The sequence below is a fragment of the Amycolatopsis sp. A133 genome, from assembly GCF_031082405.1.
GTDB lineage: Bacteria > Actinomycetota > Actinomycetes > Mycobacteriales > Pseudonocardiaceae > Amycolatopsis.
Genome location: NZ_JAVHJU010000067.1, coordinates 227,052 through 284,722 on the forward strand (window position 1 = coordinate 227,052; position 57,671 = coordinate 284,722).

Below are 57,671 nucleotides of genomic sequence, written 5' to 3' on the forward strand. Positions count from 1 at the left end.
GCCCTGGAGCCGGGCCGGTGGGCCGACCTGGTGCACATCGACCTGGACGACCCGGCGTTCGCGTGCGGCCTGGACGTCCCCGACGTGCAGCTGCTGTCCAACCTCGTGTGGGCGGCCGGCTCCCGGCGGGTCCGGGACGTGTGGGTCGCGGGCGAGCAGGTGGTGGCCGACGGCGAGTCCCTGAAGGTGGACCGGGCGAAGATCCAGGCCGGAGTGGCCGAGACCGCCGCCCGCCTGCGGGCCTGATCCACAGGGGCGCGCGGTTGTGGACAAGTCGGGGCCGCCGACGTCGATCGGGCGGGTTTGTCGGTGAGGGCCGATAGACTGGACCTGGGGACGCCCCCCTGGGAGCGGCGGGGGCTGCTGTTCGTGGCCCCCGGGCCCAGCAGGCTCAGCGGGGGCGCAGGGTGATCTCCGTGGGGTGGGCGTCCGGGGTGGCTGATACCGCCGTTACCACCGCGGTGGCCACCGAGTCCGGCTTCAGCAAGCGGGACGTGTCGTACTCGCGGCCTTCGCCCGCGAAGATCTCCTGCTGCATCTCCGTGTCCGTGCGGCCCGGGTAGACCGATGTCACGCGGATCGTCGGCTCCTCCTCGCGGAGGGCGTCGGCGAACGCGCGGACCGCGAACTTGCTCGCCGCGTACGGGGACCAGCCCGGGCGGGCGCTCAGGCCCGCTCCCGAGTTGATCACCACCACGTGGCCGTGGGCCGCGCGCAACGCCGGGAGCAGCAGGCGGGTCAGCTCGACCACCGCCAGGGTGTTGATCTCGAAGTTGGCGCGCCACGCCTCCGCGGACGCGTCCTCGATGCGGCCCAGGCGCGCGACGCCCGCCGAGTGGACCAGGACGGCCAAGGACGAAATGTTCGTGACCGCCGATGCGAGCGAAGCGGGGTCCGTCAGCTCCACCGGCCACGGCTCCGCGCCCGGAAGTTCCTTGGCCAGCGCGGCCAGTGCGTCGGCGTCGCGGCCGCCGAGGAGGAGGCGGTGGGTCGGGGCCAGCTGGTGGGCGACCGCCGCGCCGATCCCGCGGGACGCGCCCGTCACCAGGGCCAGGGGAAGATCCGTCATGACCTCACCGTAGCGGCGAAGCCGGCGTCCACCGTGCGGTCTTCGCGCTGGCCGGGGCCGAGCGTCCGCGGGTCCGCGCAGCCGGACGCCGGGTCCGCGTCGGAATCGCGGGGGTCGTCGCCGGTGTCCTTGACCGTCGGGTGCCGGCCCTCCGCGGTGAAGCACACCTGGTACGTGCCGTCCTCCAGGCCGTTGAAGCCGTAGGTCCCGTCGGGGCCGGTGACCACGCTCGCCAGTTCCTTGCCGCTCGCGTCCTTCAGCACCGCCTTGACGCCGGCGAGGCCCGGTTCGCCCGCGTCCTGCAGGCCGTTGCCGTCCGAGTCGGCCCAGGCGAAGTCGCCGATCCGGTTCGGCGGGGAGACCAGCCCGAGGTCCGCCGCGAAGTCTTCGTGGGACGGCCCGCCCACGGTGCGCGGTGCGGTGCAGCCGTCCGGGTCGGCGTCGGAGTCGGAGTCTTCGCTGCCGACGTCCCTGCGGGTCACCGTGAAGTCCGCCGGGACGGCGAAGCAGACCTGGTAGGTGCCGTCCTTCAGCTTCTCGAAGCCGTACTTGCCCTTGTCGTCGGTCGTCGCGGTGCCGACCGTGCCGCCCGCGCCATCCTTCAGCGTCACCTTCACGCCCGCGACGCCGGGCTCGTCCGGGTCCTGCAGCCCGTCGCGGTTGCGGTCGGCCCAGACGAAGTCGCCGATCTTCGCGATCGGCGGCGGCGGGAGGACGGTGATCGTCGCCGACGCCGTTTTGTCGCCGAGCGTGCCGTCCGCGTACCGCACGCCGGTGACCTGCACCGTGTTGACGTGCCCGGTGTCGGCCACTGTGAGACCCGGGTGGTCGCAGGTCAGCTCCCGGTTCGCGCCCGCGGCCAGCGCGAACGGCTCGAACGACCCGGCGCACCACGGGTCCTGCACCGTGATCCCGGTGAGGTCCTGCGTGCCCTCGTTGGTCACGGTGATGCGGTAGTGCGCGGTCTGGCCCGCGGTCACCGTCGCGAACGAGGCCCACGCGCCGGTCGCCGGGTTCTGCACTTCCTTCTTCACCGAGTACGCCGCGAGCTCGAGGTCGACGCAGTCCCAGTGCAGCCGGTCGAGGGTGGTCGTGGCGAAGAACTTCACCGCGGCCGCCTTGGCCGGCGCCGTCACCGCCGCCAAGCGCTGCCGGACGAGGCTGCCGTCGCCGGAGTAGTGGTCGGCGACCAGTTTGTGCTCCTGGATCTGCGTGCCGGTGGCGTCGAAGAACCGCAGGCCGGTGCCGGGTTCGTACCGCGGCGCGCGCGAAGCGGTCCAGACGCTGAGGGTGTAGACGCCGCCGGGCACGAACCGCTCGGTCTGGTAGGCGGTGCTGGTCTTGCCGTCCGGCGTCTGGATGACCGCGGCCCGCTGCCCGTCGACGGCGTACTCCCGCTCGGTCAGCAGCTTCGGCGCCTTCGTGGCCGGTGTTCCGGGCGGGACCGGGGCGGCCGGGGCGAACAGGTACCCGTCCGGGGCGCCGTTGCGCGCCGCGAGTTCGACGCTCGGGTTCGCCGCGAGCCCGCCGCACGACGGCGCGGCGTCCGCGGCCGTGGACGCGGAGGCGGGCACCACCGCCGCCGCGATCGCCACCACCGCCACCGCCACCGCGCGCCCCGAGAAGATCACCCCTCGACTATGGCGCGCGGCGGGGGCCCGCACCGCCCGAGAACCGTTCACTTAAGAGTGAACCTCGGCCGGTGCGGGCCCGCTCGCGTCAGCGTTCGCCGATGCGCCCGGGCAGCCCGAAGCGGCCCTTCTTCCACACCGAAACGAGCGACGGCCGCGGCTGCGAGGTGCCGCCGTCGGGCCAGTGCGACGTCGGGTTCGCCGAGCTCGCCGCGTTCTCGCCCGGGTGCTGGACCGCGACGAGCACCAGGTGGTCCGTCACGACCGGGCCGCACGTTTCGGCGCCGACCGGCACCGAGAGGAACTGCTTGACGTGGCCGCGCTCGGCTCCGGTCACCGGCACCGAGAACAGGCCGTCGTTCCAGCCCAGCGCGTTGCCGTCGGTGGCGACCCACAGGTTGCCGTGCCGGTCGAAGGTCACGTTGTCCGGGCAGGAGATCGGGCTGACCTGGTCCTTCGGGAAGCCGCCGTAGTAGGTGTCGGCCGCCTTCGGGTCGCCGCAGACCAGCAGCAGCCGCCAGGAGAACCGGGTCGACGCCGCGTCGCCGCGGGCCTCCTCCCACTCCAGGACCTGGCCGTTCTTGTTGGCCACCCGCGGGTTCACCTCGTCGACGCCCGCCTTGCCGGCCGCGCCGCGGTCGCTGTTGTTGGTCAGCGCCGCGTAGACCCGGCCGTTGACCGGGTTCGGCTCGATGTCCTCCGGGCGGTCCATCTTCGTGGCGGCGACCTTGTCGGCCGCCTGCCGGGTGAAGACGTAGACCTCTTCGGCGGTCATGCCGTCCACAAAGGACTTGTTGCCGCTCACCAGCGGGATCCACTCGCCGGCGCCGTCGAACTCGCCGTCGGCCGGGAGCTTGCCGGTGCCGTCGATCTCACCCGGGCTGTCGCCGGTGAAGCGGGCGACGTACAGGGTGCCGTCGTCGAGCAGGGCCGAGTTGTGCCGCCGCGCGTGCGCGCTCTTGCCGGGCTTGTACTTGCCGTTCGAGACGAACTTGTAGATGTATTCGAACCGCTCGTCGTCACCGGTGTAGGCGGCGACGCGGCCGTCGGCGGTGATCTTGATGTTCGCGCCCTCGTGCTTGAGGCGGCCCAGCGCGGTGTGCTTGATCGGCGTCGAGGTGGGGTCGTTCGGGTCGATCTCGACGACCCAGCCGAACCGGTTCGGCTCGTTGGGCTCCTGCGCGACGTCCCAGCGCTTGTCGAACCGCTCCCACTTGCGGGTGCTGGTGCCGGTGCCGATCGCGTACCGCTTCAGCCGCGCGGCCGCGACCGGGTCGGTGACCTTGTCGGAGTTGGCGAAGTACTGGTGGATGTTCTCCTCGCCGGAGAGCACGGTGCCCCACGGGGTCACGCCGCCGGAGCAGTTGTTCTGCGTGCCGCGGACCTTGCGGCCGGTCGGATCGGCCGACGTCTTGAGGTACTTCGAACCGGCGGCCGGGCCGCGGACCTCGAAGATCGTGTCGAGCGTGATCCGGCGGCCGAACCGGCTGGGCACGACCTCCAGGCCCCCGCGGACCGGGTCGCGGCGGGTCAGCAGCACCGACAGCCCGTGCGCCGCCCAGGCGATCTTGACCTGCTCCTCGGTCGGGTTCGCCGGGTCGTACTGGTCGGCCGGGAACATGTGGACCTCGGTGCTGTACTCGTGGTTGACCACGAGCAGGTTGGTCAGGCCCAGCGGGTCCTGCGGGATCAGGCCGACGAAGTCGTTGTTGTAGCCGAACTGCTTGGCCTGCGCGGCCGCGGTCTGCTTGGTGAAGTCGAACTTCGGCGCGCCCGCGACGACCGGGTCGCCCCAGCGGATGACGACGCGCTGGGCGTAGCCGTCGGGGATGCTGACCGCGTCGAGCTTGTTCGGCGGGACCGGCGTGAAGTCCGTGCCGGGCACCGGGCGCGGCTTCGGCCCGTGACCGTTCGCGGTCGCGGCGCCGTCGGCGGCGGCCGCGGTGCCGGACAGCGCGGCGAGGCCGCCCGCGGCGGCGGCGAGCACGGCGCCGGCCTTGAAGACCCGGCGGCGGGACATGTCCTTGACGAGGTCGCCGAAGTACTCGTTCCCGGACTCGTTCGGCTCCGGGTGGGCACAGGCGTTGCCGCAGCGGTACTCGCAGGTGATCGGGGAACGTCCACCCGCGTGCGCGGGGAACAGCGGGAGCAGACGGTCGGGCACAGCGCCTCCATGGTGGGAGTTCGGGAACGAAGCGACCGTATGCGCCGAAAACCAGCCGATCCAGACTTCTGGGTGAACAACGGGTGTATTGCTCGCAATGCCCACCGGCGGACACCCCGAACGGCCGACGGCCCCCGGACACTTGGTCCAGGGGCCGTCGCTCAGCGTGAGCTCAGAACTCTTCGCCGACGAGCACCGCCTCCTTCGGCACGGTGTGCGGGTCCGCTTGCTTCTCCCGCAGCGAGAGCAACACGCCCGCGACGACGCACAGCACGGCCGAGGCGACGAACGGCGCCTGCGGCGAGCCGAACCACTCGGCGACGTGCCCGACCAGCGTCGCGGCGACCGCGCCACCGAGCCAGCGGCAGAAGTTGTAACCCGCGCTGGCGACCGGGCGCGGCGCGTCGCTGATCGACATCGCGGTGCCGGTGAACAGCGTGTTCAGCAGACCGGACACCAGCCCGGAAACGACGATCCCGGCGACCAGCACCGGCTTGCTCGGCACGGCCAGCACCACCATCAGCACGGCGTAGCCGAAAACGGCGGCCGCGGCGGCGTGCCGCTCGCCGAGCTTCGCGGCCAGCCGCGGGGCCAGCGCGACGCCGGCCACGGCGACGCAGAGGCCCCAGCCGCAGAACACCAGGCCGACGGCGATGGCGCTCCAGCCGAGGACGAACGGCGACCAGGCGAGCACCGCGAAGAACGCGGCGGTGTACAGCGCGGAGGCGACGGACGTGCGCAGCAGGCCGGGGTGCTTCAGCGCGCGCAGCGGGTCGAGCAGCTTGACCGGCGTGCGCTGCTCGTCCTTGTCGCTCTTGAGGAACACCGCGCACAGCACGAGCGCGCCGGCCATCAGGATCGCGGTGCCGAGGAACGGGCCGCGCCACGAGATGCTGCCGAGCAGCGCGCCCAGCAGCGGGCCGATCGACAGGCCGACGCCGAGCGCGGCCTCGTAGAGCAGGATCGCGCCGGACTGGCCGCCGGTCGCGGCCCCGACGATTACCGAAAGCGCCGTCGCGATGAAGAACGCGTTGCCGAGGCCCCAGACCGCGCGCAGCCCGACGAGCTGCTCGATCGACCCGGCGGCCGCGCAGAGGGCGGTGGCGGCGACGATCAGCGTCAGCCCGACCAGCACGGTGCGCTTCGCGCCGAAGCGGGCGCTCGCCGCGCCGGTGACCAGCATCGCGACGACCTGGACGCCGAGGTAGGACGAGAAGAGCAGGGTGACCTGGGACGGCGTCGCGTCCAGGCCCTTGGCGATGGACAGCAGGATCGGGTCGACCAGGCCGATCCCCATGAAGGCGATGACCGCGGCGAACGCGGTGATCCACACCTGCTTGGGCTGGCCCTTGACCGCGTCCAGCAGGCTCGAGTGGTGTTCAGCGCTCATCGCTGATCAGTTCCTCCTTCTTGGTGTCGACGAGCAATTTGGCGAGAGCGGGCAAGGCGGCCTCGATCGCTGCGCGGTCGGTGTCGTCCATCGCGATGAGCCGCTCGCGGAGGAACTCCTCGCGAGCCGTCACCAGTTCGGCGTAAAAACGCAGGCCCTCGCCGGTGACTTCGACCAGCACCGCACGGCCGTCGGCGGGGTCCGGACGGCGGGTCGCGAGCCCGAGCCGCTCCAGCCGGCCGACGACGTCGGTCATCGACGGCAGCTTCACCCGTTCGAGCTCGGCGAGCGCGCTCATCCGGCGCGGACCGCCGTTGACCAGCTCACTCAGCACCGAACCCTGGGTGAGGGTCAGCGTCAGCTGCGGGGTCTGGCGGCGCACCTGGTGGTACAGCCGGAAGACCAGCGGCCGCAGCCGGTGGGCGAGATCGGTGATCGCGGAAGTCACTTAGCTAGGCTAACAAAAATTAGTAAGCGTAGCTAAGTAAGTCGGCTCACAGGCTAGGCTCGGGGTATGGAAGCGGTGATCTTCGACCTCGACGGCGTCCTGGTGGACTCGGAGCGCATCTGGGACGAAGTGCGGCGCGCGGTGGTCGCCGAGCACGGCGGCACCTGGCGCGAGGAAGCGACCCGGGCGCAGCAGGGGATGAGCACGCCGGAGTGGGCGCGGTACCTGGTCGAGGAGCTGGGCGCGCGGTTGTCGCCGCCGGAGATCGCGACGCTGGTGGTCAAGCGGATGGCGGCGCGGTACGCCGCGGAGCCGCCGCTGATCCCGGGGGCCGTGGACGTCGTGCGGCAGGTGTCGAAGCGCTGGCCGGTGGCGATCGCGAGCTCGTCGCCGGTGATCTTGATCAAGGGGTTCTTGGATGTGACGGGGTTGCCGGTGGGGGCGGCGGTGTCGTCGGAGCAGGTCGGGGCGGGGAAGCCGGCGCCGGATGTGTACTTGCGGGCCGCTGAGCTGCTGGGGGTGGCGCCGTCGGATTGCGCGGCCGTGGAGGACACGACGAACGGGCTGCGGTCCGCGCTGGCTGCGGGGATGGCCGTGTACGCGGTGCCGAACCCGCATTTTCCGCCGGATGAGGCGGTGCTGGAGGAGGCGACGGCGGTGGTGGAGAAGATCACCGACCTGCCGGGGGCGCTGGGGCTCAGCTGACTTCGAAGCGCACCGGCGGCGAGCCGGGATTCACGTCGGCGAGGAACACCTGACCCAGGTCCACCGCGGCGACCGCCCTGGCTTGGCTCAGGTCACCCGCGGCGTCGTAGAGACGCAGCGTGTGCACCGTCCGGTCGACGAGGAAGACCGCCTTGCCCGCGGGCAGCGGCCCACCGTTCTTGCCGACGTACCCGGCGCTCACGGGATATCCCGACACAGGAACGCACGACGGTGACTCGGTGCCGAAGTTCGAGTCCGTCCCGCCGTGGATCGCCCCCTTGGGCAGTGCCTCGATGCAGAACACGGGCCGGCCCGTGTTGTCGAGGGACTGGGAGGCGTACGAGGTCCAGGTGTTCGTTTGCCCCGCGAAGTCGATGAGCGCCTTCGGCTCGCCCGAGAAGCTCAAGGGCAGCGAGATCTCGGGCTTCGTGAGCACCAGCTCCTGTCCCGCCTGCGTCGCGGGCTGCGGAGGCGGAGGCTGGGCCGTGTTCAGCTCGGTGGCCAGCAACACGCTGGTCAGCACGACCAGCACCGCGGCCAGCGGGGCAACCCACACCGCGGCCCGCCTGCGGCGCGACGGCCGCCGCTGCCTGCGCTGCTGCTCCGCCCAGGCCGCGTCGAGGTCGGGCGTGACCTCCCCGGCCTGTCCGCGCAGTGCTTCGGCCAGCTTGCGTTCGAGGTCGGTCATCGCTCACCTCCCAGGTCGTCCCCCAGATGCTTGCGCAGATTCTCCATCGCGTGGTGGGTGGTCGCCTTGACCGTGCCCGGGGAGATACCCAGGATCTCCGCGATGCCCGCCGTGCTGAGGTCCAGCCAATACCTCAGCACCAGCACCTCGCGCTGTCGCCTGGACAGTTTCACCAGCACCGCGCGCAGCCGCTGGTGCTCCCAGTTCGCCACCGCCCTGACCTCGGCCGACAGCTCGTCCGGCGGCCGCTCCTGCGGGGTCCTCCGGACGACGCGCAGGTGCCGGGTGCGTGACCGGGACATGTTCACCACGGTCGTGCGGAGGTAGCCGGCCACGCGCGTGTGGTCGGTCAGGGTGTCCCAGCGCTGGTGGAGCTTGACGAACGCCTCCTGCGCGACGTTCTCCGCGTCGTCCGCGCCGAGCAGGTGCGCCAGCCGGGTCATCTGGCCGAAGTACTCACGGAACAGGTCGTGGAAGGTCGGCGCGCCCAGGTCCCCCGGCGCGCTCTCGCCCACGCTCGCACTCACACCCCGCCAACGCCCACCCCGCCCCACCGGTTTAGTCCATCACGCGAAGAAGGCCGCCACCAGCGGTGACGGCCTTCGACGGGGACAGCTCTACCGCTCGACCTCGCCGCGGATGAACTTGTCGACGGCGTCGCGCGCGGTCGAGTCGTCGTACTGCTCCGGCGGCGACTTCATGAAGTACGACGAGGCCGACAGGATCGGGCCGCCGATGCCGCGGTCGAGGGCGATCTTCGCCGCACGCACCGCGTCGATGATGATGCCCGCCGAGTTCGGGGAGTCCCACACCTCGAGCTTGTACTCCAGGTTCAGCGGCACGTCGCCGAACGCGCGGCCCTCGAGCCGGACGTAGGCCCACTTGCGGTCGTCGAGCCACTGCACGTAGTCCGACGGTCCGATGTGGACGTTGCCCTTGCCGAGGTCGCGGTCGACCTGCGAGGTGACGGACTGGGTCTTCGAGATCTTCTTCGACTCGAGGCGCTCCAGCTCCTTCATGTTCAGGAAGTCCATGTTCCCGCCCACGTTGAGCTGCATCGTCCGGTCGAGCTGGACGCCGCGGTCCTCGAACAGCTTCGCCAGCACGCGGTGCGTGATGGTGGCCCCGACCTGGGACTTGATGTCGTCACCGACGATCGGGACACCGGCGTCTTCGAACTTCTTGGCCCACTCGGGGTCGGAGGCGATGAACACCGGCAGCGCGTTGACGAACGCCACGCCGGCGTCGATCGCGGCCTGGGCGTAGAACTTGTCGGCCACCTCGGAGCCCACCGGCAGGTACGACACGAGCACGTCGGCCTCGGCCTCGCGCAGCGCGGCGACGATGTCGACCGGGGTCTCGTCGGACTCCTCGATCGTCTCGCGGTAGAACCGGCCGAGCCCGTCGTGGGTGTGGCCGCGCTGGACGGTGACGCCGAGCGGCGGCACGTCGGCGATCTTGATGGTGTTGTTCTCGGAGGCGAAGATCGCCTCGGACAGGTCGCGGCTGACCTTCTTGGCGTCCACGTCGAACGCGGCGACGAACTCGATGTCGCGGACGTGGTACCCGCCGAAGTCGACGTGCATCAGACCGGGGACGCGGGTGGCCGGGTCCGCGTCGCGGTAGTACTGGACACCCTGGACCAGCGACGCCGCGCAGTTGCCGACGCCCACGATGGCCACCCGTACGCGGCGGTTGTCGCCCATGGGGGTTTCTCCTTCAATCTGTGTCTGTTCAGTAGGTCTGTGCCGCGACGCTGCGGCCGGGCCGGGCGGCTCAGGTCTCCGGACCCTGCCGTTCGGCTTGTTCGTGCGCGATCAGCTCGTTGAGCCACCGCACCTCCCGCTCGCTGGTCTCCAGCCCCAGCCGGTGCAGCTCGCGGGTGTAGCGATCGATCTTCTCCTCGGCCCTGGCCAGCGCCGCCCGCATGCCCTCGCGGCGTTCCTCGACGCGACGGCGGCGGCCCTCGAGGATCCGCAACCGCACGTCGGCCGGGGTCCGCGAGAAGAAGGCCAGGTGGACACCGAAGCCCTCGTCGTCCCAGGTCTGCGGCCCGGCGTCGCCGAGCAGCTCGCCGAAGCGCTCCTTGCCCTCCGCGGTGAGCTTGTAGACCCGCCGCCCGCGCCGCGACCAGGCGCGGTCGTCGGCCTCGTCCAGCTCTTCGACCAGGTACCCGGCCCGCAGCAGCTTCCGCAGGGTCGGGTACAGCGAGCCGTACGAGAACGTCCGGAACGTGCCGAGCGTCTCGTGCAGCCGCTTGCGCAGCACGTACCCGTGCATGGGCGCTTCGTGCAGAAGACCGAGGATCGCGAACTCCAGCACACGCACCCCCTTCCGGGAACAAACCGAGACCACCCGCGTTGCTCCGAACGAGCGCCTCGATCCAACCTACTCAGCCACTATATCGCGCCGATACATCGAAGTGGCGAAGCTAACCCCGCCCAACCACCCATTGCGGGCGAAATTCACCGGAGAGTTATCGAGGCCCCGGCGTGTCCACGCCGGTCCGGGGCTTGACCGCGCTAGGGGGCGTGGACGCCACAGGAAGAGCCCGTACTCTGTTCTCGTGATTAACCAGCGGCAGGTCGTGGACTACGCGTTGCAGCGCCGTGCGCTGCTCGCCGAAGTCCGCTCCGGGCGCGTCGGCAGCCACGAAGCCTGCGACGCGAGCCCGTACCTGCTGCGGGCGGCGAAGTTCCACGGCCGGGACGGTGATCTGCCCTGCCCGATCTGCCGCCAGGAGCCGCTGACCCTGGTGTCCTGGGTCTACGGCGACGAACTCAAGCACGTCGCGGGCTCGGCGAGGACCCCCGAAGAGCTGGCCAGGATGGCGGGCTCGTTCGCCGAGTTCACCGTGTACGACGTCGAAGTGTGCCGGGCGTGCCACTGGAACCACCTGGTCCGGTCATACGTCCTGGGCACAGGGGAACCGGCCGGTCCGCGAAGGACCGCAGGCCGGTGAGCCACCGTACGACCATCGCAACACGCAGGTCAGTGCCCCTGCGGGTACTGATCCGGGAGGCCCATCCGTGACCGACGACAACCGCTCCTGGCCGAACCAGGAGCCAGATGCACCTCGCCGCGCCCAGTGGCCGGGTGAAGAGGCGGGACCGGCGTGGCCGGGTGAGCCCGCTCGGCGCCCCGACCCGGCTCGCGGTGGACCTCGGCAGCCCGGCCCGGCCTGGCCCGCCGGTGACGAAGGTGGCCAGCAACGGCCCGATGACCAGCCCCGACGGCCGCAGGCCCCCCGCGGTCAGGCCGGCGCGCCCGGCAGGCGCCAGCCGCCTCCGCCCGGCCGCCGCCCCGGCGGACCGCCCGGCTCGCCGCCGCAGGGTTTCCGGCAGCCGCCGCCCGGCGGGCGGCGGCCCGAACCGGCGCCCGAGCGTGAGCCGGATCTCATCACCCACCACGCGCACAACGGCACCGAAGACGGCTTCGACTCGTACGACGACGACCGCTTCGACGAGTTCGCCGACGACGTCGAGCCCCAAGCGGAGCTCGACGAGAAGGGCCGCAAGGTCCTCACGCCGGCGCAGCGGAAGAAGCGGCGCTGGAGGATCATCCGGCGGGTCGCCTACGCGTTCGTCGGTCTCTTCTTCGTCGTGCCGGCGATCGCGTTCGTGATCACGTACTTCCTGGTCGACGTGCCGACGCCGGAGAGCGTCGCGGCGCTGCAGAGCCAGCCGGTCACGTACTACTACTCCGACGGCAGCGTCATGGGCAAGTCGCTGCCCAAGGGCGGCGACCGCCAGCTGCTCAAGCCGGGCGAGATCCCCGAAATCGTCAAGCGCGCCGTGTACTCGGCCGAGGACTCGACGTTCGAGACCAACTCCGGCTTCGACGTCAGCGGCATCCTCCGCGCCGTCTACAACCAGGCCACCGGTGGCCAGGGTGGTGGGTCGACCATCTCCCAGCAGTACATCAAGAAGGCCACCGAGAACGACGCCCCGAGCCTCAGCCGGAAGTGGACCGAGCTGGCCAAGTCGTTCAAGATGAACAACCAGCAGTCCAAAGAAGAGATCATCACCGGCTACCTGAACATCATCTACTTCGGCCGCGGCGCGAGCGGCATCCAGGCGGCCGCGAAGGCCTACTTCGGCAAGGACGTCAAGGAGCTCAGCGCGTCCGAAGCCTCCCTGCTGGCCGGCCTGATCCAGGGGCCGAGCCGCTCGGAGAACCAGGAGTACGCCCAGCGGCGCTGGAACTACGTGATGGACCAGATGGTGGCCAACAAGTGGCTGCCGGCCGCCGAACGCACGAGCGCGCAGTTCCCGACGCCGATCCCGAAGGCGTCGAAGGACTCCGGCCAGACGTTGCCGTACCACATCGCGCAGCGGATCGACGACGAGCTGGCCGCCGAGGGCTACGACAGCGCCCGGCTGCACTCGACCGGCGCGAAGGTCTACACCACGATCGATCCCAAGGCCCAGAAAGCGGCCGAGGACGCGGTCACGAACAAGCTGAAGGGCCAGAGCGACGACCGGCTCCTGGGCGCGCTGGTCGCGGTGAGCCCGAAGACCGGCGGCGTCCTCGCGTACTACGGCGGCCCGGACACCGTGAAGGACGAGAACGGCAAGGACAAGGTCGGCCAGGACTGGGCCAGCGTGCCGCAGAACCCGGGCTCGTCGTTCAAGGCGTTCGACCTCACCGCGTACCTCAAGATGGGCAAGGGCCTCGGCGACACCTTCGACGGGTCGAACAACCGGAAGTTCCCCGGCCGCGCGACCCCCCTGCGCAACGCGGGTGACAGCGCCAGCTGTGGTCCCCAGTGCACCGTGGCCGAGGCGATGGAGATCTCCGCGAACACCGTGTTCTACGACATGGTGCTCAACGTGACGAAGCCGGCGCGCGTGGCCGAGGCCGCCAACGAGGCGGGCGTGCCGACGTCGCCGCAGATGAGCGGGGACATCAACATCGCGCTCGGCGGTGGCGCCACCGTGGCGACGCCGGAAACCATGGCCGCGGGGTACGCCACCTTCGCCGGCGGCGGCATGCGGCGTGACGCCCACTTCGTCGCCAAGCTGACCAACGCCCAGGACGAAGTCGAGTTCGACGAGAGCAAGTACCAGCCCAAGCCCGCGTTCAGCGACGACGCGCAGAAGACCGCGCAGATCGCGGGCAACGTGACCACGGCACTCGGCCCGGTCATCACCCACTCGAAGCTGAAGTGCCCGACCGGTCACCAGTGCGCCGGCAAGACCGGTACGCAGCAGTACGACCTGCGGGACGGCGACCCGAAGAACTACGCGGAACGCAACGCGCAGACGTGGATGGTCGGCTACACGCCGTCGGTCGCCGCCGCGGCCTGGGTCGGCGGCGACGGCAACGTCCCGCTGCACGACAACCAGAACAAGCCGATCTTCGGTAGCACCTACCCCGGGCCCATCTGGGAACAGTTCATGAAGAACTACCTCGACGGGACCCCGGGCGAGAAGTTCGACAAGGTCGAACCGATCGGCAAGGACGCCAACGACGTGACCACGACGCAGGCGAAGCCGTCGGACACGCCGACGCCGTCGGAGACGCCGAGTTCGACGCCGACGCCGTCGACCTCGGAGACGCCGACCGAGACCGAGTCGTCGTCATCGTCCAAGCCGACGAAGACGCCGCGGCCGGGCCCGGGCGGGCCGACACCCCCGCTGCCCGGTGGTGACGGGTTCGCCCGGCCACCGGGTTCCGGCGACGAATGACCGAGGGGCCCCGCACTGCGAAGTGCGGGGCCCCTCTTTCGCCGGTCCCCGGTTCAGCAGTTGCGGATGGTCCAGACCGGGCCCCAGTAGTACTCGTCGTCGAAGCTGTCGGGCGCCGGCGTCGTGAAGAGCAGGTTCCCGGACTGGCCGTAGAACCGAGCGCGCGTGCCCGGCGTCTGCTGGTTGATCCAGGAACCGGTACCGGTCCAGTTCGGCAGCGAATAGCCGGCGCAGTTGTACATCTCGATGGCGTCACCCATGTACCAGTGCTCGCTGTAGGCGCAGAAGTACCCGTCCTTGGCGTGCTGTTCGCCGTAGAAGCACGGGTCCCAGTCGGCCGCGGTGTTCGCCGTCTTCAGCTCCCGCACCTTGGCCTCACCGGGCACGGTCAGCAGGACGGTCGCGGTGCCGTTGACATCGATCTTGTTCGGCGCGATCTGCTTCCCGCCGGTCGTGGCGAGGTAGCGATCCGCTTTCGCCTGCAGCGCCGTGGCTTGGTCGGCGGTCAAGCCCGCCGCCACCGCCTCCGCGCGGAAATCCGGGTGCGCCTGCGCCGCCCCCGCCGACACCGCGCCGCCGAGCAACGACAGCGCCGTCGCGGCGAGCACCGCGGCGAGACGTCTTCCAGACATTGTGTCCCCTTCCGAGAAAAGCAAGACAGCGAAACCCCAACGGTTCGCAGCGTGCCCGACGGGAGCCGGGGTGATCAAGAAAGAAAAATGAATTGCTTCCAATGGAGCAAGGCGCCGGCACCGGCTACCGCACCGGACGCAAAAAGGAAGTGAGACTCCAGAGACCAGCGGGGTTTTTGTCCGTTAATCCACCCGAATGGCGGCTGGCGCCGGCTGAACCGGGAGAGCTTTGATGATCGTGTGAGCTGGGACGTTTGCCCTGGCCACGACCGCTGGTGCACGGGGAGGCGCCGGCGTCGCAGCAGTACCCGGGGGAGAATCGTGGTCACAGTCCTGCCTTCGCCGCCCTGGTGCGCCGATCCGCGTCGAGCCTTCACCGCCTCCGCTGGATAGCGCTTTTTCCTTTCACCATTCCGCGCATTTCAAGGATTTCGCATGCCGGTTTCCCCGGCGACCGTGAATTCGGCGCGCCCGGCGTGCGAGAGAGGGACGAAATGAGACGAAGCTGGCCCAAAGCCGCGGTCGCGGCACTGGCCTTCCTCACGTTGACGCCGATGGTGACCGCCGCGGCCGACCCCGATGCGGTCCCCACGCTGCCCCCGGGGGCGGTGCAGGCCAACAGCACCCCGGCACCGCCGGCCGACCCGCCCGCCGTCGACCCCGGCAAGCGCGACGAACTGCTCGGGCAGGGCTGGCAGCGCTCCGGCGACCGGCTCTGGACCACCAGCAGCGACGCCTCCGGGTTCCACGTCCTCGTGGCCGAGGCCAAGACCGGCTACACCTGGCGCACCGCGGCCACGCTCGGCAAGCCGAACGCGGACGTCGACCAGTGGATCGGCAACGCCTGCGTCACCGGCTCCGGCCAGCGGGCGGTCGTCGTCTACGCGCCGCGCCGGTTCACCAACAAGGAGGCCCTGACCGGCCGCGGCGGTCTCACCGCGGTCGTGGACCTCACCACCGGCGCGGTCACCAACCTGCCGGTGCGCACTTCGCTCGCGTACTACAACCCGGGGTGCGGCGCCGGGGAAACCGCCGCGCTGACCCAGGAAGCCGACGAGGACCTCGGCAAGACCGGCGTGCTCGTCGTCGACGCCGCGACCGGGAAGCTGAGCCCCCGCACCGAACTGGCCGGCCAGGTCACCTCGGCGACGCCCACCGCCGGCGGTTTTGTGGTGGCGGACCGGCTGGGCCTGCTGAAGGTCGCCGACGGCGGCGCCCGGACCCGGCTGGTCAAGGACACCGGCGGCGTGCCGTTCGGCGTCCGCGCCGACTCGGCGGACGGCGTTGTGTTCATGGACCGCGACCAGGACAAGGCCCGCGTCTTCCGCGTGGCCCCCGGCGCCGGCGGCAAATCCGCCGTCACCGCCCTGGCCAGCGGGAAGTTCGGCGCGCTCGACGTCGCGAGCGGGGCGGGCGGCCGCGTCTTCATCACCGGTCAGGCCGACAAGCTCGGCGCGCTGCCCGCGCCGGTGCGGAAGCTGGACACACCCGCCACCACCGAGGTCTCGACCCTCGGCGAGGCGGCCGTCACCCGCACGCAGACGAAGATCACCAACCCGGACCCGTCGGTGCCGGAGCAGGTGCACATCGAAAGCCGGAGCACGAAGACGGGCAAGGCGCTCGGCTTCAGCTTCGACCCCGGTTCGACGCCGAAACCGCGCTGGAGCGACACCACCGACCCGGCGCGGACGTGTTCGGTGCCGCGCAACAACACCGGCGTGCAGGTGTACCAGCCCAAGCCGAAGCAGGTGGAGTGGGCGGCCGACATGGCGGTCAAGGGCCACCTCTTCAACTCGCGCCCGGCGAACTGGAACAACAACGGCATCAGCGCCTACACCCCGCAGGGCATGTTCCCGCCGGTCGCGCTGTCGACCGGTGGCCAGGTGCCCGCGCAGATCATGCTCGGCATCCTCGGCCAGGAGTCGAACCTGTGGCAGGCCAGCCGGTACGCGCTGCCCGGGGAGACCGGCAACGCGCTGATCGGCAACTACTACGGCCTCGACATCTACGACGACAACGCGAGCAACGACTGGGACATCCACTGGGACGACGCCGACTGCGGTTACGGCGTCTCGCAGATCACCGACGGCATGCGGCTGGCGGGCCACGCCAAGCCGGGTGAGACGCTGCTGCCGGCGAACCAGCAGATCGCGGCGGGCACCGACTACGCCGCGAACGTCGCCGCCGGGCTGCGGATCCTCGTCTCGAAGTGGAACCAGATGCAGAGCGCCGGGATGCGCGTCAACAACAACGACCCGGCGAAGATCGAGAACTGGTTCTACGCGACCTGGGCGTACAACTCGGGCTACCACAACGCCGGCGAGGCGGGCAGCAACGGCGCGTACGGGCTCGGCTGGCTGAACAACCCGGCCAACCCGCGCTACAACCCGAGCCGCCACCCGTTCGGCAGCGACCCGCACGACTTCGCGCACCCGCAGCTGTGGCCGTACGAGGAGAAGGTGCTCGGCTTCGCCACCTACCCGCCGAGCGGGTTCGAGGCGCCGGGTGCCGAGGTGCCGTTCTTCCGCGCGGCCTGGTGGAACACCGAGGGCTACCGGGCGCAGGCCGTCCCGGCGCCGCAGCTGTTCTGCACCGGGGACAACGCGTGCGACTGGGGTTCTTCGCACACGCCGAACGCCCCCGAGGTCGCCGGTGAACCCGCCGGTCCGTGCGCGCACACGAACAGCGCGGGACAGTACGACCTCAAGTGCTGGGTGCACAGCGCGCTCAACTACAAGGCGAACTGCGACAACGAATGCGGCCACGAGTTCATCCGCTACGACTACCCGGACTTCGCGGCGGAACCGGCTAACGGGACCAGCTACCCGCCCGCCTGCAACACCTTGGGGCTGGCCGGTGACGCCCTGACCGTCGACGACGTGCCGGACGCGACCAAGCCGATCCAGAACCCGAACTGCAACGGGATCGGCAAGAACTTCGGCAGCTTCGACTTCACCTTCGCCAAGGACACAGGTGGGTTCGAGTCGTCGAAGGTCGACCTGCACCAGCTCGGCGGCGGCTACGGCTCGCACTTCTGGTTCAGCCACACCCGCGCCGACGGCGTCGAGGGCCGCAAGACCCAGATCACCGGCACCTGGACGTTCACCGAGATCGACGGCCTGGCCAGGGTCAAGGTGCACATCCCGGCGCACATGAGCGACGGCGGCACGGTGACCTACACGATCGACACGGCCAACGGACCGGTCGCGGTCCGCGCGGCCCAGTCGACCAGCACCAACGGCTGGATGAACCTCGGCGTGTTCCCGTTCAAGGGTGTGCCGAAGGTCCACCTCGGCACGATCGACCAGACCGGCGACGGCACGGAGAAGGTCGCTTGGGACGCGGCCGCGATCGAACCGGCGTACGGCACGGACGAGCAGGGTGACTACAACCCGAGCTTCCACAACGACGGCTCACAGATGTGCCTGATGCTGCGGGGCAACACCACCGCCAACGGCGCGGTCGTCGAGCAGCGGGCGTGCAACGCCTTCACCGCGAACTACTGGCACCTCAACGACCTGCGCACCGAAGGCACCGGTATCGACCTGGTGCACATCACGCAGGTCGTCGACCGGGGCAGCCACCTGTGCCTCGCGGTCGCCGGCGGCAGCACGGCCAGCGGGGCGGGGATCGTCGAGGCGGCCTGCGACGTGAACGACCCGGCCCAGCAGTGGAGTTTCGGCTCGCTGACGAACACCGCGGCGAGCACGTCCGAGGGCCTGCACAACGTGAAGAGCGGTCTCTACGTCGGGCCCAAGGACTCGGCGAAGACGGCAGGCGCGCCGATGACCCAGCGGGCGCTCGACCTCGACGGTGACCACGTGCTCGACGACACCCAGTGGTGGGGGAAGTACATGAGCGAGGCGCCCTGACCGGCACCGGCTCGACCGGGCCCGGCAGGCACCCCGCCTGCCGGGCCCGTTCTTTTGTGCACCACCGGCGTGAACCACCGCCGCCCGCGGTCCGTGTGGAGTGTCGAGGGGTCTGCGCCCGCAGCCCACTTGCGTACCGAGGACGGCCCGTGTACACCGACCGAAATCGCTCGAGGTCCGGCCGGAGGCCGGTTGCGCGTGGTCGTTACCAGCCACGCCGGCCTCTCCCGCGGCCGGCCGAACCGGCCGAGCCCACCGCCGACGTCCCGCCGCGCCCGGCTCCGGACCTGCGCAGACGTCGCTGGAAGACGGTCCGCAGAGTGCTGTACGTGCTGTCCGGCCTGTCCATTTCGGTGCCGGCGGTCGCGTTCGTGATCACGTACTTCGCCGTCGACGTGCCGTCGCCGGACACGGTCGCGCAGTCGCAGGGCCAGGCGGTCACCTACCTCTACGCCGACGGCACGGAGATGGGCAAGGACGTGCCCACCGGCGGGAACCGGCAGATCCTCGACCCGGCCCAGATCCCGGACGTCGTCAAGAAGGCCGTGATCGCCACCGAGGACGCGTCCTTCGAGACCAACTCCGGCTTCGACGTCTCCGGCATCCTGCGGGCCGCCTACAACCAGGTCACCGGCGGGTCCGGCGGCGGGTCGACGATTTCGCAGCAGTACATCAAGAACGCCTCCGGCGACGACGCACCGACGTTGACGCGCAAGTGGGTCGAGCTCGCGAAGTCGTTCAAGATGAACCAGACCTACGAGAAGGCGGACATCATCACCGCCTACCTCAACATCATCTACTTCGGCCGCGGCGCGTACGGCATCCAGGCGGCGGCGCAGGCGTACTTCGGCAAGGACGCGGCCCAGCTGAACTACTCCGAAGCCGCGTTGCTCGCCGGGCTGGTCCAGCAGCCGGGCCGGTCGGAGAACGCGACGGTGGCCCGCGACCGCTGGAACACCGCCCTGGACCGCATGCAGCGCAACGGTTACCTGACCCCCACCGACCGGAAGGCGGCGAAGTTCCCGACGCCGATCCCGCTCGTCGAATCGCGGCAGGGCAACACGGTCAACCCGTTCGTCAAGAAGCAGGTGAAGGCCGAGCTGGCCGCGGCGGGGATCTCCGAGGAGAAGTACTACTCGGGCGGGTTCCAGGTGTTCACGACCATCGACGCGAAAGCGCAGGACGCCGCCGAGAAGGCCATCGCCCAGGGCATGGCCGGGCAGACCGACGACCGCATCCTCGACGCGCTGGTCGCCGTCGACCCCAAGTCCGGCGGCGTGCTCGCCTACTACGGCGGCGAGCCGGTCGTGAAGGGCCCGAACGGCGAGGACCAGGCCGGGCGCGACTGGGCGGACGAACCGCACAACCCCGGGTCGTCGATGAAACCGTTCGACCTCACCGCGTTCCTCAAGGGCGGCCGCGGCCTGAACGCGGTCTTCGACGGCCGCTCGCCGCGGTCGTTCCCCGACGTGCCGCTGCCGGTGCGCAACGCCGGGACCAGCAGCAGCTGCTCCGAACAGTGCACGGTGGCCGAGGCGATGCAGCGGTCCACCAACACCGTCTTCTACGACATGGTGCTCAACGTGACCAAGCCGTCGGGGGTCGCCGAGGCCGCGCAGGAAGCGGGCATCCGCACGAAGGACAACGGCGGCCGCAGCGAGCTGTTCACCGGGGACAACAACATCTCCATCGGCGGCGGCCAGACCGCGGTCACGCCGGCGGACATGGCCGCCGCGTACGCGACCTTCGCCTCCGGCGGTATCCAGCACAGCCGCCACTTCGTGCAGAAGGTGACGAATTCCCAGGGCGAGACCGCCCACGAGGCCGACGCGCGCGCGACGGACGCGTTCGCGGACAACAACCGCGACCGGAGCCGGCAGATCGCCGGGAACGTCACCGCCGCGCTGGCACCGGTGATCCCGTTCTCCCGGCTCTCCTGCCCGGCCGGGCACGAGTGCGCGGGCAAGACCGGCACCCAGCAGCACACCCCCGGCGACGACGAACCCGCGTCCGCGGCGAACGCGAACTCCCAGACGTGGATGGTGGGCTACACGCCGTCGGTCTCCGCCGCGGTGTGGGTGGGCAGCGACGGCGACAAGGCGCTGCGCGGCCCGACCGGCGCGCCGCTGACCCCGTCGGTCGTGGCCGCTCCGGTGTGGCAGCGGTTCATGCAGCTCTACCTGGCCGGCAAACCGGCCGAGCGCTTCGACCGGGTCCAGGCGATCACCTCACCGCAGGACGACCAGCTGCAGTTCCAGCAGCAACAGCTGCAACAGCAACAGCAGCAGCAGCAGCAGGACGATCGCTTCACCATCGGCCGCGGCGGCGACAACGGCGACAACGGGGACCGGCAGCAACAGCAGCAGGACCGCGTTCGCGGCAACGACCGCCGCGACGGCCGGGGTCCCGGGCGCGGCAACGGGAACGACACCGGCCAAGCGGATTTCGGCCCGTGACCACCGTGGTCTGACAGGATGATCGCGGGACACCCGTCCCGCGATTGTCCGTCGGGAAGGCCATGCGGAAACTCGCTCCCCTCACGCTCGTCGCCCTGCTCCCCCTGCTCGCCCTGACGACGACCGCGGACGCCGCGGGTCCGTACTGGGCCGATCAGCTCGGCCTGTCCCGGGCGTGGGCGCTGTCCGAAGGCGCCGGCGTGCGGGTCGGCCTGGTCGACACCGGGGTCGCCGCGGAACCCGACCTCGACGGCGCGGTGCGGCCCGGCGCGGACTTCCCCGACCTCGGTGCTCCCGCCGGCGACACGATCGGGCACGGGACGACCATGGCTCTGCTCATCGCCGGGCGCGGCACCGCGGGCACCCGCGGAGTCGCTCCGAAGGCGGAAATCCTGCCGGCCCGGCTGACCGGTGGCCCCGCGGACGCGGTCGCCGCCGTCCGCTGGGCTGTGGACCAGGGCGCGAAGGTCGTCAACCTTTCGCTCGGCAGCGGCGGGCGGACCACCGGCTACGACGAAGCCGTGACCTACGCGCGCGACCACGACGTGGTCGTCGTCGCGGCGGCGGGCAACGCGGGGGAGGACCGCGAGGTGACCAGCCCGGCGGACCGGCCGGGGGTGCTGGCGGTGTCCGCGGTCGACCGGGCCGGGAAGTTCCGCGACGACGTCAGCGTGTCCGGCCCGGAGGTGGCTTTTGCGGCTCCCGGTGTCGACATCTCGACGTCCCGGCCCGGTGAGAAGGCGCCGACTTCGGGCACGAGCCAGGCCGCCGCGATCGTGTCCGGCGTGGTGGCGCTCGTGCGGTCGCGGTACCCGGAGCTGACCGCGGCGCAGGTCACCGACCAGCTGGCCCGGACGGCGAAGGACCTCGGCCCGCCCGGGCGGGACGACGAATACGGTTACGGGCTGATCGACCCGGTGGCCGCGTTGTCCACCGAGCCCGCGGTCGACGGGGGTACGCCGTGGTGGGTCATCACGTTGGGCACCGCCGGTGGCGTGGCCGTGCTCGCCGCGGCCTTCCTGCTCTTCCGGCGAAGGAGGCCGTGACCTCGGAGCTGGGGGTCACCGAGGTCACGGCCGGTCAGGGGGTCAGAGCTCGACCACGGTGCCTTCGACGCCGGAGCGGTGGGCGGCCTCGATCACGCGCAGGGCCGCGACCGACGACGCCGGGTCGACCGGGAACTCCCCTTCGCCGCGCAGCGCGTCGCGCACCTGGACGTAGAACTGCTCGTAGCGGCCGGTCTCGGTGGGCACCGTCTTGACGTCGGTGCCGACGCCGATCCGGCCCGCGTCCGCCGCCGGTTCCACGCCCCAGCCCTCGTCGCCGGGGCGCATGCCCGCCTTGATCTGCGGTTCCTGCACGTCCAGGCCGTACTTGGTGAACGTCGCCTGCTCGCCGAGGACCCGGAACCGCGGGTTGAGGGTGCCCGCGAGCGCGGACGCCCACAGGTGCGACCGGACGCCGTTGGCGTGGTGCAGCGCGACGAAGACGTCGTCGTCGACCTGGACACCGGCCCGGCGCCGGTCGACCTCCGCGTAGACCCGCGTGACCGGGCCGAACAGCTGCAGGGCCTGGTCGACGATGTGCGCGCCGAGGTCGTAGAGCAGGCCGCCGGCCTCGGCGGGGTCGCCGAACTCGCGCCAGTTGTCCTTGGGCTTCGGCACCCAGCGGTCGTAGCGGGACTCGAAGCGGAACACCTCGCCGAGCCGTCCGGACTCGAGGACCTTCCGCACGGTGAGGAAGTCGGAGTCGAGCCGCCGGTTCTGGAAGACCGTCAGGCCGACCCCCGCCGCCTCGGCCGCGGCGACGACCCGCTCGGCTTCGGCCGCGGTCGGTGCGAACGGCTTGTCGACGACCACCGGGAGGCCGGCTTCGATCGCCCGCAGGGCGAGCGGCACGTGCGTGCGGTTGGGCGTGCTGACCACAACGAGGTCCAGGTCGCCCGCCCGCTCGAACAACGCGTCGGCGCCGGGGACGATCTCCGCGCCCGGGTGGTCGGTGCGCGCCTGCGAGGCGTTGCTCGTTGTCGTGATCACCGCCGGGGTGAGCCCGGGCGTCGCCGCCACCAGCGGCGCGTGGAAGACGCGGCCGCCGATGCCGTACCCGAGGATGCCCACGCGCAAGTCGTCCGCCATGGCGTCATTAAACAACAGCGTTGCCTAATTGACCAGCCGTGCGAAGATCCTGTCCATGGCGGAAGGGGTGAACCTGCGCGACGTGCGCGAGCACAACCGTGCCCTGCTGCTCACGCACATCCTGCGTGCCGGCGGCCTCAGCCGGGTGGAGCTCGCCGAACGGACCGGGCTCACCCAGCAGGCCGTCTCCAAGATCGTGCCCGAACTGCTGAGCACCGGCCTGCTGGACGAGCAGCGCCGTCAGCCCAGCGGAGCGGTCGGCAAACCCCGCACCCGGTTGCGCATCCGGGCCGGCGCCAAGCACGCGCTCGGTGCCCGGCTCGACCGCGACGAGTTCCGCGTGCTGCGCACCAACCTCGTCGGCGAGGTCGAAGAGACGGCGGGCGGCCCGCTGCCGCCCGGTTTCACGCCCGCGCAGGCCGTCGACGCCATCGGGGCCACCGCGCTGGAGCTCGCCGACGGCTTCGACGTGCTCGGCCTCGGCCTCGGCGCGGTCGGGCCGCTGGACCACCGCGCCGGCCTGGTCCGCGCCGCGACGAACATGCCCGGCTGGCACGACGTCCCCCTGCGCGGCCTGCTGGAGCAGCGCACCGGGCTGCCGGTGACGCTCGACAAGAACACCAACGCCGCCGCGTTCGCCCGGCTCTGGCCGCACGGGGAGCCGACGGCGACCGCGGTGGTGCTCGTCGGCACCGGCATCGGCGTCGGCCTGCTGATCGACGGGCGGCTCTACCGCGGCCCGCGGACCAACGCGGGTGAGTTCGGGCACACCACGATCTCCTACGACGGACCGCGCTGCGCCTGCGGGCGGCGCGGCTGCGTCGAGATCATGGCCAAGCGCGCCCCCGACACCCGGACCGCCGCCGGCTTCCTCGGCATCGGGCTGGCCGACCTGGTGCAGGTGCTCGACCTGGAGCGGATCGTGCTGGCCGGACGGGCGGTCCGGGACGAGCCGGACGTCCACCGCGAAGCCGTTTCGGACCGGCTCGAGGAACTGCTGCCGCTGCCGCACTGGCAGCGCATCGAGGTCGTCGAAGACGCCTCCGGCGAGGAGATCGTCACCCGCGGCGCCGCCGCGGAAGTGCTGGCCTCGTACTACGCGAATCCGGCATGATCACCGGCTTCACCGCCGCGCGCGTCGATCACCGATACGATCCGCCTCGTGCCAGAGGAGACCACGCGGGAGCCGGAACCGGGCCCCGTGACGCTGACCCGGGCGGAACGGGTCGTCCCGAGCTGGAACGAGCCGCTCGCGGCGGCGGTCACCAGACCCCTCGGCGGCCCGCTCGGTGACCACGCGGCGGTCGGCAGGCACTGGTTCTGGTCGCCCCAGCGCGTCGGGCTGCTGCTGGCCACCCTGGCGCTGATGCTCTGCTGGTTCGGCAAGGGCTCCTGCATCCAGCAGTACCAGGACTCCAGCGGGGCCACCCAGCTCGACTGGCGCGCGGGCCGCCCGTTCGTCGCCATGTGCTACTCCGACATCGTGCCGCTCTACAGCTCCGAGCGGCTCGACCGGCCGGGCACCTTCCCGTACTTCACGTCGTGGAAGGAAAGCTCGCAGACCGCCGAGAACAACACCCGCTACATGGAGTACCCGGTGCTCACCGGCCTCTTCCAGTGGGCGAACGCGGTACTCGCGACGGGCTGGTACCGCGTCGCCGAAGCCGGCTGGCTGCCCGGCGCGCTGCCCGTGGCCATCTACTTCAACCTCACCGCGCTCTTCCTGTCGGCCGCGTGGCTGGTCACCGTGTGGGCGACCGGCCGGACGGTGAGACGCCGTCCGTGGGACATGGTCCTGGTGGCGATCTCCCCGCTGGTGCTGGTGCACGCCTTCACGAACTTCGACACGATCGCGACCGCGTTCACCGCGACCGGCCTGCTCGCCTGGGCGCGCAAGCGTCCGCTGCTCGCCGGGCTCCTGCTCGGCCTCGGCGCGACGGCGAAGCTCTACCCGCTCTTCCTGCTCGGCGTGCTGTTCGCGCTGTGCCTGCGCGCGGGGAAGCTGACCCCGTTCTGGAAGACCGCGGGTGCCGTCGTCGTGACGTGGCTGGCGGTGAACGCGCCGTTCATCCTCACCGCGACCCGCGGCTGGTGGGAGTTCTTCCGGATGAGCGCCCTGCGGCCGATGGACCCGGACTCGCTGTACAACGTCTTCTCGTACACCACCGGCTGGCCCGGGTTCGACGGCGTGCTGCAGAAGAACCAGACGCCGACGTACCTGAACCTCACCGTGGCCGTGCTGTTCCTCGCCTGCTGCGCCGGGATCGCCTACCTCGCGCTCGCGGCGCCGCGACGGCCGCGCGTCGGCCAGCTCGCGTTCCTCGTCGTGGCCGCGTTCCTGCTGACGAACAAGGTGTGGAGCCCGCAGTACTCGCTGTGGCTCGTGCCGCTGGCGGTACTGGCCATCCCGCGCTGGCGGCTGCTGCTCGGCTGGATGCTGATCGACGCCCTCGTCTGGGTGCCGCGGATGTTCTACTACCTCGGCGTCGACCACAAGGGCCTGCCCGAGGGCTGGTTCCTCGGCACGGTCGTGGTCCGCGACCTCGCCGTCATCGGGTTGTGCGTGCTGGTGGTCCGGGAGATCTACCGGCCGGGCACCGACCTGGTCCGGATGGCCGGCGACGACGACCCCGCCGGCGGCTTCCTCGACGGCGCCCGTGACGTGATCATCCCGAACGCCACCCGGCGCCGCCGGAAGGCCGTAGGCGTTTGAACCCAGCCGGCTAACCCAGCTGTTCGCGCAGGTAGGCGATGTCGGCGGCCTGGCCGTCCGCCGGCGTCTCGACGACGACCGGGGCGCCCGCCTCGCGGGCCACGGCGACCAGCACCTCGGGGTCGATCGTCCCTTCGCCCTGCACGACGTTGGCGTGCCGGTCGCGGGTCGAGCCGAACTCGTCGCGCGAGTTGTTGAGGTGCACCAGGTCGATCCGGCCGGTGATGGCCCTGACCTTTTCGACGGCGGTGGCCAGGTCCCAGCCCGCGGCGAACGCGTGGCAGGTGTCCAGGCAGAACCCGGCGCCGAACTCGCCGACCTTGTCCCACAGCCGGGCGATGACCTCGAGGTCGCGGGTCATCGCGTTCTCGCCGCCGGCGGTGTTCTCGATCAGGATCGGCACCTTGAAGCCGCCCTTTTCCTGCTCGCGCTCGAAGAGCTTGCGCCAGTTGTCCAGGCCGGCCTCGACGTCGTCGTTCGCGCCGACGTGCCCGCCGTGCACGATCAGGCCCTTCGCGCCGATCGCGGCGGCGCCGTCCGCGTGCTGCGTGACGTTCTTCCGCGACGGGATCCGGATCCGGTTGTTCAGCGAAGCCACGTTGATCAGGTACGGCGAGTGGATGAACACCTCGACCGGGTCGGCCTGGATGGCCTCGCCGTGGGGGTGCGGCTTCGGGGCCTTCCAGCCCTGCGGGTCGGAGAGGAAGAACTGGACGACGTCGGCTTTGCGCTCGGCGACCGCGGTCAACGGGTCGTCGTCACGGACATGGGCGCCAATCAGCATGCCGAGCACGCTACTCCGGGCCCCGTTTTCGGCCGTCAAGACCGGTTGGTGACGCAAGTGGAGTACCGTGAGCGCGTTCCGTGATCCAGATTGGTCCGACTGCCGGAGGGCATGATGGGGAAGCACGTCGCCCGGGTCACCGCGCTGGGGTTCACGCTCGCCGCTTCGGCCGCGCTGGCCGCACCGGGGCCGGCCAGCGCGGCCACCAGCCCGACCCTGGGCGGGGACTGCCAGGCCACGCTGCAGAACGGCGGCTCGACCGGCCTCCTGCTGGACGCCGGGGCCCCGCTGAACGCCCCGAACCAGCTCACCGTCGGCCTCGACTCGGGTTCGCGGAACACGAACGGCACGGCCCCCCTGCTCACGCTGCCGCTGGGCGACACGGTCAAGGCGCTCGGCATCGGCCGGCTGCCGCTGGTCGGCGACCTGACGGCCCAGGGCGTCTGCCCGGTCGCGCAGCACACGGTCAACGCGGTCGGCGGCCTGACGCAGGGCTTGGCCGCCGAACTGCCGCCGCCGCTGCCCCTCCCGCCGGGCCCGAACCCGCCCGAGCCCGCGCCGCCCGGTCCGAACCCGCCCGGTCCGAACCCGCCGAGCCCGAACCCGCCGAGCCCGGGTCCGAACCCGCCCGGCTCGAGCATCGGCCCGGTGCTCACGGGCCAGGGCAGCGCCGGTCTGCCTGGTGACGCGATCTCGGGCATCTTCACCAACGCCGCACTGCTGCCGGGCAACCTGGTGCAGGTCCCGGTGATCGCGCAAATCATCCCCGGCCAGCAGATCCCGCCGCCGACCGTGGACGCCCAGAAGTCCGGCACCGCGGAAGCCCTGCCGGGGGTCACCCCACCAGCGAAGCTGCCGATGCTGCTCGCGGTCCTGGCGCTGGCCGTCGTCGCGGCGGCGCTCGTCCGGGCCTGGATCCGCCGCAGCCCCGCCTGACGCACGGTGACGCCGGCTTCCACCCGAATGCCGGACATTTCTGAACGAGCGGGCGTCACCCTGCTGGCTTAGCGTCGTTGTCCTGGGCAAAGGCGACGAAACCAGGGGCGGCGAGCATGCACGAACGGACACGGAGGGCTACAGCGGTCGGTGCGGCGGCGGTCGTTCTTGCGGGTTCGGCCGTGCTCGGCATGCCCGGCACCGCCTCGGCGGACACGAAGACCGTGCCCTGCGGCAGCACCGTGGAGGCCGCACCCGGCGACCACGTCCAAGGCTCGCTGCTCGGGCTGCCCCTCATCGACCTGGGCATCGTCACCCAGGCGACCACCTTGCTGACCACCACCGTCGGCGGGCTGCTCAAGACCGTCTGCTCGGTCACCGTGAAGGTGGTGAACACCGTCGTCTCGCCGGTCCCCGTCGTGGGCGGGCCCGCGGCGAGTGCGATCAACCAGGGTGTCCAGGGCCTGAACAGCGGCGCCCAGCAGGGCCTGAGCGCGGTGAGCGGCGGCGGCAAGCAGCAGTCGCCGCAGCCCGGCACGGGCGGCAACCCGCAGCAGCCGCCGGCCCAGGGCGGGACCGGGGGTGCGCCGCAGCAGGGCGGCACCCCGGCGGGCACCACGCCGATCCCCGAGGCGAACAGCCCGCTCCTGCCCGGCTTCGCGAGCACCCCGGTGTTCGGCGGCTTCCCCTTCACCCTCGGCACGGGCTACGCCCCGATGCGCGACTACAGCGGCATCCCGTTCGCGACGGCCGGGCTGTTCACGCCGTCGCCGGCCATCCGGTACGGCAGCCAGATCCCGGGTTACGCCCCGCAGTACGGCCTCACCGGTCCGGACGGCTCGCCGGACGGAAATCCCGGTGTTCAGACCGCGGGCCAGGCCGAAGCGCTACCGTCCGCATCGGACGGTTTCACGAACGGGTCGAACCTGCCGCTGCTGATTGCGGTACTGGCGCTCTCCGGAGTCAGCGCGGGTCTGGTCCGGACCTGGGTGCTCCGCCGGATGGCCGCTGCGAATTGATCCAACTGCCGAGTATCTTTCACGTATCTCCCTCGTTCATCCTGTTGTCCAGGACGACGTCCCGATAACCCCGGAGGAAGTGCTCGTGCGGAAGATCCCCACCTGGCCGACGACCCGCCGAGCACTGACCCTCACCGCAGTCGCCGCCTTCGTGACCGGCGGCGCGTTCCTTTCTTCGGGCACGGCCTCCGCCGCGACGACCCTCGTCAGCAACAGCTGCACGGGCTCGATCACCGGGCAGATGGGTGACCAGGTCGCGATCGACGGAGCCTCGGTCAAGACCCTGGTCACGAACGGCGCCAACAACGCCGGGACGCTCGCCGTCGGCAGCTGGGCGGGCGATTCCATCGCCAAGAACCACTCGATCCCGGTGGGCCAGGTGCCGAACTCCGCGGGCGGTGAGGCGAGCGGTGCCGCGATCGGCAAGGCGGTGCGCACCGCGCTGGCCAACTCCGGCACGTGGGGGCTCGGGCTCGACTGGGACAAGACGCTGAACAGCGTCGAGAGCACGGTCGCCAAGGGCTGCGGCCTCACGCTCATCGCCGGCAACTACGTGGCGCCGAGCACCTCGGGCCAGCCGGGCGCGGGTGGCCCGGGTGCGACCCAGGGCGGCACCGGCACCACCCCCGGCGGCGCGTCGGGCAACCTTTCGAACCTGAACCCGGGCACCGCCGGCGGCACAGGCGGCAGCGCGCCGATGCGCGACTACAGCGGCCTCCCCACCGCGACGGCCGGCACGGCCGTCGCCCCGGGCGTGCGCTACCCGGCGAACGGCACCCTGCCCGGCGATGCCTCGGCCCCGCAGGCGGGCGACCAGAACGGCCAGGGCGCGGACATCCGCGATGCCGGCAACGCGCAGTCGCTGGCCTCGAACAGCGCGTCGAACGACGTGCAGCTGCCCATGCTGCTCGCGGTGATCGTGCTCGCCGGGGTGACCGCCGGACTGGTCCGCACCTGGGTCCTGCGCCGGGCCGCCTGACCCCCGGAGAAGACCCCGCTGTCCGGTCTCCTCGATGCCCCCAGGTAGCCTTACCTGGACAAACCCTCCTGTCACGGACAGTCCGTGACCGCGAGCCCATAGGAGGTGAGTGGTTGTGTCACGCCATTACGAGGTAATGGTCATCCTGGACCCCACGCTCGACGAGCGCACGGTCGCTCCGACGCTGGACACCTTCCTCAACGTCATCCGCACTTCGGGCGGAAGCGTCGAGAAGGTCGACGTCTGGGGCCGTCGCCGGCTCTCGTACGAGATCAAGAAGCACGCCGAGGGCATCTACGCCCTGCTGGACCTGAACTCGTCCTCGGACGCGGTGAAGGAGCTGGACCGCCAGCTGTCGCTGCAGGAAACCGTGCTCCGCACCAAGGTCATGCGTCGCGAGGTCAAGCGCGCCGCGGCCAAGCCCGCTGCCGCCAAGGCCTGAGCCCGAGGGGAACCCCGATGGCTGGAGACACCGTCATCACGGTGGTCGGCAACCTGACGTCCGACCCGGAACTGCGCTTCACCCCGTCCGGTGCGGCGGTCGCGAACTTCACCGTCGCGTCCACCCCGCGCACGCTCGACAAGCAGTCGGGTGAGTGGAAGGACGGCGAGGCGCTGTTCCTGCGCTGCAACATCTGGCGGCAGGCGGCGGAGAACGTCGCCGAGTCCCTGACCCGCGGCGCCCGCGTCGTCGTGCAGGGCCGCCTGAAGCAGCGGTCGTTCGAGACGAAGGAAGGCGAGAAGCGGACCGTCGTCGAGCTCGAGGTCGACGAGATCGGCCCCTCGCTGCGCTACGCCACGGCCAAGGTCAACAAGGTCAGCCGCGGTGGCGGCGGTGACTTCGGCGGCGGCGGTGGCGGCGGGAACCGTGGCGGTGGTGGCGGCGGCGGTATGCCCGCCGACGACCCGTGGGGTTCCGCGCCTGCCGCGAGCAGCGGTGGCGGCGGCGGCTTCTCCGACGAGCCTCCCTTCTGATCTCGTACACATCCACAGATTTGAATTTCCAGGAGTAGACAGTGGCCAAGCCACCCATCCGCAAGCCCAAGAAGAAGGTCTGCGTGTTCTGCAAGGCCGAGAAGAAGGGCCGCCCGGAACTGATCGACTACAAGGACACCAACCTGCTGCGGAAGTACATCTCCGACCGCGGCAAGATCCGTGCCCGTCGCGTCACCGGCAACTGCAGCCAGCACCAGCGTGACATCGCCATCGCGGTCAAGAACTCCCGCGAGATGGCGCTGCTGCCCTACACCTCGACCGCGCGCTAAGGGAGGGCACTGACAATGGCGAAGATCATCCTCACCACGGACGTGGCCAACCTGGGCGGCCCCGGCGACATCGTCGAGGTCAAGGACGGCTACGCGCGCAACTACCTGCTCCCGCGGGGCTACGCGATCGCGGCCTCCAAGGGCGCGGAGAAGAACGTGCGCACCATCCAGCGCGCGCAGGAGAGCCGTCGCATCCGCGACCTCGACCACGCCAAGGAGATCAAGGCGACGCTGGAGGGCCTCGGCGCCATCGAGCTCACCGGCAAGGCGGCCGAGGGCTCCAAGAAGCTCTTCGGCTCGATCACCGCGGCCGAGATCGTCGACGCGATCAAGAAGGCCGGTGGCCCGCTGCTCGACAAGCGCGTCATCGAGCTGCGCGACCACATCAAGACCGTGGGCAAGCACTCGGTCGGCGCCCGGCTGCACCCGGACGTGAAGGTCGACGTGCGGCTCGAGATCAAGGCCGTCGCGCCGTAAGCAAGGCACTACGTCGTGAAAAGGCGGGTCACCCCTGGTGGGTGGCCCGCCTTCACGCTTTTCGGGGAACCTCGGACACCGTGGCGGCGTCGGAGGAGAATGGGCGCGGACGCGAAGGGGATGGATCGGGATGGGTAACGAGGTCAACATGTCCGCGCCGGCCGGCGGTGGCGGCTTCACGTTCGACGCCGACAAGATCGACGGTGTCATCAAGAAGTGGCAGGACCTGCAGGCCGACCTGAAGCGCGACTACGACGACGCCAACCTGATGGCGAACGTGAAGGCGCCCGGCAAGGAGTTCGCGAGCGGCGACTGGGAGAAGCTCGCGAACCCGTCCGGCAAGGCGTTCCTCGAGCAGAACCAGAAGATGCAGGACTACGTCAAGAACTACATCGACGCGCTCACCGCGGCGAAGCAGAAGATCACCACCAAGGAGTCGGACACCCACGCCGACCTTTCCAAGACGGGGAACCAGGCCACGTGAACCGACGACTCACCGCCGTCCCGGCGCTGGTCCTCGCCGTGCTCGCCCTCGCCGGCTGCGCCGGCAAGACCCGCGGCACCGCCAACCCGGCGCCGTCCACGGCCGCGTCGAGCAGCGAGACCGCCGGTGGCGGCTCCGCGCCGAAGGTGCCGAGCCCGCTGAACACCGCGTCGATCACCTCGGACGCCTGCGCGACGCTGTCGTCGTCCGCGCGCTCATCCCTCAGCCTCGGCGAAGGTTCCTCGCGCACCACGAGCAACGGCCCGAGCTGCACGTTCCAGGAAGCCGCCGACCCGGGCAACCAGATCGACGTGACGACGGTGACGGCGAACAAGAACGGCCTCAGCGACGTCTACGACACGAAGGCCAACGACGCTTACTGGGAAGAGACGCAGGTCGGCGGCTACCCGGCGGTCTACGCCGCCGCGGTGGACGGCCGGAAGAACGGCAAGTGCGGCCTGTTCGTCGGGGTCACCGACGAGCTGGCGGTCAACATCCTGGTGCAGTACGACCACGGCGCCGGCGCGTCGGACCCCTGCCCGGTGGCGCAGAAGTTCGGCGAGGCGATGGTCCAGACCCTGATGGGAGGCTGACATGCTCGAACTGGTGCTTCTCGGTGGCTTTGCCGCGTACAACATGGCCACCACGCATTCGGACGACCACACGTCGGTGCAGGGCGACCGGAAGATCGACTGCTACGACATCTGGGAGAAGATCACCACCGGCCCCGGGCCGGGCTCGATCGAAAACGGCCAGTCGGCGGCGAGCCGGCTGAAGGGCGCTTACCAGGAACGCCTCGGCACGATCGACGCGCTGGCCAAGGAGATGGACGCGGCCTGGACCGGCGGCGGGGCCGAGGCGGCGCAGAACGCCGGCGCCCACCCGCTGCGGGTGTGGATGGAGGACTCCGGCACCAAGCTCACCGACTCCGACAAGTACCTCGGCGAGCAGCACAGCGCCTTCACCACGGTGCACGCGCAGGTGCAGCCGGTGCCGAAGGACCCGCCGAAGAACAACCTGCTCAACGCGGTGACGCCGTGGACGACCGACACCGACCGGGCGATCCGCGACTACAACACCAAGGGCCAGGCCAACGTCGACGCCTTCAACACCTATTACAAGGCGAGCAACGACAACGGCCAGAAGATGCCGACGTACTCCGCGCTCCAGGGCCAGCAGGAGAACGTCAACGTCGACGGCGGCAAGGACGGCAAGAAGAAGCCGGGCGGCAAGGACGGCAACGGTTCGGGGGACGGCAACGGCACCGGCAACGGAACCGGAACCGGCTCGGTGCCCGGGGTGAACATGCCGGGTCCGGGCGGCGTCCCGTCCTTCCCCGGCCAGCCGAACACCCCCGGTGGCAGCTTCGACCCGGGCAAGGTGCCGGGCTTCGACCCGTCGAAGCCGCCGAACTTCGACCCCTCGAAGATCCCCGGCGGGAACTACGACCCGTCCAAGATCCCCGGCGCGGGCAATTACACCCCGCCGAACTTCAGCGACGGCACCCACTCGTCGGGGTTCGTCCCGCCGAAGATCCCCGGGGCCGGCGGTGGCTTCGGTCCCGGTGGCGGGGGCGGCGCGGGTGACTTCGCCATCCCCGGCGGCGGCTTCGGCCCCGGCGGCTCGGGCGGGATCGGCGATCCGGCGGCGGGCTTCGGGCCCGGCGGCGTGGGCTTCGGCCCCGGCGGCTCGACCGGTGCGGCCATGCCCGGCGGTGGCGACGCGGCCGGCGCCGGCCGGGGCGGCGCGGGTGCCGGCGGGGCGATGGGCGGCGCCGCGGGCGGCCGCGCCGGTGCCTCCGGCATGGGTGGCATGGGCGGCATGCACCCCGGCGGCGCCAAGGGCCAGGGCGGCGGCGACGAGGAACGCACGTCGAAGTACCTGCTCGGCGACGACCCGAACGACATCTTCGGGACCGACGAGCTGACCGCACCGCCGGTCATCGGCGAGTAGCGCACGCGAGACCGCCGGGCGCGTGCCAAGATGGGCGCCCCCGGCGTTTTCCGCGATCACCGGGATCACCGAGTTCAATTTCCAATGGGGGCAAGAGCGGTGCTGGACAGGCAGGTCACCATCACGACCGGCACCCTGATCAACCTGATCCGGCGCCGGGGCGGCGAGCCGCACACCGTGCTGTCGGAGACGCCGACCTGGTACAGCGACGAGGCCCAGCGCGCCGAGGACGAGCAGACCAACGCCGAGCTCGCGAAGGCCGGGCTGTTCGGCCCGCGCGGCATGCACCCCGGGTTCGTCGCGACGATCGAAGCGATCGCCCGGCCGCAGCTGGAGTACTACGGCTGGGTCGACGGCGGGTTCCAGGGCAAGCCGGTGAGCTACCGGCTGCTCGCCGGCAGCGCCGGGGGCGAAGCGTTCGTGCTGGCCAAGCACGAGGAGCTGGACGTCGTCGTGCTGGAGTCGACGCAGCCGCACGAGCTGCTCGACGACTTCCTCGGCCAGATCCCGAAGCTGGCGCCGGGCCGCGGGACCCCGCTCGCGGTGCCGAAGAGCCAGCTCGAAGGGACCGCCCGCGACGACGACGGCGCCGGGTTCGCGGTGCTCCGCAGCGACCGCCCCGCCGAGGGTTCGCAGGAGGCGGACGAACTCCGCCGGATCCTCGCGTTGCGCCGGATGGGGAGCGGCAGCCTCTACGTCGCGGTCCGCAACCGCACCGGCGCGCGGCACCGGATCGAACGCCCGGTGAACTACATCGATACCTCGGAAGGCCGGTGGCTGACCGAGGAGATTCCGGGGCGGGGCGAAAACCGGATCGCCTTCACCCCGGCCGACCAGCGCGTTCTCGCCGACCGGTTACGCAGCGCAGTGGGCCGGCTCACCGCGGCCTGACGAGACGCCGCCGTTCAGCCCACCGGGTGAGTGTCTACCCTCTGTGATATTCATCCACAGGCCGCGCGGTCCAATGGGTTCGACCTGGTCCACGACACGCCGAAGAACGGACTTACCGCGACACGCCGGACGAGTTTTCCGCAAGTTCTCCACACCTTGTTCACAGGGCTTGACCTGCACGTTTCCCAAAGCCGAGCCCGCTTGTCCCCAACTTGTCCACAGCTCTCGCGGCACCTGTGATTGGTTACCCCCATTCATCCACAGGTTGTCCACAGAAGGGTCCCCACCCTGAATTGCCATCGGCCTTCCGGGGGATCTAGCGTGCCCGCTCGGGCCTGTACTCACGGTGGCGCTCCGCGTGTCTGCGGCAGCCGGCCGGCGTTGTCGCCGATCATCGGGGGACGAGGTCCGGTGGACGACCGGTGGACCAAAAGCAGGGGCTCCAGCCCCGTGCTTCGAGAGCGAAGATCCGGCATAATCGAACGGGTGTTCGACACAATGAGGAGGTGTCCGGGGCGGTGGCGCTGACCGACGACCGCAGTCCGATGTACGCGGAGTCCGACCCGGGCCCGAGCGATCCCGGTTCCGGCGGTGGCGGTGGTGGGTTCGACCGCCAGCCGCCGCAGGACATCGCGGCCGAGCAGTCCGTGCTCGGCGGCATGCTGCTGTCCAAGGACGCGGTCGCCGACGTCATCGAAGCGCTCGGCCCCGACGACTTCTACCGTCCCGCGCACCAGGCGATCTACGACTGCATCCTCGACCTCTACGGCCGCGGCGAGCCCGCCGACCCGATCACCGTGTCGGCCGAGCTGGAGCGCCGCGGTGAGCTGGGCCGCGTCGGCGGCGCGCCCTACCTGCACACGCTGATCGCGACGGTGCCGACGGCGGCGAACGCCGGGTACTACGCGGAGATCGTCTCCGAGAAGGCGGTGCTGCGCCGGCTCGTCGAGGCGGGCACCCGGATCGTGCAGTACGGCTACGGCGCGGCGGCGGGTGACGGCGCGAGCATCGACGAGGTCGTCGACCGCGCGCAGGCCGCGATCTACGACGTCACCGAGCGGCGGACCAGCGAGGACTACGTCGCGCTGGAAGAGCTGCTGCAGCCGACGATGGACGAGATCGACGCGATCGCGTCGCGGGGCGGCCAGTCCCAGGGCATCCCGACCGGGTTCACCGACTTCGACGAGCTGACCAACGGCCTGCACCCCGGGCAGATGATCATCGTCGCGGCCCGTCCCGGTGTCGGCAAGTCGACCCTCGGCCTGGACTTCGCGCGTTCGGCGTCGATCCGGCACGGCCTGACCAGCGTCATCTTCTCGCTGGAAATGAGCCGCACCGAGATCGTCATGCGCATGCTCTCGGCGGAGGCGAAGATCCGCCTCGCCGACATGCGCGGTGGCAAGATGTCCGACGACGACTGGACGCGCCTGGCCCGCCGGATGAGCGAGGTGTCCGAGGCGCCGCTGTTCGTCGACGACTCGCCGAACATGACGATGATGGAGATCCGCGCGAAGGCGCGCCGGTTGAAGCAGCGCCACGACCTCAAGCTCGTCGTCCTCGACTACCTCCAGCTGATGACGTCGGGCAAGCGCGTCGAGTCGCGGCAGCAGGAAGTCTCGGAGTTCTCCCGGCAGATGAAGCTGCTGGCGAAGGAGATCGAGGTCCCGGTGATCGCGATCAGCCAGCTGAACCGTGGTCCGGAACAGCGCACGGACAAGCGCCCGATGCTGTCCGACCTGCGTGAGTCCGGCTCACTGGAGCAGGACGCCGACCTCGTCATCCTGGTCAACCGCCCCGACGCCTGGGAGCGGGACGACCCGCGCGCGGGCGAGGCGGACCTGATCATCGCGAAGCACCGCGCCGGCCCGACGGCGACGATCACCGTCGCGCACCAGCTGCACTACAGCCGCTTTGTGGACCTCTCGCACGACTAGCCGAGGGCCGACTAACCGAGAGCACTGTACCCGCGGACGAACGCCGTGAGGAGCCGGCCGAAGTTCTCTCGGTCCTCCTCCGGCCAGTCCGCCATGACCTCCGCGAACACCCCGCGGCGGAAGGCGTGCATCTCGTCGAGGTGCGCCCGGCCGGCCTCGGTCGGCACGAGCACCGCACGCCGTCCGTCGCGCTGATCGGCTTCGCGGCGCAGCAGGCCCTGCTCGACCGCGCGCGCCACGAGCCGGCTGGCGCGCGGCTGGTCGACGCCCATCGCCGCGCTCAGGGCCGTCACCGTGCCGGCCTCCCCGCGTTCGGCGAGCTCTTCGACGACGTCGAGCAGCTCGAACACCGGGTCGTGCGCACCGCGGCCCCGGGCCTTGCCGATCCGGCTGAGGGCTCGCCGCTGCTGGCTGCGGCGGATCGCGATCATGGCGCGCTCGACGTCGGCCACCGCGTCCGTCATGGTTGCTCCACCTCCAAACTACATGTACTTTTACATGCAGTTGCTCATTGACATAACGGAGTACTCATGAAACCCCTCGGCTGGTGGCTCCGCCACCTCCACGAGCTCCTCGAATCCTCCATGACCCAGGCCCTCGACGCGGAATCGCTGACCCGCCGGCACTGGCAGGTACTCAACACGATCGCCCTCGGCGCCCGCACCCCGGAGCAGGTCGACACGGCGATGGCGCCGTTCGTCGCCGGCGAGGGCTCGATGGTCCCGAAGGTGGCCGACCTGCGCGCCCGGGGCTGGGTCACCGAGGACGGCAGCCTGACCGCCGACGGCCGCGAAGCCCACGCACGCGTCGAAGAGCACATCAAGGCGTTCCGCGCGGAGGCCATCGAGGGCATCAGCGAAGACGACTACCGCACCACGCTGCGGACACTGGAACGGTGCGCCGCCAACCTCGAAGCCGCCTGAGGAATATCCCGGGACGCGACGACGTCGGGTACTCTAGTAGTTGAACTTTCAAGCACTGGAGCGCTCGATGACCCGCACCCCGGTTCTCTACCTCAGCCACGGCGCCCCGCCGCTCGCCGACGACACCACGTGGACCCGCCAGCTCGCCGGCTGGTCCGCCGACCTGCCGCAGCCCCGCGCGATCCTGGTCGTGTCGGCGCACTGGGAGGAAGCCCCGCTGACCATCGGGGCGACGACGACCGTGCCGCTCGTCTACGACTTCTGGGGTTTCCCCGAGCGCTACTACCAGGTGAAGTACGCGGCGCCCGGCGCACCGGAGCTGGCCGGGAAGGTCCGCAAGCTGCTCCGCTCGACGACTGCGCCCATTCAAGGCAAGCCGGTGCACGACGCGCCGGAGCGCGGCCTCGACCACGGCGCCTACGTGCCGCTGGTCGAGATGTACCCGGACGCCGACATCCCGGTGCTGCAGGTTTCGATGCCTTCGCTGGACCCGCAGGAGCTGTTCGACCTCGGCCGCAAGCTCGCACCGTTGCGGGACGAAGGCGTGCTGATCATCGGCAGCGGCTTCTTCACCCACAACCTGAGCGGCCTGGCCCGCGCCACCGACGGGACACCGCCGTCGTGGTCGGCCGAGTTCGACCACTGGGGTGCGGAGGTCCTGCGCAGCGGCGACGTCGACACGCTGCTCGACTTCCGGCACAAGGCCCCGGCGGCGACGCTGGCGCACCCGCGGATCGAGCACTTCGCGCCCCTGTTCGTCTCCCTCGGCGCCACCTCGGACGAAGGATCCGGCCGCACGGTGATCGACGGCTTCTGGCACGGCCTGGCGAAACGCTCCCTGCAGTTCTCCTGACCTTCCCGCGAACGCGAGCGAGCCCCAGGAGCCGGTGCGGCTCCTGGGGCTCGTCGTCTCCAGGGAAGGAGAGCTATCCGGTGTTCGCGGGTGGACCCGCAGCCGCGGTCGCGTCGCCGGGCACTCCGTGCGAGGTCGCCCTCGCGGCGCGGTGGAGTGCCTGCCGCCGTGACAGCGGGGTTCGTGGGCCGGCGGGTTCCCCGGTTGCGGAGAACCCGCCGGCTTCACCGCACTACTTGCGCTTGATCAGGCCCAGCAGCTTCGCGAGGAAGCCGGTGGAGTCCAGGCCCGACATCGCCGGCACCTGAGTGGCCGGGACGCTGTTCAGCACCGGCAGCTTGGCGCTGACCGGCAGCTGGGACGGATCGGCCGGGCTGGCCGGCAGGACCGAGGTGGCCGGCAGCGTCGGCACGGCCGAATCGGTCGGCAGGGCCGGCACCGCGACGGGCAGGGCACCGGTCGGCAGGTCCGCACGCTGGGCGTGGCCCGGCAGGACACCACCCAGGGCGGGCAGCGCCGGCATCGCGACCGGCAGGGCACCGGTCGGCAGGTCCGCACGCGGGGTCTGACCCGGCAGGACACCACCCACGGCCGGCAGCGCCGGCATCGCCACGGGCAGACCCGCGGCCGGCAGGCCCGCACGCGGGGTCTGACCCGGCACGACACCACCGACGGCCGGCAGGGCCGGCATCGCGACGGGCAGGCCCGCGGTCGGCAGGTCCGCACGCTTGACCTGGGCCGGCAGCACGCCACCCACGGCCGGCAGCGCCGGCTTCGGCAGCGCCGGGACGCCGGAGAGGCCGCCCACGGCCGGCAGCTTCGCCGACTTCGTCAGCTGGGCCAGCGACTTGCCCGCCGACGGGAGGTCAGCGCGCTTGATGCCGACCGGAACCGTGGTGGGCACGGCGGGGAGGCCATCGGCGGTCACCTCGGCGTCCGGCAGCTTCTTGGCCAGCTTGGACACGGCGGGCAGACTGCGGACCGGCAGACCCGCGGTCGGCAGGTTGCCGGCCAGTCCCGCCACCGTGGGCACAGCGAGCGGCAGCTTGCCGGTCAGCCGGTCCAGCGACGGCAGCCCACCGGTGAGCCCGGCGAGCGGCAGGCCGCCCAGCGAGGGCAGCCCCTTGACCGGCAGGTGGGCGGCCGGCAGGCCGCTGCGGAACGCGGCCAGCGACGGCAGTTCGCCCGCCGCCAGCTCCGAGCCCTGGGTCGGGAAGAGGGTGTCTTCGTCCTCGTTGATGCTCGTCAGGTTCGCCGCTTCCGCCCGGGCGACCCCGAGCAGCTCGAACGGCACCCCGAAGATCTGCACGGGAGCCGCGAACGCCCCGTACAGGTTGTTGCCCGACAGGCTGGAGTGGTCGCCCGCGGTGACGGACTTGCCGCCGTTCTCCGTCTCCAGCGTGTTGCCGCCGATGGCGTGCGTCACGCCGCCCACGGTCGCCGCGTCGCCGAACATCTGCGCGATCGCGGTCACCGGCAGGTCGAGGATGTTGCCCGAGAGCGCGCCTTCGACACCGGAGGTGCTGTCGTCGCCCGCGTTCTCGACCTCGGTCATGTTGATGCCGGTGCCCTTGGCGCCACCCAGCACGCTGGCGGCGTCCCCGAACACCTGCGCCACCGGCAGCGCGTCCGCGCCGACGATGTTGCCGGCCACGCTGCCGCGGTCGCCGTTGGTGGTGGCGTCGCCGCCCGCCTCCGACTCGACGTCGTTGGTGCCGGCGCCGCGGCCCAGCGCGGCGGCGGCGAGCCCGTCACCGAAGACCGTGCCGGCGCCCGCGACCGGGGCCTTCACGATGTTGCCGGTCAGCGCACCGTCCCGGCCGTCGGTCAGCGCGTCGCCGCCCGCCGAGGAGTCGGTGATGTTGTCGTTCTCGCCGGTGCCGATGCCCGCGAGGGCGCCACCGACGCCCATCGCCTGCAGGGGCAGCGAAACCGGGGCCTCGACGATGTTGCCGGCGCCGGCACCCGCCGGGCCGGTGGCCTTCACGTCGCCGCCCGCGTTGGACGTCGTGTCGGTCGAGCCCTTGCCGTGACCCTGGCCGACGAGGGCGCCACCGATGTTGGCGGCCTGCACCGGCAGGGACGCGGGCACCGTGCCCAGGTTGGAGCTCAGGAAGCCGTTGTCGTCCTGGGTGCTGCCACCGCCGCCGCCGGAGACGACCTTGGTCTCGTCGGCCGCGCCGGAGCCCTGGCCGACGAACGAGCCACCGATGCCGAAGACCTCGGCGGGGACACCGAGCGGCACCTGGACGAGGTTGCCCGAGCCGGCCGAGTCGTTGCCCTGGGTGCCGTCGTACGCCCCGGAGGTGACCGTCTTGTCCTCGGTCGCCGTGCCGGACGCGTTGCCGATGTGGCTGCCGCCGACACCGAAGACCTCGGGCGCGCCCGCGGCCTGGGTGTTGACGATGTTGCCGCCGAGGACGGCGCCGTTGCCCTTGGTGTAGCTGCCGTTGCCGGCGTTGGCGTCGGTCGTGTTGTCGTGCGCGGCGATCGCCTGGCCGATGTAGGTGCCACCGATGCCGAAGGCCTCGACCGGCAGCGCGAGCGACGGGTTCAGGACGTTGCCCGACCCGGTCGAGTCGTCACCGGTCGTCTTGACGAAGCCACCCGAGTCGACAGTGCTGGAGGAGCTGCCGACGTTGGGGACACCCGACGAGGCGTTGCCGATCCACGAGCCCGCGACACCCGCGACGTTCGCGATCGGGGACAGCGAGGCCGCCCCGCCGTTGCCGGAGAGGAACGAGTCGTCGCCGCTGGTCTCGAGGTAGGTCGGGATGCCGAGGCTGCCCTTGCGGGTGGCGCCGGCCGTGGCGTCGGCGGCGGTGTCGCAGCCGTCCGAGTTCGCCAGCGAGCCCCACGCCGCACCGGAGTTGCAGTTGAACTTGGCCGGCAGGGCGATCGGCGCGCCGACCACGTTGCCCGACCCGGAGGCCTTGTCGCCGGAGCTCAGCAGCGAGCCGCCGGACGCCGCGACGGTGTCGGCCGAGTAACCGTGGCTCTGCCCGTTGCCGAGCAGGTAGGAAGCGGCGTTGCCGGTCACCTGCACCGGGGTGGCGAACTGGCCCGCCACCACGTTGCCGGAGAGGGCCGAGCCGTCGCCGTCGGTGTCGACCTCGCCGGTCTCGGTCGTGCTCTGGCTGGCCGAACCACCGGTCACGCGGCCGGTGCCGCCGGCGACGCCGCCGCCGTTCCCGGCGATCTGGACGGGCAGCGCCCAGTCGAGGATGACGGCGTTGCCCGCGATGCTCGAGTCTTCGCCGGTCGTCTTGACGTCGCGGTCGTGGCCCCAGCTCTGCTGGTGCCGGGTGCCGTTGACGTGCGCGTCGCCGACCACGCCGATGGCGTTGTCCACGATCTGGATCGGGACGACGACGTCGCCGCTGATCTTGTTGCCCTTGAGGTTCTTGTGGCCCGGGGTGAAGCCGCCCGCACCGTCGGTCCCCGACGCACCACCGAGGGTGGTGTCGTTGATCGGGCTGGAGTAGTCGAGGTGCTCAGAGGCCTGGTTGACGGCCTTGCTGATCGGCTTGGTGCTCAGCTCCGTCTGCCCGGCGGGCAGGTCCAGCTGGCCGAAGGGGGTGCCGACCGCGTTGTTGGCTTCCTGGATCGGAGCCGTGACGTTCAGGTCGAGCGGTGAGGCAGGGGTGTCAGGGCTGACGTTCTCGTCAGCCGAGGCGATGCCGGTGCCCAGCATCAGCAACCCACCCGTGACAAATGCGGTCTGGAGTCCGCGCTTTGCCCACGTCTGCATGGGGTTTTTCTCCTTCATTTCGGGTTCCCTTGCGGGTTCATGGGGGTGCGCTCGTCGAAAAGGGAATGTGTCCGAGCCGCACCGAGGGGGTGGAACTTCGTGCGGGCGCGAGAAAGCGCACCGCCGTGTCACGGGGATGGAGCGGACGCGAAGCCGTCAGTGAACGACGGACGTGGACGCGTCAGCGACCCGTGAAGGGAGGTGTTCAGTCAGGAGTGACGCCGGGCTGTTCGCCCGGGGTGCGCAGCGAGTGGCGCAGGCCGGCGCGGCTCATCGCCGCGACGGCGGTGTCGACGGCTTCGGTCGTCCAGAACGGAACGCCGAAGTTGAAGCCGTCGAGGTGTCCACCGGGGGCCGTGGTGCTGCCCGGGGCGGTGGGGACGGCCGGCGCAACCGGGAGCTGCGCCGGGGTCAGCGGCGACGGCAGGTCACGGTGCCGGTCGCGGGAGTGGCCCGCGGCACCGGTGACGTCGTCATGGGGCAAGCCCGCCGACGCGAGCGCGGCGCGCAACGCGGCGGGGAGTTCGACGGTCGAGACGGCGGGAACGCCTGCCGTCTGGCCGGCACCGGAGGTCACCGGCTCCGTCCCGGCCGGGGCGAGCCCCGGGACGCCGGGGAGTGGGACCAGGTTGCCGTGCCCGGCCGGGTCGAGCAGCTGCCACACCTGGCGGCCGAAGTCCTTGGCCGGCGCGGGGGCGATGGTCTCCTCGATGACCTGGCGGGTGTCCTCGGGCTTGCGCACGATGTGCTCGAACGCGCCGAGGGTGCGCTGGGCCGGGCTCAGCACGGCGTCGTCGGTGAGGTCCGACACCGAGCCGCTGACGCGCTCGGAGGCCTCGCGGCCGACGGTGCCGGCGTCGGTGGCGTCGCACGGACGCGGGGCCTGCGGCTCGCTCCACGTCGTCGCTTCCTGGTGGCACGCCGCTTCGGCGACACCACCGGCGACGTCGCCGGAGAAGTGCCCGACACCGTGGTTCACGTCGCCGATCCCGCCCGCCGTGGCGTCGGTGACCGGGGTGACGGAAGCGGTGCCGACCTCGACGGTGTCCGCGGACGCGGCCGCACCGGAGACGAGCCACGCGGCGGCAGTGCCCGCCACCGCGCCACCGAGCACGAGCAGCGCACGCGACACGAGACGGCCGACGCGCTTGGCGCCCTGCCCCTCGTTCGCCGCGGTGTTCGCCACTCGATGTCTCCTCAATGCTTTCGGGGGTTCCGGGTGGCGGAGCCCCCGGCCGGTTGTTGCAGCGCCTGCTTCGTGATCCAGCCGTTGCGGAAGCGACCTAACCAAACCCGCGCCGCGCCGCGCACCCTTGACACGGCTTGATGCCCCCATCGTGTGAAAGACACACGGTGCAGCCCGATTTGACGGTCGGTGATCAGGCCTGGCCGCCGCGTGTGTCGGACGCGGCCGCGGTAAAGCGGCCGAATCGGGCGGTCCAGCCGCTACGGTGAGCCGGTGACCCACGCGCGACGCGAAGACCCGTTCCTGCCGAAGCACGAGGACGTCACCGGGCTGATCCCCCGGGGCCTGCGCATCAGCGCGGCCCTGGCGTGGCGGTTCATCGTGGTGATCGCGGCGCTCTACGCCGTGGTCTGGGTGATCGGCTACCTGTCCGTCGTCATCATCCCGCTGTCCATCGCCCTGCTGCTGTCGGCGCTGCTCGCGCCGGCGGTGCAGAAACTGGTGGCGGTGCGGTTCCCGCGCGGGCTGGCGACGGCGATCGTGCTGATCGCCGGGCTGGCGGTGCTGGGCGGGCTGCTGACGTTCGTCATCACCCAGTTCTCCTCGGGCCTGCCCCAGCTGCAGAAGCAGCTGAACGACAGCCTCAACCAGATCAAGGACTGGCTGCTCAACGGTCCGCCGCACCTGCGCCAGGAGCAGATCCAGGACTTCATCAACCAGGCGATCGGGTTCCTCCAGAACAACCAGGCGTCCATCACGACGACCGCGCTGACGACGGCGAGCACCGTCGGCGAGATCCTGACCGGCTTCCTGCTGACGCTGTTCGTCACGATCTTCTTCCTCAGCGGCGGCGAAGGCATCTGGACGTTCCTGGTCCGGGCCGTGCCCTCGCGGGTGCGCAACCGCGTCGACGTCGCCGGGCGCCGCGGGTTCGCGTCGCTGGTCAGCTACGTGCGGGCGACGGCCGCGGTCGCCGTGGTCGACGCCGTCGGCATCGGCGTCGGCCTGTGGATCGTGGGTGTGCCGCTGGTGATCCCGCTGGCGACGCTGGTCTTCATCGGCGCGTTCATCCCGATCATCGGCGCCGTCATCGCCGGCGGCGTCGCGGTGTTGATCGCCCTGGTGACGAACGGGGTCATCGGCGCCGTGATCGTGCTGGCCATCGTGATCGGCGTCATGCAGCTGGAGAGCCACATCCTGCAGCCGCTGCTGCTCGGGCGGGCGGTGAAGCTGCACCCCTTGGCCGTGGTCCTGGCCATCACCGCCGGCCTGGTCGCGGGCGGGATCGCCGGCGCGCTGCTGGCCGTGCCGCTGCTGGCGGTGCTGAACGCCGGCGTCCGGTCGCTGCTGCACGAGACCAACCCCGACCCGGCCGAGGTGAACGTCCTCAAGGACCAGGCCGCGCAGCCGAACGACGCCGAGCCCGGCACCCCGAAGGCGACGGTGCCGACCGTCGGCGAAGACGACGACAAGAAGTGACCGTCCGGAGGACGCCCGACCCGGTCACCCCCATGTGGCGGGGCGTGCTCGCGTTCCGGGTGCTCACCTGGGCGTTCGCCTGCGGCACGGTGATCGTCCAGAGCGGCGAGTACCGGCGCGAGTGGCTGGCGTGGGCGATCCTCGGCGTGATGGCCCTCTGGTCGGTCGTCAGCAGCTTCCTCTACCTGCGCGAGCGGACGCGGCCACCGGCGCTGGTCGTCTTCGACCTCGTGCTGACCACGGGGCTGCTGCTGACCTCGCCGTGGGTGCTCAGCGACGCGCAGTTCGCGTTGAACGTCCCGCTCATCACCACGGTGTGGGCGGCCGTGGCGCCGGTCGCCGCGGGCGCGCGGTTCGGCGCGGTCGGCGGGGTGCTCGCCGGGCTGGTGGTCGGGGTGGCGACCGGGCTGGCGCGGGAGAAGTTCGACCTCGACATCGCCCGCGACGGCGTCCTGCTCGCCGCCGCCGGCCTGCTGGTCGGCATGGCCGCGACGATGGCCCGCCGCTCGGCCGCGCGGCTGGAGCAGGCGCTGCGGAAGGAAGCGGCGACGGCCGAGCGGGAGCGGCTGGCCCGGTCGATCCACGACAGCGTGCTGCAGGTGCTCGCGCGGGTCCGCAAGCGCGGCAACGAGGTCGGCGGTGAAGCGGCGGAGCTGGCCCGGCTGGCCGGTGAGCAGGAGATCGCGCTGCGGGCGCTGGTGACGACCGAGCCGGTGAAACCGAACGACAGCGGCACGATGAGCCTGCGCTCCGCGTTGCAGCTGCTCGCGACGTCGTCGGTGCAGGTCTCGGCCCCGGCGGACGACGTCGAGCTGCCGGCGCACGTCACCGGCGAACTGGTCGCCGTGACCCGCGAAGCACTGGCGAACGTCGAAAAGCACGCGGGCCCGGACGCGCACGCGTGGGTGCTGCTCGAGGACCTCGGCAACGAGGTGGTGGTGAGCATCCGCGACGACGGACCGGGCATACCGGACGGCGTTCTCGAGCAAGCGGCCGCGGCGGGGCACCTCGGCGTGGTGGAATCCATCCGGGGGCGGGTGCGCGACCTCGGGGGGAGCGCGACCCTCGACACCGGGCCCGGCCGGGGCACGGAGTGGGAGGTCAGAGTGCCGAACGCGAGGGGTGCGAGATGAGTGACGAGCCGCGGATCTCCGTGATGGTGGTCGACGACCACCCGATCTGGCGCGACGGGGTGGCCCGCGACCTGACCGAAAACGGTTTCGACGTGAAGGCGACCGCGCCGGACGCCGACGCGGCGCTGCGGATCGCGCGCACCGTGCAGCCGGACGTCGTCCTGATGGACCTCAACCTCGGCAGCACGTCGGGTGTGGACGCCACCCGCGAGATCACCGCGGCGCTGCCGTCGACGAAGGTGCTGGTGCTCTCGGCGAGCGGCGAGCACAAGGACGTCCTGGAGGCGGTGAAGGCCGGCGCGTCCGGCTACCTGGTCAAGTCGGCGTCCGCGGTGGAGCTGGTCGACGCCGTCCACCGCACCGCCGCGGGCGACCCGGTGTTCACCGCCGGCCTGGCCGGGCTGGTGCTCGGGGAGTACCGGCGGATGGCCGATGCGTCGATCCAGGACACCGCGGGCGCGGAGCCGCCCCGGCTGACCGAGCGCGAAACCGACGTCCTGCGCCTGGTCGCGAAGGGGCTGACCGCGCGGCAGATCGCCGAGCGGCTCGTGCTGTCGCACCGCACGGTGGAGAACCACGTGCAGTCGACGCTGCGGAAGCTGCAGCTGCACAACCGCGTCGAGCTGGCCCGGTACGCGATCGAGCACGGCCTCGACGAGGAATAACCGTCAAGGGAGGACCGCGAAGCCGGTCCACTCCCCCTTCGGCAGCGCGGCCGTGCTCAGCCGCCACTGCGGTTCACCGGGGTGCCAGGCGGCGAGGACGTCGTCGGCGAGCACCAGGTCACCGGCGGCCGACCAGTCGAAACCGCCGCCGCGTTTGAGGTGCTCGGTGGTGAACGGCATGCCCGGTGCGTGCTCCCAGGTCGGCCCGTCCGGGCGGAGCAGCCAGATGTCCCTGGTCTGCGTGCTGGTGTTCCGGTAGGCGGGGTCGGCGAAGTCGGCGGCCCACACGGTGCCTTCGCGTGACGGCACCACCGTGGGTGTCCGGCCGATCGTGGGCCTGCTGAGCTGCCTGCTGCTGTTGGCGCGCAGGTCAACCAAGGTCAGGTCGGTCAGGCCGTCGAGCAGCATCCAGTCGCCGGCGGCACCGAGGATGCGCGGGGCCTGGCGGACCGTGCGGCCGGTCGCCGGGTCGATCAGGGCGTCGGTCGATTCGGCGGCGCCGGAGTTGATGGTGATCAGCAGGCCGTGCGCGGTCTCGGTCCGCACCTGGGTGCGGCAGCTGGCGGTCTGGCCGCGGCCGAGCTCACCGTCGGCGAACGAGACGTGCTGGAGGCGGCAGTTGTCCGGGCTGTCCTGCCGGATCAGCCAGACGCCGTCGCCGCCGGCGTCCGGGGCGACCGACCAGGCGCGGCCGAGGGAGCGGGGCGGGCTCGACGGCCCGGTGTACTCGAGGAGCTCGAAGGGCCCGGGGCTCTGGGTGTAAGGCGGGTAGACCGTCAGGACGGCGTGCTCGCCGACCCGGGCGACGCTCAGCCCGATGTCACCACCGGGGTAGCCGGGCGGCGTGGCCGTGGGCCCGTGGTCGGCGTCGAACAGGGTGGGGCCGACCGTCGGGAGCAGCGCGGTGATCCCGATCCCGCCGGTCGCCCGCACGCCGGTGAGCCCCGTCGGCGGGGCCGGCGCGGCAGACGGCGGTGTCGTCGTGGCGCTCGGCGGCGGCGCCGGAGTTTCGCCGGTGCACGCGGACAGCAGGACTGCGGCCGCGGCGGCAGCGGCTGCGCGGACTACGGGTCCGTTCAGGGTTTTCCCCCGATCTCCCTGGTGGAATCCGGTTCTACCATCGAGGGCATGGGCGAGGAAGAGACCGCGGCAGCGGAACCGGTGACCGAAACCAAGCCGTTGAACGAGCGCGATCTCCGGGTGTCCGACGACGAGCGCGAGCACGTCGTCGGGGTGCTCCAGAAAGCGATCGGCCGCGGCATGATCGACCTCGACGAGTTCACCGAGCGCACCGATCGCGCGCTCGCGTCGAAGACCCGCGGCGAGCTGAACGCCGTGCTGGCCGACCTCGCCGGGCTCTACCACCCGGCCGCGGCCCTCGCCGCTGCTCCGGCGTACGCGGCCCCGGCGGCTTACGGAGGTTACTCGCCGGGGCGGCGCATCGAGCTCAACGCGAAGTACTCGTCGCTGCACCGCGGCGGGCCGTGGGTGGTGCCGTCCGAGCTGGTGGTGCGCAACAAGTACGGCTCGACAAAACTGGACTTCACCGAGGCCCAGGTGCAGTCGCCGGTGGTGCACATCGAGCTGGACGCCAAGTGGGGCTCGGTCGAGATCATCATCCCGGAGCACGCGGCGGTGGACCTGAACGCGATCGGTGACGTCAAGTTCGGCTCGATGGAGGACAAGACGCGCAGCAACGGGCGGATGGGCAACCCGCGGTACGTGCTGAGCGGCCGGGTCCACGGCGGATCGCTGCTCGTCCGGCACCCGCGGCGCGGGCTCTTCGGCTAGCCGGGGCCCCTCTGCCCCCGGCGACGAGAAGGCCTCCCCACCCAGGCATCGGGTGGGGAGGCCTTCGCTCGTCAGGCGGCCAGCGGCCGGATCGAGCGCAGGTGCCGGGCGACGAACCAGACCAGGGCGGCGAACGCGACGGCGGCGAGCCCGGCGACGACGTGCAGGCCGTCGGGGAGGCCGTGGGAGCGGGCGACGGCGTCGCCCAGCGTGCCGACCGTCGCGAGGCCGAAGGCGTAGCCGAACTCGTTGACGGTCTGAGCCAGCGAAGCGGCGGCGCCGGCCTTGCGCGGCGGAACCGAGCCGACGACGAGGTCCGTGCCCAGCGCGACCATCGGCCCGACCCCCAGCGACGTCACGGCGAACCCGAGCGACACCCACACCGGCCCGGCGGCGGGATCGACGAAGACGAGGACGGCCATGCCGGCGGCGGCGAGGGCCACCCCGCCGGCGATCAGCCTGCCGGGCCGCACGCGACGGGCGAGCACGGGCGCGGCGAGGAAGCTGACGGTCGAGGCGGCCATCCCCGGCAGCAGGCCCAGCGCGGCCCCGACCGGGGAGAGGTGCTGCGCGAGCTGGAAGAACTGCGCGACGAACAGCATGGTCGTGCCGCCGAGCATGCTGAACAGCAGCATCCCGCCGAGGGTGGTGCGGAAGGCCTTCGCGGCGAACAGGCTGAAGTCGACGAGCGGATCCGCGAGGGTGCGCTGCCGCTTGACGAAGACGTATCCGATGAGGATGCCGGCGGCCAAGGCGAGCACGGGAACGGTCCGGACGCCGTCACGGGCGAGTTCCTTGACGCCGTAGACGAGGGGCAGGATCGCGCCGAGCGAGAGCGCAACGCTCGGCAGGTCGAGGCGGCCGGCGGTCTCGTCGCGGTACTCCGGCAGCAGCTTCGGGCCGATGACCAGCAGCAGGACCATGGCGGGCACGCCGAGCAGGAAGACCGAGCCCCACCAGAAGTGTTCGAGCATGAAGCCGCCGACGACCGGCCCGATGATCGCGCCGACGGTGAAGCAGCCCGCCCAGATCCCGATAGCTTCGGCGCGCTGCCGCGGGTTCTCGAACATGGTCCCGATGAGCGAGAGGGTGGAGGGAGCGAGCGTGGCCCCGGCGATCCCCAGCGCGGCCCGCGCGACGATCAGCATGCCGGCACTGGTGGAGAAGGCGGCGACGATGGAGGCGGCCCCGAAGGCGGCGGCCCCGGTGAGCAGCAGCTTCCGCCGCCCGATCCGGTCGCCGAGGGTTCCCATGGTGACCATGAACCCGGCGACCATGAAGCCGTAGGTGTCCATGATCCAGAGTTGCTGGGTCCCATCGGCGTGCAGGCTGACGGCGAGTTTCGGCAGGGCGAGCACGAGCACGAAGACGTCCAGCGAGACGAGCAGGGTGGGCAGAGCCAGCACGGCCAGCCCAATCCACTCCCGACGCCCGGCCCGACGCCCGCCGGCAACGGCTTCGGCCGCGACGGGGATGGTGGCGGTCATGGTGAGGGTCCTCTCGACTCGGGTGCTTCGCTTCTCACCTGTTCGTCGAGCGGGCGGGGGCGGGATCGACACCGGCCCGGATCTTTTTTCGGCCGGAACGCAGTGAAGGCCATCCTGGAGAATCTCGAGACGGCCTTCACGGGAGTTTGGGGCGGGTTGTCCACACCCCTCGATCGTTGTGGACAACCACGCTGCTCCAGGTTCGCACAGGGCGGCACTGTCGGTGATGACCGATAGACTGAAAGTGGGGGGGCGCCCCTGCGAGGTGGGATGATTCGCGCTGGGGCGAATGGTGGGGCTGGGACCGGAAGCCACACCGCCGCGCAGGCCGGGGAGAGCGGCGGGCCGCGCGAGCGGGCAGGAGTGCTCCACGAGGCGCATCGGGGCCGGGCTCGGCTCGGCTCGGCTCGGCTCGGCTCGGCTCGGCTCGGCTCGGCTCGGCTCGGCTCGGCTCGGCTCGGCTCGGAGAGCGTCGACCTGCTGCTCGATTCGCCGAGGCGCGCAGCCGCAACCAGCGCTACCGGACTCCGGCGCGCAGGCCGTGCCCGCCGGGCGCGGCCCGTTCAGCGAGGGCCCGACGGCGGCCGATCACTCGGCCGGCGTTGGTGCTCCGGCTCCTCAGGGGCGGGCCGCCGCGCGGGCGGCCGCCGGGTTCGATGTGGCCAATGTTGCTTCCGCCAGGGCTTGGCACTCCGCCAGCGTCGTGGCCGCCAAGGCGGCGCCCACCGTGCGGACGGCCGGGGCGTTCATCGACAGGCTCGTCAGGCCCAACCCCGCCAGGACCAGCGCCAACCGGGGGTCCGCGGCCGCTTCGCCGCAGACGCCCGCCGGTTTGCCCGTGGCCTCGGCCGCGTCGCCGATCAGCTTGAGCAGGCGCAGGAGCGCCGGCTGCCAGGGGTCGTTGAGCTTTGCCACCGCGCCCAGCTGGCGATCCGCCGCGAACGTGTACTGCGCCAGGTCGTTCGTGCCGACCGAGACGAAGTCGACGACCTCCAGGATCTCGCGGGCGCTCAGCGCCGCCGCCGGGATCTCGATCATCACGCCCGCCCGGGTGATGCCCGCCGCGCGGACGCGCTCGGCGAACCAGGCCGCTTCCTCGACCGTGGCGACCATCGGGGCCATCACCGAGACCTCGGCGCCGGAGTCCGCCGCCGCACCCGCGATCGCCTCGAGCTGGCGGTCCAGCACCTCCGGGCGGTCGAACGCCACGCGCAGCCCGCGGACGCCGAGCGCGGGGTTCGGTTCGGCCTCCGGGGACAGGAAGGCCAGGGGCTTGTCGGCGCCCGCGTCCAAGGTCCGCACGATCACCGGCTTTCCGCGGAACGGCGCCAGCACGGCCGTGTACGCGGCGCGCTGGTCGGCCACCGACGGCTCGTCCGAGGCGTCCAGGTAGCAGAACTCGGTGCGGAACAGCCCGACACCTTCGGCGCCCGCGTCGGCCGCGGCCTGCGCGTCGGCCGGGGAGCCGACGTTGCCGTACACCTTCACGCGGTGACCGTCGGCCGTCGCGCCCGTGCCGTTCCACTCGGCGACCTGGGCCACCGTCGCCGTGACGACCGGGGCCGACGGGTCCGCGACCTCGACCGTGCCCGCGTCGCCGTCGACCGCAAGCGCTTGCGCGTCCAGTGCCAGCACGCCGCGGACCGCGACGACGGCCGGGATGCCGAGTGCGCGCGCCAGGATCGCGGTGTGGCTGGTCGGGCCACCCTCCTCGGTGACCAGGGCGAGCACCTTGGCCGGGTCGAGGCCCGCGGTGTCGGCCGGGGCGAGGTCGCGGGCGACCAGCACGCTCGGCGACGCCAGCTCGGGCACCCCCGGCGGCGCGATGCCGAGCAGCTCGGCGATCAGCCGGTCGCGCACGTCGCGGACGTCCCGGACGCGCTCGGCCATGTACCCGCCGGCCGCGGCCAGTGCTTCGGCGAAGCCCTCGGCGGCCTGGTAGACAGCACGCGCGGCGGGCAGTCCCTGCGTCTTGACCAGCGTTTCCGCCTGCGACGTCAGTGCCGGGTCGGCCGCCATCGCCGCGGTTGTGATGAGGATCGTCGCGGCCTCACCGGTGGCGGTCTCGGCCTGCTTCTCCAGCCGGCCGGCGACGATCGCCGCCGCGGGCGCGATCCGGGCGGCCTCGGCGGCCGGATCGGCCGGGGCGGGGGTGGCGGCGGGCTCGCCGAGCGGCTCCGCGACGCGGACGACGGGACCACTCGCGCGGCCGGGGCTGACGGCGACCCCGGCCAGCGACCCCGCCGACGCACCCGGCCCCGCGGAGGCGGCATCAAACTCAGACATGGTCTAGACCATAACGCAGATAGGCCTCGATATCTCGTGGTGGCGGGCACAAGCCGCGGCGCCGCACCTGTTCGAGCACCGGCCGGACCTCCTCGTGCCACCAGGAGCCGGCCAATTCGTCGCGGCTGCGCACGGGCCGTCCGGCCAGCATACGGCGAAATCCCCAGGCCTCGGCCGAATCGGCGAGCCGGAACCAGTCGGCCGGGTCGTCGAGCCACAGCCCGAGGCGGACGTCATCGGGCAGCGGCACGCGCTCCAGGAACATCCGCTCGGCGGTCTTCGACGGCAGGTCGGCGAGCGTCAGGCAGCGCAGCGCGCAGGCGACCGTGCTGATCCAGCGGACGCGCGCGCGGACGGTCCGGGCGCCGCGAGCCCGCGCGATGCCGACGCGGTGGTGGCCGTCCTCGACGAAGAACATGTCGGAGAGCCGCACGAGCCGCACCGGCGGGAGGTCGGCCGACGTCCGCGCCAGCTGGTCCCAGCGTTCGCGCAGTGCCCGGTTGCGCGGCCGGAACTCGCGGTCGAAGTCCCCAGCGCGGGCGACCGTGCCGACGATGCCCTCCAGCGGCACGTCGTAGACGCCTTCGTCGAGCTCGGTCTGCTTGCCGAGCGCCTTGAGGGTTTCGCCGAGCGGCATGATCGCGAGCCGGTCGGGGCGGCGCGCGTCCGCGATCGCCCGCAGCTGAGCTGCGTAACCGCGCCACCAGGCCGAGTCGAACGAGTCGCCCATGTGACCTGCAACACGGCAGCCCGGATGATCATTCCCCCAGGTCGGCGGCGGTGGGGTAGGACGGCTGGGCTCCGTGCCGCGTCACGCTGAACGCCGCGACGCGCACTGCTCGCTTCGCCGCGGAGACCAGGTCGGTGCCGTCGGCGAGCGACGCGGCGAGCGCGCCGGCGAAGGCGTCCCCGGCCCCGGTGGTGTCCACGGCGTCGACCGCCGGCGACTCGACCCGGCTCACCGAACCGGCTTCGACGACGACGGCGCCCGCCGCCCCGAGCGTGACGACAGCCGACCGCGGCCCGACGTCGAGCAGCTTCCGGAAGTCCGCGCCGGGCCCGGTGAGCCAGGCGGCCTCGTGCTCGTTGACCAGCAGGACGTCGAGCTTGGCCAGCGTCTCCGGGGAGAGCTTCGCCGCGGGCGAGAGGTTCAGGAGCACCTTCACGCCCTTTTCGGCGGCCCGCGCGACGGCGTGCTCGACGGTCGGCAGCGGCACCTCGAGCGAGACGACCATGACCCGGACCCCGTCGAAGACGGCGTCGACGTCGGCGGGCTCCAGGCTGGAGTTGGCGCCGGGGGAGACGAGGATCGAGTTCTCGCCGTCCGGGGTGACGGTGATGTAGGCGATGCCGGTCGGCCGGTCGCTGGTCCGGACCAGCCCGGTGTCGACGCCGGCGGCGCGGAGCGAGTCGAGCAGCAGCCTGCCGTACGCATCGTCGCCGACGGCGCCGAGCAGGGCGACGTCCGCCCCGAGCCGGCCCGCCGCGACCGCCGTGTTGGCTCCCTTGCCCCCCGGCGAGAGCACGGTGTCGCCGCCCAGTACCGTCTCCCCGCCGGCCGGCCGCCGATCCACCGCGACGACGAGGTCGGCGTTGGCCGATCCCACCACGAGCACGTCAGAGTTCATGCTCGCACTGTGTCACGAAGACGGCCGCGAAAGTGTCCGGACCAGGTCAGGGCGGGCAAGGGCGGGAAAGTGAAGGTTTTTGTAACTTATCCGGGGCCGAGTGCGACAATCATGCGAGCAGCGGTTGCCCGTCACTCGATCGGGGGATGTCCGTCCCCCGGCCGTCACTTCGTGGCCCCGGTCCCGCTCTCCTGGTGCGTCATCGCGGAGACGTGATGACGTTGCCCCAACCGGCGCGAGCCGGGCAGGGCATCGGGTCGCCGGCGCCGATCACGTAGCCCCCCGAGTGATCGGCGTCGGCGGCGCCCCCTGCACCAGCCGCAGCACGTTCCTTGCCGCACCAGGGGAAACTTTCGCGGCCAACGGCCGATCGTCACCACGTCGGAGAATCGCGCGAAGCGCGACGTAGTGGCGAGTGGCCTTCTTCCCCGAAGCTTCGACCGTCAGCCGGGCCAGGTCGGCCCGCCGTACCCGCACCGGGTCACCGTCATCCGGCCGCCAGGTGATCGCGTCGGCCGTCAGGGCGAACTCGCCGGCTTCGCCGCGGTAGCGCGTCAGGTAGAGCAGCACCCAGATCGCCACGGCCACCGGCAGCGGGATCCCCGGCGGGATGTCGTAAACGGCCGGAGCCACGAAGTCGGCGATGACGGCGAGCCAAGCCGTCCACAGGACGGCCAACCGGCCGGCGGAAGCCTGCTCGGCGCGGACGAGGGTGCGCGGCGGGTGGGCGCTCCAGCGTTTGACCAGGCGCTTCACCGGGTCCGGCACGCCGAAGCCGCCGCGCCGGACGTTCTTGGAGGTCCATCGCCCGAGGCCGGGACGGTACCGCTCGATCGCCGCCGACGCCTTCTCGGCTTCCTCCCGGGCCATCGCCGACGAGAGGATGAAGCCGTCCGGCGACCGGTGCCGGCAGTCGGGGTTCAGGTTCCGGATCGCGTCCTCGTCCACCAGCGAAACGGCGAACGCGACCCGATCGCCGGGCTCGCCGCCGCGGAAGTCGAACCGGTGGATGTCGCTCCACGGCAGGACGAGCGTCGTCTTGTCCTCGAGCGGCTGCCGGAATCCGTCGGGACCGAACTCGACCCGCGCCGTCGACAGCGAACCGTGGCGGCGGATGTACCGCCGCATGAGCGGCCCGCTGCAGAAGCACAGCACCGCCAGCACGCCGAGCGCGGGTGCCACCAAGCGCGCGACCGGGTCGTAGCTGCGCGCCCACACCAGCAGGCCGGCCGCGACGGCGGGCGCGAGGCCGAGGAACGCCACGCACCCCGCCGTCGTCCGCAGCACGGACTGCGGATGGTGGAGTGGCAGCCGGACCTGCACCACGGCCGTCTCCGGCCCGCCGGGAGTCGTCGACACCACGGCGGCTAGATCGACCCGGAGATGCGCCGGCCGCCCTGCTGCTGGAAAACCGGCTCGGGCTTCTTCTCGTTGTAGTGGTTCTCGCGGTACTCCTTATCGGCTTCGTCGTAGGCACCCGCGGTCTTCTTGCCCGCTTCCTTGCCGGCTTCCTCGCCGAACGCCTTGGGCAGTTCCTTGAGGCCGTCCTTGAAGACGCCCGGAGCCGCGCGCGCCGTGTCCTGCAGCGCCGCGAGCAGCTTCTGGCCGACCGTGCGGAACAGCCCGCTGAGGTGGTTGAACTGGCTGATGCCCTTACGGAAGGCCCGCACGAGCTTCTGCAGCCACTCCGACATCCGCCGGCCGCACTTGACGATCTCGGCCGTGCCCTCGCCGGCCAGGCCGGCGGGCGCGGCGGGGCCCGGGTACCGCATCAGAATGCTGATCAGCTTGCCGATGCATTCCGTGAGCAGGTCCCGCAGCACGCTGCGCACGACGTTCAGGATGCTCTTGCAGACGTCGATCAGCACGGAGACGGCCTTCGCGCCGCCCGCGACCCCGGCGTACATGTCACCGAGCTCGGCGGTGAACGCGCGATAAGCGTCCGCACCCTGGCCCTGCCACTCCGCGCTGTCCGCCTTGACCGTGTCCAGGAGGTCCTTGGCGACCGCGTCGACCTCGTCGCTGATCTTGCTCCAGGTCTCCTGCATGACGTCGAGCTGTTCCTGGTTCCCGGTCACCCAGTCGAGCGGGGCACGCAGGAACTCGACGTGCTCGATCAGCCAGCCGAGCCCCATGCTCGCCAGGCCGGCGATCGGGTCCTGGAGGAACTCCAGCACACCGGCAGCACCGAAGCCGAGGTTGAGCAGGCCTTCGGTCCAGTCGCCGTCGGCTGCCTTCGTTGCCGCGTCCCAGAAGTCCTGGGCCATCCCGGCGCCTTCGAGCGCCGAGGATCCTTCCTCGACCGTCTTCCTGGCTTCCGTCACCAACGCGTTCTCAGTCAAGGTGGATGCCCTCCAGGCTCGCCTTGACGTCCTGCTCGCGCCAGTCGACGTGCCGGGACCAGGTGCGCACGCGGTCGATCTGCTCCTGGGCCACGTTCTTCGCGTGGCCGATGGAGTCGCTTCCCAGGGTCTGGGCGACGCCGCACAGCGCGCCGAGGCCGCAGGACTGGCCGATGAGCCCGAACGCCATCGGGTCGACGACCTGGGCCGCCGCGTCCAGCGTCTTCGCGAACCGGTCGACGAACGGTTCGAGCTTCTTCGCGTGGGCCATCAACTGCTCCGGCTCGATCCGGATGTCCGGCTGCGGGTTGTTCACGGTCTTCCCTCCCTCGTTGCCCCGGTCAGCGCAGGTAGTCGCCGTCGCCGAAGTAGTCGTCGTCGGTGCCGGCCTCGGGCGCGGGGCGCGGCGGCGCCGGTTTCGGCTTCGGCGGCGAGGGCGGCGTCTCTTCCTCGGCGATGAAGCGCGCCCCGTCGCTCGCGGGCGCCGCGTCGCCGCCGTCGACGAAACCTTGCGGCTCCGGCTCCGGGAATTCGTGGTGGAGCTGCTGGACCAGCTCGTTCATGGTCTCGGTGCCCGCGATCGACGGCACCCCGGTCTGCACGGCCTCGGCCAGCTTGCTCTGCGCGCGCTGGACGGTCCGCAGGATCTCGCCGGCGAGGTTCGCCTTCTCCCGCACCGCGGGCCCGATCTCCAGCCCGACGAGGTTGCCGAGGTGGTTGACCTCGACCGCGATCTGGCCGTCCGGGCTGCGCTCGGCCACGGAGACCGCCGCCATCTCGGCCTGCATGCGCTCGCCCCGCTGCTTGGCCTCGACGAGCTTGGCGTCGAAGCTCGCCAGCAGCTGCTCAGGGTTCGACACGCGAACCTCCCCTGTTCACGTCAGTAACCGTACGGCGACCGAGTGTGGCACACCGGTCCGACAGTTTCGGCAAGGTTCCGGTTTTCCGATTCACCTCGCCTAGCCGATTTTTCGCACAGCCGGTAACCGCTGGGGTATCGTCCGTGACGCAAGAGGGGAGATCGAACGCGAGGGGAGCGCGGTTCGGTGGGGTTGTTCGGCGACATGCTCGACGCTGCCAAGCACGTCGGGTCGGAGATCGCGCACGCCGTCCAGTCGGGTGGTGAGCGGCTCGGCAACGTCTTGACCGGCGCGGGCGTCGGCCTGCTCGCAGGTGGGCTGCCCGGCGCGGTCGCGGGGGCGTACGTCGGCTCGCAGACCGGCACCGGGGCGGCGAACCCGCAGGCTTCCGGGCTGTCACCCGGTCAGCTGGTCCAGGCCGTGCTGACCGGTCCCGGCACCGAGTCGCTGCAGAAGGTGCACCGGGCGGGCGTCGACCAGTCGGCTTACCAGCGCCGGCTCGAGCAGGGCACGCGCGAGCTGACTTCCGGCCTTGAATCCGCGTGGACGGGCGGCGCCTCGGACGCGGCCCGCGAGCGGCTCCAGCCGCTGACGGCGTCGGCGACCTCGGCGTCCACGACCCTGGACCGCAACTCGACGCTGGCCCAGGCGCAGATCGACCAGTTCCACCGGATGAAGAACTCGCTGCACCCGGACGTCACCGACCAGCCGCCTACGCGCAGCGCCTGGGACGTCGCGACACCGTGGGACACCGACACCGAAGACAAGATCAACCAGTACAACCGGAAGGCCCAGGAGAACGTCGAGCGGTACACCGCGTATTCGCAGCAGTCCAGCGCGAACACCGCGGCCCGGACGATCGACTACGGCCAGCTCCGTGAGTACACCGGCGGCGACTTCACGCTGCAGGACCCGAAGAAGCCCGTCGAACCGCCACCTCGGAAGCGAACGCCGGCCGGTGGCGACGACGAC

General features: G+C 71.4%; 52 protein-coding genes (2 of these 52 cut by a window edge). 28 read left to right on the forward strand and 24 right to left on the reverse strand.

Annotated features, from left to right (window positions below; genetic code table 11):
- On the forward strand, positions 1-246 hold the end of the coding sequence (locus Q5425_RS40150) for an amidohydrolase (RefSeq protein ID WP_308677651.1). The gene continues 1,062 nt to the left of window position 1, outside the view; only the last 246 of its 1,308 coding nucleotides appear in the window; the start codon falls outside the window, past its left edge; it ends in the stop codon at positions 244-246.
- 145 nt (positions 247-391) lie between these two features.
- Here the strand turns inward: Q5425_RS40150 and Q5425_RS40155 are convergent, their stop codons facing one another.
- The 5 genes from Q5425_RS40155 to Q5425_RS40175 all read right to left on the reverse strand — a co-directional run bounded on the left by Q5425_RS40155 (position 392) and on the right by Q5425_RS40175 (position 6,702).
- The gene (locus tag Q5425_RS40155) at positions 392-1,069 is read right to left on the reverse strand and encodes an SDR family oxidoreductase (protein WP_308677652.1); all 678 of its coding nucleotides are present in this window, start codon (positions 1,067-1,069) and stop codon (positions 392-394) included.
- A complete protein-coding gene (locus Q5425_RS40160) occupies positions 1,066-2,700 on the reverse strand; it encodes an SdrD B-like domain-containing protein (protein WP_308677653.1) in 1,635 nt (544 codons plus the stop codon). Before Q5425_RS40160 ends, Q5425_RS40155 begins: the two co-directional genes overlap by 4 nt.
- 88 nt (positions 2,701-2,788) lie before the next feature.
- Positions 2,789-4,864, reverse strand: coding sequence for a PhoX family phosphatase (locus tag Q5425_RS40165; protein WP_308677654.1), 2,076 nt, complete (start codon positions 4,862-4,864; stop codon positions 2,789-2,791).
- Between the two features lie 172 nt (positions 4,865-5,036).
- Positions 5,037-6,254 carry an MFS transporter gene (locus Q5425_RS40170; protein ID WP_308677655.1) on the reverse strand — a complete coding sequence of 406 codons (1,218 nt, stop codon included), beginning with the start codon at positions 6,252-6,254 and terminating at the stop codon, positions 5,037-5,039.
- Positions 6,244-6,702: a MarR family transcriptional regulator gene (locus Q5425_RS40175; RefSeq protein WP_308677656.1), complete on the reverse strand. Its 459-nt coding sequence runs from the start codon at positions 6,700-6,702 to the stop codon at positions 6,244-6,246. The genes Q5425_RS40170 and Q5425_RS40175 overlap by 11 nt, the downstream gene beginning before the upstream one ends.
- Positions 6,703-6,768: 66 nt before the next feature.
- Here Q5425_RS40175 and Q5425_RS40180 point away from each other — a divergent pair, with 66 nt between their 5' ends.
- Positions 6,769-7,407 carry an HAD family phosphatase gene (locus tag Q5425_RS40180; protein ID WP_308677657.1) on the forward strand — a complete coding sequence of 213 codons (639 nt, stop codon included), beginning with the start codon at positions 6,769-6,771 and terminating at the stop codon, positions 7,405-7,407.
- Here Q5425_RS40180 and Q5425_RS40185 read toward each other — a convergent pair.
- The 4 genes from Q5425_RS40185 to Q5425_RS40200 all read right to left on the reverse strand — a co-directional run bounded on the left by Q5425_RS40185 (position 7,400) and on the right by Q5425_RS40200 (position 10,417).
- Positions 7,400-8,095 carry a hypothetical protein gene (locus Q5425_RS40185; protein ID WP_308677658.1) on the reverse strand — a complete coding sequence of 232 codons (696 nt, stop codon included), beginning with the start codon at positions 8,093-8,095 and terminating at the stop codon, positions 7,400-7,402. The genes Q5425_RS40180 and Q5425_RS40185 overlap by 8 nt on opposite strands.
- Entirely contained in the window at positions 8,092-8,610 is a 519-nt protein-coding gene (locus Q5425_RS40190) for a SigE family RNA polymerase sigma factor (protein WP_308677659.1), read from the reverse strand. The genes Q5425_RS40185 and Q5425_RS40190 overlap by 4 nt, the downstream gene beginning before the upstream one ends.
- Before the next feature lie 102 nt (positions 8,611-8,712).
- Positions 8,713-9,801, reverse strand: coding sequence for an inositol-3-phosphate synthase (locus tag Q5425_RS40195; protein ID WP_308677660.1), 1,089 nt, complete (start codon positions 9,799-9,801; stop codon positions 8,713-8,715).
- Positions 9,802-9,871: 70 nt separating this feature from the next.
- Complete coding sequence (locus tag Q5425_RS40200; RefSeq protein WP_013230991.1) at positions 9,872-10,417, reverse strand: PadR family transcriptional regulator; 546 nt, start codon at positions 10,415-10,417, stop codon at positions 9,872-9,874.
- A gap of 244 nt (positions 10,418-10,661) precedes the next feature.
- On the opposite strand from Q5425_RS40200, the gene Q5425_RS40205 reads away from it, so the two are divergent.
- Together Q5425_RS40205 and Q5425_RS40210 are read left to right on the forward strand one after the other, a co-directional pair.
- Complete coding sequence (locus Q5425_RS40205) at positions 10,662-11,057, forward strand: DUF5318 domain-containing protein (protein WP_308677661.1); 396 nt, start codon at positions 10,662-10,664, stop codon at positions 11,055-11,057.
- 67 nt (positions 11,058-11,124) lie between these two features.
- On the forward strand, positions 11,125-13,785 hold the full coding sequence (locus tag Q5425_RS40210; RefSeq protein WP_308677662.1) for a transglycosylase domain-containing protein: 2,661 nt from the start codon (positions 11,125-11,127) through the stop codon (positions 13,783-13,785).
- Positions 13,786-13,838: 53 nt separating this feature from the next.
- On the opposite strand, the gene Q5425_RS40215 is transcribed toward Q5425_RS40210, so the two are convergent.
- Positions 13,839-14,417 carry a hypothetical protein gene (locus Q5425_RS40215; RefSeq protein WP_308677663.1) on the reverse strand — a complete coding sequence of 193 codons (579 nt, stop codon included), beginning with the start codon at positions 14,415-14,417 and terminating at the stop codon, positions 13,839-13,841.
- 494 nt (positions 14,418-14,911) lie between these two features.
- On the opposite strand from Q5425_RS40215, the gene Q5425_RS40220 reads away from it, so the two are divergent.
- From Q5425_RS40220 to Q5425_RS40230, 3 genes are all read left to right on the forward strand, one after another.
- A complete protein-coding gene (locus Q5425_RS40220; protein ID WP_308677664.1) occupies positions 14,912-18,289 on the forward strand; it encodes an RICIN domain-containing protein in 3,378 nt (1,125 codons plus the stop codon).
- A 149-nt stretch (positions 18,290-18,438) separates the two neighbouring features.
- Positions 18,439-20,745: a transglycosylase domain-containing protein gene (locus Q5425_RS40225; RefSeq protein WP_308677665.1), complete on the forward strand. Its 2,307-nt coding sequence runs from the start codon at positions 18,439-18,441 to the stop codon at positions 20,743-20,745.
- Positions 20,746-20,807: 62 nt separating this feature from the next.
- Positions 20,808-21,791: a S8 family serine peptidase gene (locus Q5425_RS40230; protein ID WP_308677666.1), complete on the forward strand. Its 984-nt coding sequence runs from the start codon at positions 20,808-20,810 to the stop codon at positions 21,789-21,791.
- 42 nt (positions 21,792-21,833) lie between these two features.
- Here Q5425_RS40230 and Q5425_RS40235 read toward each other — a convergent pair whose 3' ends face one another.
- Positions 21,834-22,880 (reverse strand): Gfo/Idh/MocA family oxidoreductase, encoded by a 1,047-nt coding sequence (locus Q5425_RS40235; RefSeq protein WP_308677667.1) that lies wholly within the window; start codon positions 22,878-22,880, stop codon positions 21,834-21,836.
- 55 nt (positions 22,881-22,935) lie between these two features.
- On the opposite strand from Q5425_RS40235, the gene Q5425_RS40240 reads away from it, so the two are divergent.
- Together Q5425_RS40240 and Q5425_RS40245 are read left to right on the forward strand one after the other, a co-directional pair.
- Positions 22,936-23,994, forward strand: a complete 1,059-nt coding sequence (locus tag Q5425_RS40240; RefSeq protein ID WP_308677906.1) for an ROK family transcriptional regulator — start codon at positions 22,936-22,938, stop codon at positions 23,992-23,994.
- 48 nt (positions 23,995-24,042) lie between these two features.
- Positions 24,043-25,593, forward strand: coding sequence for a glycosyltransferase 87 family protein (locus Q5425_RS40245; protein ID WP_308677668.1), 1,551 nt, complete (start codon positions 24,043-24,045; stop codon positions 25,591-25,593).
- A 10-nt stretch (positions 25,594-25,603) separates the two neighbouring features.
- Here the strand turns inward: Q5425_RS40245 and Q5425_RS40250 are convergent, their stop codons facing one another.
- On the reverse strand, positions 25,604-26,377 hold the full coding sequence (locus tag Q5425_RS40250; protein ID WP_308677669.1) for a deoxyribonuclease IV: 774 nt from the start codon (positions 26,375-26,377) through the stop codon (positions 25,604-25,606).
- 114 nt (positions 26,378-26,491) lie between these two features.
- Here Q5425_RS40250 and Q5425_RS40255 point away from each other — a divergent pair, with 114 nt between their 5' ends.
- The 12 genes from Q5425_RS40255 (at position 26,492) to dnaB (ending at position 36,315) form a co-directional block, all read left to right on the forward strand.
- On the forward strand, positions 26,492-27,313 hold the full coding sequence (locus Q5425_RS40255; RefSeq protein ID WP_308677670.1) for a hypothetical protein: 822 nt from the start codon (positions 26,492-26,494) through the stop codon (positions 27,311-27,313).
- Between the two features lie 182 nt (positions 27,314-27,495).
- Complete coding sequence (locus Q5425_RS40260) at positions 27,496-28,332, forward strand: hypothetical protein (protein WP_308677671.1); 837 nt, start codon at positions 27,496-27,498, stop codon at positions 28,330-28,332.
- Positions 28,333-28,411: 79 nt separating this feature from the next.
- Complete coding sequence (locus Q5425_RS40265; protein ID WP_308677672.1) at positions 28,412-29,311, forward strand: hypothetical protein; 900 nt, start codon at positions 28,412-28,414, stop codon at positions 29,309-29,311.
- A 115-nt stretch (positions 29,312-29,426) separates the two neighbouring features.
- On the forward strand, positions 29,427-29,753 hold the full coding sequence (gene rpsF / locus Q5425_RS40270; RefSeq protein ID WP_176742059.1) for a 30S ribosomal protein S6: 327 nt from the start codon (positions 29,427-29,429) through the stop codon (positions 29,751-29,753).
- A gap of 17 nt (positions 29,754-29,770) precedes the next feature.
- Positions 29,771-30,286, forward strand: coding sequence for a single-stranded DNA-binding protein (locus Q5425_RS40275; RefSeq protein WP_308677673.1), 516 nt, complete (start codon positions 29,771-29,773; stop codon positions 30,284-30,286).
- Between the two features lie 41 nt (positions 30,287-30,327).
- Positions 30,328-30,576: a 30S ribosomal protein S18 gene (rpsR, locus tag Q5425_RS40280; RefSeq protein ID WP_003098744.1), complete on the forward strand. Its 249-nt coding sequence runs from the start codon at positions 30,328-30,330 to the stop codon at positions 30,574-30,576.
- A 15-nt stretch (positions 30,577-30,591) separates the two neighbouring features.
- The gene (gene rplI, locus Q5425_RS40285) at positions 30,592-31,053 is read left to right on the forward strand and encodes a 50S ribosomal protein L9 (protein WP_308677674.1); all 462 of its coding nucleotides are present in this window, start codon (positions 30,592-30,594) and stop codon (positions 31,051-31,053) included.
- A gap of 130 nt (positions 31,054-31,183) precedes the next feature.
- Positions 31,184-31,537 (forward strand): hypothetical protein, encoded by a 354-nt coding sequence (locus Q5425_RS40290; RefSeq protein WP_308677675.1) that lies wholly within the window; start codon positions 31,184-31,186, stop codon positions 31,535-31,537.
- On the forward strand, positions 31,534-32,130 hold the full coding sequence (locus tag Q5425_RS40295) for a DUF3558 domain-containing protein (RefSeq protein ID WP_308677676.1): 597 nt from the start codon (positions 31,534-31,536) through the stop codon (positions 32,128-32,130). The genes Q5425_RS40290 and Q5425_RS40295 overlap by 4 nt, the downstream gene beginning before the upstream one ends.
- Position 32,131: 1 nt before the next feature.
- Positions 32,132-33,490 carry a hypothetical protein gene (locus tag Q5425_RS40300; RefSeq protein ID WP_308677677.1) on the forward strand — a complete coding sequence of 453 codons (1,359 nt, stop codon included), beginning with the start codon at positions 32,132-32,134 and terminating at the stop codon, positions 33,488-33,490.
- Positions 33,491-33,589: 99 nt separating this feature from the next.
- On the forward strand, positions 33,590-34,381 hold the full coding sequence (locus Q5425_RS40305; RefSeq protein WP_308677678.1) for an ESX secretion-associated protein EspG: 792 nt from the start codon (positions 33,590-33,592) through the stop codon (positions 34,379-34,381).
- Positions 34,382-34,899: 518 nt separating this feature from the next.
- Positions 34,900-36,315: a replicative DNA helicase gene (gene dnaB, locus Q5425_RS40310; RefSeq protein WP_308677907.1), complete on the forward strand. Its 1,416-nt coding sequence runs from the start codon at positions 34,900-34,902 to the stop codon at positions 36,313-36,315.
- Positions 36,316-36,326: 11 nt separating this feature from the next.
- On the opposite strand, the gene Q5425_RS40315 is transcribed toward dnaB, so the two are convergent.
- Positions 36,327-36,779, reverse strand: coding sequence for a MarR family winged helix-turn-helix transcriptional regulator (locus Q5425_RS40315; RefSeq protein WP_308677679.1), 453 nt, complete (start codon positions 36,777-36,779; stop codon positions 36,327-36,329).
- Between the two features lie 66 nt (positions 36,780-36,845).
- Between Q5425_RS40315 and Q5425_RS40320 the strand changes: the two genes are divergently transcribed.
- Together Q5425_RS40320 and Q5425_RS40325 are read left to right on the forward strand one after the other, a co-directional pair.
- Positions 36,846-37,238, forward strand: coding sequence for a MarR family winged helix-turn-helix transcriptional regulator (locus Q5425_RS40320; protein ID WP_308677680.1), 393 nt, complete (start codon positions 36,846-36,848; stop codon positions 37,236-37,238).
- 67 nt (positions 37,239-37,305) lie between these two features.
- Positions 37,306-38,091 (forward strand): class III extradiol ring-cleavage dioxygenase, encoded by a 786-nt coding sequence (locus Q5425_RS40325; RefSeq protein WP_308677681.1) that lies wholly within the window; start codon positions 37,306-37,308, stop codon positions 38,089-38,091.
- A 232-nt stretch (positions 38,092-38,323) separates the two neighbouring features.
- Here the strand turns inward: Q5425_RS40325 and Q5425_RS40330 are convergent, their stop codons facing one another.
- On the reverse strand, positions 38,324-41,842 hold the full coding sequence (locus Q5425_RS40330; protein WP_308677682.1) for a PE-PGRS family protein: 3,519 nt from the start codon (positions 41,840-41,842) through the stop codon (positions 38,324-38,326).
- A 205-nt stretch (positions 41,843-42,047) separates the two neighbouring features.
- Positions 42,048-43,028: a hypothetical protein gene (locus Q5425_RS40335; RefSeq protein ID WP_308677683.1), complete on the reverse strand. Its 981-nt coding sequence runs from the start codon at positions 43,026-43,028 to the stop codon at positions 42,048-42,050.
- Between the two features lie 273 nt (positions 43,029-43,301).
- Here Q5425_RS40335 and Q5425_RS40340 point away from each other — a divergent pair, with 273 nt between their 5' ends.
- Genes Q5425_RS40340 through Q5425_RS40350 form a run of 3 tightly spaced genes read left to right on the forward strand, consistent with a single transcriptional unit; the run spans position 43,302 to position 46,305 of the window.
- A complete protein-coding gene (locus Q5425_RS40340; protein WP_308677684.1) occupies positions 43,302-44,507 on the forward strand; it encodes an AI-2E family transporter in 1,206 nt (401 codons plus the stop codon).
- On the forward strand, positions 44,504-45,640 hold the full coding sequence (gene macS, locus Q5425_RS40345; RefSeq protein WP_308677685.1) for a MacS family sensor histidine kinase: 1,137 nt from the start codon (positions 44,504-44,506) through the stop codon (positions 45,638-45,640). Before Q5425_RS40340 ends, macS begins: the two co-directional genes overlap by 4 nt.
- Entirely contained in the window at positions 45,637-46,305 is a 669-nt protein-coding gene (locus Q5425_RS40350) for a response regulator transcription factor (protein WP_308677686.1), read from the forward strand. The genes macS and Q5425_RS40350 overlap by 4 nt, the downstream gene beginning before the upstream one ends.
- Positions 46,306-46,308: 3 nt before the next feature.
- On the opposite strand, the gene Q5425_RS40355 is transcribed toward Q5425_RS40350, so the two are convergent.
- Positions 46,309-47,238 carry a hypothetical protein gene (locus Q5425_RS40355; protein WP_308677687.1) on the reverse strand — a complete coding sequence of 310 codons (930 nt, stop codon included), beginning with the start codon at positions 47,236-47,238 and terminating at the stop codon, positions 46,309-46,311.
- A 195-nt stretch (positions 47,239-47,433) separates the two neighbouring features.
- On the opposite strand from Q5425_RS40355, the gene Q5425_RS40360 reads away from it, so the two are divergent.
- The gene (locus Q5425_RS40360; protein WP_308677688.1) at positions 47,434-48,096 is read left to right on the forward strand and encodes a DUF1707 domain-containing protein; all 663 of its coding nucleotides are present in this window, start codon (positions 47,434-47,436) and stop codon (positions 48,094-48,096) included.
- A 71-nt stretch (positions 48,097-48,167) separates the two neighbouring features.
- Here Q5425_RS40360 and Q5425_RS40365 read toward each other — a convergent pair whose 3' ends face one another.
- The 8 genes from Q5425_RS40365 to Q5425_RS40400 all read right to left on the reverse strand — a co-directional run bounded on the left by Q5425_RS40365 (position 48,168) and on the right by Q5425_RS40400 (position 56,699).
- Entirely contained in the window at positions 48,168-49,583 is a 1,416-nt protein-coding gene (locus tag Q5425_RS40365; RefSeq protein ID WP_308677689.1) for an MFS transporter, read from the reverse strand.
- 618 nt (positions 49,584-50,201) lie between these two features.
- Positions 50,202-51,869, reverse strand: coding sequence for a phosphoenolpyruvate--protein phosphotransferase (ptsP, locus tag Q5425_RS40370; RefSeq protein ID WP_308677690.1), 1,668 nt, complete (start codon positions 51,867-51,869; stop codon positions 50,202-50,204).
- Positions 51,862-52,599: a hypothetical protein gene (locus Q5425_RS40375; protein WP_308677691.1), complete on the reverse strand. Its 738-nt coding sequence runs from the start codon at positions 52,597-52,599 to the stop codon at positions 51,862-51,864. Before Q5425_RS40375 ends, ptsP begins: the two co-directional genes overlap by 8 nt.
- Before the next feature lie 28 nt (positions 52,600-52,627).
- Complete coding sequence (locus tag Q5425_RS40380) at positions 52,628-53,497, reverse strand: ribokinase (protein ID WP_308677692.1); 870 nt, start codon at positions 53,495-53,497, stop codon at positions 52,628-52,630.
- Positions 53,498-53,767: 270 nt separating this feature from the next.
- Positions 53,768-54,859: a hypothetical protein gene (locus Q5425_RS40385; RefSeq protein WP_308677693.1), complete on the reverse strand. Its 1,092-nt coding sequence runs from the start codon at positions 54,857-54,859 to the stop codon at positions 53,768-53,770.
- A 5-nt stretch (positions 54,860-54,864) separates the two neighbouring features.
- Positions 54,865-55,821 (reverse strand): hypothetical protein, encoded by a 957-nt coding sequence (locus Q5425_RS40390; RefSeq protein WP_308677694.1) that lies wholly within the window; start codon positions 55,819-55,821, stop codon positions 54,865-54,867.
- A gap of 10 nt (positions 55,822-55,831) precedes the next feature.
- On the reverse strand, positions 55,832-56,155 hold the full coding sequence (locus Q5425_RS40395; protein WP_308677695.1) for a hypothetical protein: 324 nt from the start codon (positions 56,153-56,155) through the stop codon (positions 55,832-55,834).
- Positions 56,156-56,180: 25 nt separating this feature from the next.
- Positions 56,181-56,699 (reverse strand): YbaB/EbfC family nucleoid-associated protein, encoded by a 519-nt coding sequence (locus Q5425_RS40400; protein WP_308677696.1) that lies wholly within the window; start codon positions 56,697-56,699, stop codon positions 56,181-56,183.
- A gap of 186 nt (positions 56,700-56,885) precedes the next feature.
- Between Q5425_RS40400 and Q5425_RS40405 the strand changes: the two genes are divergently transcribed.
- A protein-coding gene (locus tag Q5425_RS40405) for a hypothetical protein (protein WP_308677697.1) crosses the window boundary here: on the forward strand, positions 56,886-57,671 show its 5' portion. Its footprint extends 579 nt past the window's final position; the window shows 786 of its 1,365 coding nt (coding positions 1-786); it begins with the start codon at positions 56,886-56,888; its stop codon lies off the right edge, out of view.

Excerpts from the sequence above, each read along its gene's own strand:
- Q5425_RS40320 (WP_308677680.1), top strand. The coding sequence starts at position 36,846 with ATGAAACCCCTCGGCTGGTGGCTCCGCCACCTCCACGAGCTCCTCGAA.
- Q5425_RS40380 (WP_308677692.1), bottom strand. The coding sequence starts at position 53,497 with ATGAACTCTGACGTGCTCGTGGTGGGATCGGCCAACGCCGACCTCGTC.
- Q5425_RS40235 (WP_308677667.1), bottom strand. The coding sequence starts at position 22,880 with ATGGCGGACGACTTGCGCGTGGGCATCCTCGGGTACGGCATCGGCGGC.
- Q5425_RS40275 (WP_308677673.1), top strand. The coding sequence starts at position 29,771 with ATGGCTGGAGACACCGTCATCACGGTGGTCGGCAACCTGACGTCCGAC.
- Q5425_RS40375 (WP_308677691.1), bottom strand. The coding sequence starts at position 52,599 with ATGGGCGACTCGTTCGACTCGGCCTGGTGGCGCGGTTACGCAGCTCAG.
- Q5425_RS40240 (WP_308677906.1), top strand. The coding sequence starts at position 22,936 with ATGGCGGAAGGGGTGAACCTGCGCGACGTGCGCGAGCACAACCGTGCC.
- Q5425_RS40330 (WP_308677682.1), bottom strand. The coding sequence starts at position 41,842 with ATGCAGACGTGGGCAAAGCGCGGACTCCAGACCGCATTTGTCACGGGT.
- Q5425_RS40250 (WP_308677669.1), bottom strand. The coding sequence starts at position 26,377 with ATGCTGATTGGCGCCCATGTCCGTGACGACGACCCGTTGACCGCGGTC.
- Q5425_RS40255 (WP_308677670.1), top strand. The coding sequence starts at position 26,492 with ATGGGGAAGCACGTCGCCCGGGTCACCGCGCTGGGGTTCACGCTCGCC.
- Q5425_RS40350 (WP_308677686.1), top strand. The coding sequence starts at position 45,637 with ATGAGTGACGAGCCGCGGATCTCCGTGATGGTGGTCGACGACCACCCG.
- Q5425_RS40220 (WP_308677664.1), top strand. The coding sequence starts at position 14,912 with ATGAGACGAAGCTGGCCCAAAGCCGCGGTCGCGGCACTGGCCTTCCTC.
- Q5425_RS40230 (WP_308677666.1), top strand. The coding sequence starts at position 20,808 with ATGCGGAAACTCGCTCCCCTCACGCTCGTCGCCCTGCTCCCCCTGCTC.
- Q5425_RS40315 (WP_308677679.1), bottom strand. The coding sequence starts at position 36,779 with ATGACGGACGCGGTGGCCGACGTCGAGCGCGCCATGATCGCGATCCGC.
- Q5425_RS40180 (WP_308677657.1), top strand. The coding sequence starts at position 6,769 with ATGGAAGCGGTGATCTTCGACCTCGACGGCGTCCTGGTGGACTCGGAG.
- Q5425_RS40290 (WP_308677675.1), top strand. The coding sequence starts at position 31,184 with ATGGGTAACGAGGTCAACATGTCCGCGCCGGCCGGCGGTGGCGGCTTC.
- Q5425_RS40170 (WP_308677655.1), bottom strand. The coding sequence starts at position 6,254 with ATGAGCGCTGAACACCACTCGAGCCTGCTGGACGCGGTCAAGGGCCAG.
- Q5425_RS40325 (WP_308677681.1), top strand. The coding sequence starts at position 37,306 with ATGACCCGCACCCCGGTTCTCTACCTCAGCCACGGCGCCCCGCCGCTC.
- Q5425_RS40195 (WP_308677660.1), bottom strand. The coding sequence starts at position 9,801 with ATGGGCGACAACCGCCGCGTACGGGTGGCCATCGTGGGCGTCGGCAAC.
- Q5425_RS40300 (WP_308677677.1), top strand. The coding sequence starts at position 32,132 with ATGCTCGAACTGGTGCTTCTCGGTGGCTTTGCCGCGTACAACATGGCC.
- Q5425_RS40185 (WP_308677658.1), bottom strand. The coding sequence starts at position 8,095 with ATGACCGACCTCGAACGCAAGCTGGCCGAAGCACTGCGCGGACAGGCC.
- Q5425_RS40155 (WP_308677652.1), bottom strand. The coding sequence starts at position 1,069 with ATGACGGATCTTCCCCTGGCCCTGGTGACGGGCGCGTCCCGCGGGATC.
- Q5425_RS40360 (WP_308677688.1), top strand. The coding sequence starts at position 47,434 with ATGGGCGAGGAAGAGACCGCGGCAGCGGAACCGGTGACCGAAACCAAG.
- ptsP (WP_308677690.1), bottom strand. The coding sequence starts at position 51,869 with ATGTCTGAGTTTGATGCCGCCTCCGCGGGGCCGGGTGCGTCGGCGGGG.
- rplI (WP_308677674.1), top strand. The coding sequence starts at position 30,592 with ATGGCGAAGATCATCCTCACCACGGACGTGGCCAACCTGGGCGGCCCC.
- Q5425_RS40215 (WP_308677663.1), bottom strand. The coding sequence starts at position 14,417 with ATGTCTGGAAGACGTCTCGCCGCGGTGCTCGCCGCGACGGCGCTGTCG.
- Q5425_RS40365 (WP_308677689.1), bottom strand. The coding sequence starts at position 49,583 with ATGACCGCCACCATCCCCGTCGCGGCCGAAGCCGTTGCCGGCGGGCGT.